Annotated in this window: 56 protein-coding genes and 3 tRNA genes (1 of these 59 only partly in view); 27 read left to right on the top strand and 32 right to left on the bottom strand. The window is 51.6% G+C overall.

The features are described 5' to 3' along the window. The 3 genes in view from crcB to ON072_RS13430 are tightly spaced (at most 18 nt apart) and all read left to right on the top strand, a layout consistent with a single transcriptional unit that may run on beyond the window. Positions 1-189 carry the 3' portion of a fluoride efflux transporter CrcB gene (crcB, locus tag ON072_RS13440; protein WP_025009735.1) on the top strand. Its footprint begins 186 nt before the window's first position, so the window shows 189 of its 375 coding nt (coding positions 187-375); its start codon lies off the left edge, out of view; the stop codon is at positions 187-189. A gap of 18 nt (positions 190-207) precedes the next feature. Further along, the gene (serS, locus tag ON072_RS13435) at positions 208-1,494 is read left to right on the top strand and encodes a serine--tRNA ligase (protein WP_274626067.1); all 1,287 of its coding nucleotides are present in this window, start codon (positions 208-210) and stop codon (positions 1,492-1,494) included. 13 nt (positions 1,495-1,507) lie between these two features. Beyond that, entirely contained in the window at positions 1,508-1,630 is a 123-nt protein-coding gene (locus ON072_RS13430) for a hypothetical protein (RefSeq protein WP_025009737.1), read from the top strand. A gap of 61 nt (positions 1,631-1,691) precedes the next feature. Here the strand turns inward: ON072_RS13430 and ON072_RS13425 are convergent, their stop codons facing one another. From ON072_RS13425 to punR, 6 genes are all read right to left on the bottom strand, one after another. Next, positions 1,692-2,030 (bottom strand): TusE/DsrC/DsvC family sulfur relay protein, encoded by a 339-nt coding sequence (locus tag ON072_RS13425; RefSeq protein WP_025009738.1) that lies wholly within the window; start codon positions 2,028-2,030, stop codon positions 1,692-1,694. Beyond that, positions 2,024-2,305, bottom strand: a complete 282-nt coding sequence (gene tusB, locus ON072_RS13420; RefSeq protein WP_044734474.1) for a sulfurtransferase complex subunit TusB — start codon at positions 2,303-2,305, stop codon at positions 2,024-2,026. The genes ON072_RS13425 and tusB overlap by 7 nt, the downstream gene beginning before the upstream one ends. Then, positions 2,305-2,661, bottom strand: a complete 357-nt coding sequence (gene tusC, locus ON072_RS13415; RefSeq protein WP_025009740.1) for a sulfurtransferase complex subunit TusC — start codon at positions 2,659-2,661, stop codon at positions 2,305-2,307. Before tusC ends, tusB begins: the two co-directional genes overlap by 1 nt. Continuing rightward, positions 2,661-3,050: a sulfurtransferase complex subunit TusD gene (gene tusD, locus ON072_RS13410; RefSeq protein WP_039032967.1), complete on the bottom strand. Its 390-nt coding sequence runs from the start codon at positions 3,048-3,050 to the stop codon at positions 2,661-2,663. Before tusD ends, tusC begins: the two co-directional genes overlap by 1 nt. A 58-nt stretch (positions 3,051-3,108) precedes the next feature. Then, positions 3,109-3,768: a Bax inhibitor-1/YccA family protein gene (locus ON072_RS13405; RefSeq protein WP_261752505.1), complete on the bottom strand. Its 660-nt coding sequence runs from the start codon at positions 3,766-3,768 to the stop codon at positions 3,109-3,111. A gap of 147 nt (positions 3,769-3,915) precedes the next feature. Further along, complete coding sequence (gene punR, locus ON072_RS13400) at positions 3,916-4,818, bottom strand: DNA-binding transcriptional activator PunR (RefSeq protein WP_028779875.1); 903 nt, start codon at positions 4,816-4,818, stop codon at positions 3,916-3,918. Between the two features lie 128 nt (positions 4,819-4,946). On the opposite strand from punR, the gene punC reads away from it, so the two are divergent. The 3 genes from punC (at position 4,947) to ON072_RS13385 (ending at position 8,632) form a co-directional block, all read left to right on the top strand. Further along, a complete protein-coding gene (gene punC / locus ON072_RS13395) occupies positions 4,947-6,188 on the top strand; it encodes a purine nucleoside transporter PunC (protein WP_261752506.1) in 1,242 nt (413 codons plus the stop codon). An 81-nt stretch (positions 6,189-6,269) separates the two neighbouring features. Then, a tRNA-Ser gene (locus ON072_RS13390) sits at positions 6,270-6,360 on the top strand. Positions 6,361-6,955: 595 nt separating this feature from the next. Beyond that, complete coding sequence (locus tag ON072_RS13385) at positions 6,956-8,632, top strand: Hsp70 family protein (protein ID WP_261752507.1); 1,677 nt, start codon at positions 6,956-6,958, stop codon at positions 8,630-8,632. On the opposite strand, the gene ON072_RS13380 is transcribed toward ON072_RS13385, so the two are convergent. From ON072_RS13380 to ON072_RS13345, 8 genes are all read right to left on the bottom strand, one after another. Continuing rightward, the gene (locus ON072_RS13380) at positions 8,626-11,556 is read right to left on the bottom strand and encodes a J domain-containing protein (protein WP_261752508.1); all 2,931 of its coding nucleotides are present in this window, start codon (positions 11,554-11,556) and stop codon (positions 8,626-8,628) included. The two genes, ON072_RS13385 and ON072_RS13380, sit on opposite strands and share 7 nt — an antisense overlap. 5 nt (positions 11,557-11,561) lie before the next feature. Continuing rightward, a complete protein-coding gene (locus ON072_RS13375) occupies positions 11,562-12,302 on the bottom strand; it encodes a DUF1266 domain-containing protein (protein ID WP_025010376.1) in 741 nt (246 codons plus the stop codon). 178 nt (positions 12,303-12,480) lie between these two features. Further along, on the bottom strand, positions 12,481-14,118 hold the full coding sequence (locus ON072_RS13370; RefSeq protein WP_044734478.1) for a PepSY-associated TM helix domain-containing protein: 1,638 nt from the start codon (positions 14,116-14,118) through the stop codon (positions 12,481-12,483). After that, positions 14,119-14,406, bottom strand: coding sequence for a hypothetical protein (locus ON072_RS13365; RefSeq protein WP_028779881.1), 288 nt, complete (start codon positions 14,404-14,406; stop codon positions 14,119-14,121). It lies immediately after the preceding gene. Next, entirely contained in the window at positions 14,403-14,660 is a 258-nt protein-coding gene (locus ON072_RS13360) for a hypothetical protein (RefSeq protein ID WP_044735810.1), read from the bottom strand. Before ON072_RS13360 ends, ON072_RS13365 begins: the two co-directional genes overlap by 4 nt. 316 nt (positions 14,661-14,976) lie before the next feature. Next, positions 14,977-16,143 (bottom strand): NADH-dependent flavin oxidoreductase, encoded by a 1,167-nt coding sequence (locus ON072_RS13355; protein WP_274626066.1) that lies wholly within the window; start codon positions 16,141-16,143, stop codon positions 14,977-14,979. Positions 16,144-16,176: 33 nt separating this feature from the next. Then, complete coding sequence (locus ON072_RS13350; RefSeq protein WP_144190587.1) at positions 16,177-16,812, bottom strand: SDR family oxidoreductase; 636 nt, start codon at positions 16,810-16,812, stop codon at positions 16,177-16,179. A 190-nt stretch (positions 16,813-17,002) separates the two neighbouring features. Next, positions 17,003-17,920: an alpha/beta hydrolase gene (locus tag ON072_RS13345; protein ID WP_243757324.1), complete on the bottom strand. Its 918-nt coding sequence runs from the start codon at positions 17,918-17,920 to the stop codon at positions 17,003-17,005. Between the two features lie 126 nt (positions 17,921-18,046). On the opposite strand from ON072_RS13345, the gene ON072_RS13340 reads away from it, so the two are divergent. Then, positions 18,047-18,973: a LysR family transcriptional regulator gene (locus ON072_RS13340; RefSeq protein WP_181317028.1), complete on the top strand. Its 927-nt coding sequence runs from the start codon at positions 18,047-18,049 to the stop codon at positions 18,971-18,973. A 230-nt stretch (positions 18,974-19,203) separates the two neighbouring features. On the opposite strand, the gene ON072_RS13335 is transcribed toward ON072_RS13340, so the two are convergent. After that, a complete protein-coding gene (locus tag ON072_RS13335; protein WP_144164285.1) occupies positions 19,204-20,481 on the bottom strand; it encodes a tyrosine-type recombinase/integrase in 1,278 nt (425 codons plus the stop codon). A 505-nt stretch (positions 20,482-20,986) separates the two neighbouring features. Between ON072_RS13335 and ON072_RS13325 the strand changes: the two genes are divergently transcribed. Then, positions 20,987-22,564, top strand: coding sequence for a DUF3369 domain-containing protein (locus ON072_RS13325; RefSeq protein ID WP_028779892.1), 1,578 nt, complete (start codon positions 20,987-20,989; stop codon positions 22,562-22,564). A 119-nt stretch (positions 22,565-22,683) separates the two neighbouring features. Here the strand turns inward: ON072_RS13325 and ON072_RS13320 are convergent, their stop codons facing one another. Then, the gene (locus ON072_RS13320; RefSeq protein WP_107004809.1) at positions 22,684-23,145 is read right to left on the bottom strand and encodes a hypothetical protein; all 462 of its coding nucleotides are present in this window, start codon (positions 23,143-23,145) and stop codon (positions 22,684-22,686) included. Between the two features lie 265 nt (positions 23,146-23,410). Here ON072_RS13320 and ccoN point away from each other — a divergent pair, with 265 nt between their 5' ends. The 11 genes from ccoN to ttcA all read left to right on the top strand — a co-directional run bounded on the left by ccoN (position 23,411) and on the right by ttcA (position 33,398). Next, entirely contained in the window at positions 23,411-24,847 is a 1,437-nt protein-coding gene (gene ccoN / locus ON072_RS13315) for a cytochrome-c oxidase, cbb3-type subunit I (RefSeq protein ID WP_028779894.1), read from the top strand. Positions 24,848-24,859: 12 nt separating this feature from the next. After that, the gene (gene ccoO, locus ON072_RS13310; RefSeq protein ID WP_025010382.1) at positions 24,860-25,465 is read left to right on the top strand and encodes a cytochrome-c oxidase, cbb3-type subunit II; all 606 of its coding nucleotides are present in this window, start codon (positions 24,860-24,862) and stop codon (positions 25,463-25,465) included. A gap of 10 nt (positions 25,466-25,475) precedes the next feature. Continuing rightward, the gene (locus ON072_RS13305; protein WP_025010383.1) at positions 25,476-25,652 is read left to right on the top strand and encodes a CcoQ/FixQ family Cbb3-type cytochrome c oxidase assembly chaperone; all 177 of its coding nucleotides are present in this window, start codon (positions 25,476-25,478) and stop codon (positions 25,650-25,652) included. Between the two features lie 5 nt (positions 25,653-25,657). Next, positions 25,658-26,638, top strand: coding sequence for a cytochrome-c oxidase, cbb3-type subunit III (ccoP, locus tag ON072_RS13300; RefSeq protein ID WP_025890018.1), 981 nt, complete (start codon positions 25,658-25,660; stop codon positions 26,636-26,638). A 104-nt stretch (positions 26,639-26,742) separates the two neighbouring features. Beyond that, positions 26,743-27,222 carry a FixH family protein gene (locus ON072_RS13295; protein ID WP_025010384.1) on the top strand — a complete coding sequence of 160 codons (480 nt, stop codon included), beginning with the start codon at positions 26,743-26,745 and terminating at the stop codon, positions 27,220-27,222. An 8-nt stretch (positions 27,223-27,230) separates the two neighbouring features. After that, complete coding sequence (locus ON072_RS13290; RefSeq protein ID WP_261752509.1) at positions 27,231-29,627, top strand: heavy metal translocating P-type ATPase; 2,397 nt, start codon at positions 27,231-27,233, stop codon at positions 29,625-29,627. Then, a complete protein-coding gene (gene ccoS, locus ON072_RS13285) occupies positions 29,624-29,851 on the top strand; it encodes a cbb3-type cytochrome oxidase assembly protein CcoS (RefSeq protein WP_044734483.1) in 228 nt (75 codons plus the stop codon). The genes ON072_RS13290 and ccoS overlap by 4 nt, the downstream gene beginning before the upstream one ends. Then, positions 29,841-30,533 (top strand): sulfite exporter TauE/SafE family protein, encoded by a 693-nt coding sequence (locus ON072_RS13280; RefSeq protein ID WP_044734484.1) that lies wholly within the window; start codon positions 29,841-29,843, stop codon positions 30,531-30,533. Before ccoS ends, ON072_RS13280 begins: the two co-directional genes overlap by 11 nt. Before the next feature lie 55 nt (positions 30,534-30,588). Beyond that, positions 30,589-31,341, top strand: a complete 753-nt coding sequence (gene etrA, locus ON072_RS13275) for an electron transport transcriptional regulator EtrA (protein WP_025010389.1) — start codon at positions 30,589-30,591, stop codon at positions 31,339-31,341. A gap of 89 nt (positions 31,342-31,430) precedes the next feature. Further along, positions 31,431-32,357, top strand: coding sequence for a universal stress protein UspE (gene uspE, locus ON072_RS13270; RefSeq protein WP_025010390.1), 927 nt, complete (start codon positions 31,431-31,433; stop codon positions 32,355-32,357). 78 nt (positions 32,358-32,435) lie between these two features. Further along, positions 32,436-33,398: a tRNA 2-thiocytidine(32) synthetase TtcA gene (gene ttcA, locus ON072_RS13265; protein WP_045282778.1), complete on the top strand. Its 963-nt coding sequence runs from the start codon at positions 32,436-32,438 to the stop codon at positions 33,396-33,398. Between the two features lie 90 nt (positions 33,399-33,488). Here ttcA and ON072_RS13260 read toward each other — a convergent pair whose 3' ends face one another. The 3 genes from ON072_RS13260 to ON072_RS13250 all read right to left on the bottom strand — a co-directional run bounded on the left by ON072_RS13260 (position 33,489) and on the right by ON072_RS13250 (position 35,530). After that, a complete protein-coding gene (locus ON072_RS13260) occupies positions 33,489-33,941 on the bottom strand; it encodes a GNAT family N-acetyltransferase (protein ID WP_261752510.1) in 453 nt (150 codons plus the stop codon). Between the two features lie 154 nt (positions 33,942-34,095). Further along, positions 34,096-34,725: a DUF2987 domain-containing protein gene (locus ON072_RS13255; protein WP_261752511.1), complete on the bottom strand. Its 630-nt coding sequence runs from the start codon at positions 34,723-34,725 to the stop codon at positions 34,096-34,098. Further along, positions 34,703-35,530 carry a glucosaminidase domain-containing protein gene (locus tag ON072_RS13250; RefSeq protein ID WP_071238157.1) on the bottom strand — a complete coding sequence of 276 codons (828 nt, stop codon included), beginning with the start codon at positions 35,528-35,530 and terminating at the stop codon, positions 34,703-34,705. The genes ON072_RS13255 and ON072_RS13250 overlap by 23 nt, the downstream gene beginning before the upstream one ends. Before the next feature lie 150 nt (positions 35,531-35,680). On the opposite strand from ON072_RS13250, the gene yvcK reads away from it, so the two are divergent. After that, positions 35,681-36,583 (top strand): uridine diphosphate-N-acetylglucosamine-binding protein YvcK, encoded by a 903-nt coding sequence (gene yvcK, locus ON072_RS13245; RefSeq protein ID WP_071238158.1) that lies wholly within the window; start codon positions 35,681-35,683, stop codon positions 36,581-36,583. A 91-nt stretch (positions 36,584-36,674) separates the two neighbouring features. Here the strand turns inward: yvcK and ON072_RS13240 are convergent, their stop codons facing one another. The 9 genes from ON072_RS13240 to astE all read right to left on the bottom strand — a co-directional run bounded on the left by ON072_RS13240 (position 36,675) and on the right by astE (position 47,027). Next, positions 36,675-37,868 (bottom strand): amino acid aminotransferase, encoded by a 1,194-nt coding sequence (locus tag ON072_RS13240; protein ID WP_208134495.1) that lies wholly within the window; start codon positions 37,866-37,868, stop codon positions 36,675-36,677. 255 nt (positions 37,869-38,123) lie between these two features. Next, positions 38,124-38,211, bottom strand: a tRNA-Ser gene (locus ON072_RS13235). A 201-nt stretch (positions 38,212-38,412) separates the two neighbouring features. Beyond that, positions 38,413-38,500, bottom strand: a tRNA-Ser gene (locus tag ON072_RS13230). A gap of 164 nt (positions 38,501-38,664) precedes the next feature. Further along, positions 38,665-40,665 carry a methyl-accepting chemotaxis protein gene (locus tag ON072_RS13225; protein ID WP_261752512.1) on the bottom strand — a complete coding sequence of 667 codons (2,001 nt, stop codon included), beginning with the start codon at positions 40,663-40,665 and terminating at the stop codon, positions 38,665-38,667. A gap of 155 nt (positions 40,666-40,820) precedes the next feature. Then, positions 40,821-41,888, bottom strand: coding sequence for a quinolinate synthase NadA (gene nadA, locus ON072_RS13220; RefSeq protein ID WP_071238161.1), 1,068 nt, complete (start codon positions 41,886-41,888; stop codon positions 40,821-40,823). Positions 41,889-42,055: 167 nt separating this feature from the next. Further along, a complete protein-coding gene (locus ON072_RS13215; protein ID WP_144131003.1) occupies positions 42,056-43,657 on the bottom strand; it encodes a dihydrolipoyllysine-residue acetyltransferase in 1,602 nt (533 codons plus the stop codon). A gap of 10 nt (positions 43,658-43,667) precedes the next feature. Next, entirely contained in the window at positions 43,668-44,645 is a 978-nt protein-coding gene (locus ON072_RS13210) for an alpha-ketoacid dehydrogenase subunit beta (protein ID WP_123116332.1), read from the bottom strand. Positions 44,646-44,647: 2 nt separating this feature from the next. After that, positions 44,648-45,826, bottom strand: coding sequence for a thiamine pyrophosphate-dependent dehydrogenase E1 component subunit alpha (locus ON072_RS13205; RefSeq protein ID WP_044734490.1), 1,179 nt, complete (start codon positions 45,824-45,826; stop codon positions 44,648-44,650). 163 nt (positions 45,827-45,989) lie between these two features. Next, entirely contained in the window at positions 45,990-47,027 is a 1,038-nt protein-coding gene (astE, locus tag ON072_RS13200; RefSeq protein ID WP_025010398.1) for a succinylglutamate desuccinylase, read from the bottom strand. A gap of 296 nt (positions 47,028-47,323) precedes the next feature. Here astE and msrA point away from each other — a divergent pair, with 296 nt between their 5' ends. Further along, positions 47,324-47,803 carry a peptide-methionine (S)-S-oxide reductase MsrA gene (gene msrA / locus ON072_RS13195; RefSeq protein WP_025010399.1) on the top strand — a complete coding sequence of 160 codons (480 nt, stop codon included), beginning with the start codon at positions 47,324-47,326 and terminating at the stop codon, positions 47,801-47,803. 70 nt (positions 47,804-47,873) lie between these two features. Here the strand turns inward: msrA and pgm are convergent, their stop codons facing one another. Together pgm and seqA are read right to left on the bottom strand one after the other, a co-directional pair. Further along, positions 47,874-49,523, bottom strand: a complete 1,650-nt coding sequence (gene pgm, locus ON072_RS13190; RefSeq protein WP_144379730.1) for a phosphoglucomutase (alpha-D-glucose-1,6-bisphosphate-dependent) — start codon at positions 49,521-49,523, stop codon at positions 47,874-47,876. Between the two features lie 37 nt (positions 49,524-49,560). After that, a complete protein-coding gene (gene seqA, locus ON072_RS13185) occupies positions 49,561-50,115 on the bottom strand; it encodes a replication initiation negative regulator SeqA (protein ID WP_107004822.1) in 555 nt (184 codons plus the stop codon). 299 nt (positions 50,116-50,414) lie between these two features. On the opposite strand from seqA, the gene ON072_RS13180 reads away from it, so the two are divergent. The 6 genes from ON072_RS13180 (at position 50,415) to efp (ending at position 54,261) form a co-directional block, all read left to right on the top strand. Further along, positions 50,415-51,191, top strand: coding sequence for an alpha/beta fold hydrolase (locus ON072_RS13180; RefSeq protein ID WP_144379732.1), 777 nt, complete (start codon positions 50,415-50,417; stop codon positions 51,189-51,191). Between the two features lie 99 nt (positions 51,192-51,290). Beyond that, positions 51,291-51,512, top strand: a complete 222-nt coding sequence (locus tag ON072_RS13175; RefSeq protein ID WP_025887393.1) for a DUF2788 domain-containing protein — start codon at positions 51,291-51,293, stop codon at positions 51,510-51,512. Between the two features lie 14 nt (positions 51,513-51,526). Then, entirely contained in the window at positions 51,527-51,796 is a 270-nt protein-coding gene (gene ybfE / locus ON072_RS13170; RefSeq protein WP_025010403.1) for a LexA regulated protein, read from the top strand. Positions 51,797-51,850: 54 nt separating this feature from the next. Next, complete coding sequence (fldA, locus tag ON072_RS13165) at positions 51,851-52,378, top strand: flavodoxin FldA (protein ID WP_025010404.1); 528 nt, start codon at positions 51,851-51,853, stop codon at positions 52,376-52,378. A 77-nt stretch (positions 52,379-52,455) separates the two neighbouring features. Beyond that, positions 52,456-53,652, top strand: coding sequence for an elongation factor P maturation arginine rhamnosyltransferase EarP (earP, locus tag ON072_RS13160; RefSeq protein ID WP_144379733.1), 1,197 nt, complete (start codon positions 52,456-52,458; stop codon positions 53,650-53,652). A gap of 45 nt (positions 53,653-53,697) precedes the next feature. Further along, the gene (gene efp / locus ON072_RS13155) at positions 53,698-54,261 is read left to right on the top strand and encodes an elongation factor P (protein WP_025010405.1); all 564 of its coding nucleotides are present in this window, start codon (positions 53,698-53,700) and stop codon (positions 54,259-54,261) included. 69 nt (positions 54,262-54,330) lie between these two features. On the opposite strand, the gene ON072_RS13150 is transcribed toward efp, so the two are convergent. Together ON072_RS13150 and ON072_RS13145 are read right to left on the bottom strand one after the other, a co-directional pair. Next, on the bottom strand, positions 54,331-55,215 hold the full coding sequence (locus ON072_RS13150) for a hypothetical protein (protein ID WP_144379734.1): 885 nt from the start codon (positions 55,213-55,215) through the stop codon (positions 54,331-54,333). A gap of 246 nt (positions 55,216-55,461) precedes the next feature. Then, the gene (locus ON072_RS13145; RefSeq protein WP_044734497.1) at positions 55,462-56,844 is read right to left on the bottom strand and encodes a Na+/H+ antiporter NhaC family protein; all 1,383 of its coding nucleotides are present in this window, start codon (positions 56,842-56,844) and stop codon (positions 55,462-55,464) included. Between the last annotated feature and the right edge of the window lie 399 nt (positions 56,845-57,243).

Genomic DNA, 57,243 nt, shown 5'->3' with positions numbered 1-57,243 from the left:
GAGATCAAGGCGCTGGTCGGTGTCGGATTTCTTGGTGCACTGACAACCTTCTCAACTTTCTCAAATGAAACCTTACTGCTGATACAGGGAGGTGAATTGCTAAAGGCATTTCTGAATGTGGCGTTGAACCTGGGACTGTGCCTGGCCATGGTTTACCTGGGACAACAGCTGATTTTTTCACGTGTATAACTGATAAGACAAGTAGACATGTTAGATCCAAAATATCTGCGTAATGAACTCGCAACAACTGCGGAGCGTTTGGCGACCCGCGGTTTTATCCTCGATGTAGACAGGCTGACCAAGCTGGAAGAAAAGCGCAAGTCGCTGCAGGTGGAAACCGAAGAGCTGCAGGCCAGTCGCAATGCCATCTCCAAGTCCATAGGTCAAGCCAAGTCCCGCGGTGAGGACGTTGCCCCTATCATGGCGCAGGTAGGTGATCTCGGCAGCCAGTTGGACAGCAAAAAACAAGAGCTGAGTGCACTGCTTCAAGAGCTGGACGCTATTGCCATGAGCATTCCCAACTTGCCGGATGAATCTGCTCCCGTGGGCGCAGATGAAAACGACAACGTGGAAATCCGCCGCTGGGGCACGCCAAGAGAGTTTGACTTTCCGGTAAGAGATCATGTGGATCTCGGTGAACAGCTCAAAGGACTGGATTTCAAGAATGCCGTAAAGGTAACGGGTTCACGCTTTATCTTTATGCAGGGCCAAATTGCCCGTATGCACCGCGCTCTGGCGCAGTTCATGCTGGATTTGCATACCCAGGAGCACGGCTACGCGGAATGCTATGTGCCTTTACTGGTCAACGAAGCCAGCCTCAAGGGCACAGGCCAACTGCCCAAGTTTGGTGAAGATCTGTTTCACACCAAACCGGCCACAGAGGAAGGTCAGGGGCTTAGCCTGATACCAACCGCAGAAGTGCCGCTGACCAACCTGGCCCGCGATACCATACTGGATGAAGCCGAGCTGCCAATCAAGTTGACTGCTCACACACCATGCTTCCGCAGTGAAGCCGGCTCTTACGGTAAAGATACCCGCGGCCTTATCCGCCAACACCAGTTCGACAAGGTCGAAATGGTGCAGTTGGTGAAGCCGGAAGATTCGGAAGCTGCATTGGAAGAGTTGGTCAGTCACGCTGAAAATGTACTGAAGAAGCTGGGGCTGCCGCACAGAACTATCGTCCTGTGTACCGGTGATATGGGCTTTGGTGCCGCCAAGACCTACGACGTTGAAGTCTGGGTTCCGGCTCAAAATACCTACCGTGAGATCTCTTCCTGCTCCAACGTGCGTGACTTCCAGGCGCGGCGCATGCAGGCCCGTTATCGCTCCAAAGACGACAACAAGCCCAAGCTTATCCACACTCTGAATGGCTCAGGACTGGCGGTTGGTCGTACTCTGGTAGCCATTTTGGAAAACTACCAAAATGCCGATGGCAGTGTCACAGTACCTGAAGCCCTGCGCAGCTATATGGGTGGCATTGAAAAAATAGGTTGATGGGTGAGGTCATATGGATAAAGGTCAGCGCTACCTGCGCTGGCTTGCCTACGTGGCCGTCATCGCAGTTTTTTCTGCCCTGTTTTTAGCCACGCTCGGCAAGGCAGCCATGCTGGTATATGAAAATTTAAAATAGTTATTCAAATAGTAAGAAGCCCCGAGAACCGGGGCTTTTTTGTGTGCAGAATCGAGTAGCTTTAAATACACTTGGCCGGTTTGGGCAGCCCGGCAATCTTGGTTGCCTGCTTGGCCGGCCCCATCGGGAACAGGGTGTAGAGGTACTTGGAGTTACCTTTCTCCGGCCCCAGTGCCTGGCCGATTGCCTTGACCAAAACCCGAATAGCCGGGCTGGTCTTGTATTCAAGATAAAAGTTCCGCACAAAGTTAACCACTTCCCAGTGGGCATCGGTCAGCTCTATCTCTTCGCCTGCGGCGATGACAGGCGCCAGCTCGGGCGTCCAATCGGAAACCTGCTTCAAGTATCCTTGAGGATCGGTCGCTATCTGCTTGTCATTGAATTGAATGAAATCTACCACGAAATAACCTTTGTATGAGCCAATGTCAGCGCTACCAGCGCCGGATAATCCAACTGTTCATAATTGGAGAGAAAGTCCTCGAGCCCGCGGGCTTTGACGTCATCGGCCACCAGCACCACTTTAAAAGGGGACAGTGCCATGGCCCATTGACGTTTCAGCAGGGCGCTTACTGCATCGCCTGCCAGCAGAAACACGTCTGTCTTGCCGGCATATCTCAGTGCGCAGGACAGCGCAGTGTCGCGCGCCGCCGATGTTTGTATTTGGTGTAATATCATCAGAAAACCATGACCTCATCGGCATCGAGCAGGGCCTGGCGGATCTGCTCGTTATCACAAATGGTGGCAGGAATAACCAGTTCGGTGCGGCCAAGTCCCAGCTCCTGCAGCGATTGTTTGCAGACCAGTACCGTCTCTATGTCATAGAGGGGCAGCGCACCCAAGGTGGCGATATAATCCTTGCAGCCGATAAGCTCAGGTTGCTGTTGCTTCAGCAGCGTAAGCACGCCTTCATCGGTAAATATCAGGCTCACCTCTTGTTCGAAACTGGCGCTCAGCAGCGCCAGATCAAGGCCTTCGCGGCCGGAAGCCGACCCATGCGGTGCTCGGCGAAAAATAATGGCTAATTTCTTCATTAAAAACTCACCAGACGATCACTCTTTTCAAGCCCGGTGACCAACTCGCCAAGCCCCCCCATGGTAAACCCAGCGGCGAGATTGGCACTCGCTTTGGCGTTATCCTTGGCATCCTGTGCTGAAAGCACACCGCGGCGCAGGGCGGCAGAGACGCAATTCACCAGATTAAGCTGCCACTCCTTTGCCAGCTGCTGCCAGGCGGCAGTTAAGTCCAATTCGTCAGACGCCGGCGCGCATAGCGCATTGGACTGGCTCACCCCATCCTGATAAAAGAATACGCAGTGAACCTCATGGCCTGCTTGCAGGGCAGCCCGGGTATATTTGAGTGCATGGAAGCCGGCCGCCGGGCCGTAGACACTGCCATTCACCATAATAATAAGTTTGCTCATACCAAAAAAAATGACCCTGAATTAGGGCCATTTTAACCTATTTTCCGTCCCGAGGGGATCAGTCATCACCACCGGCACCCATCAGATGCAGCAGGCTGATAAACAGGTTGAGAAAATCCAGGTACAAGGCAATGGTGGCGCGAATATAGTTGGTCTCACCACCATTGACGATGCGGCTGGTGTCAAACAGGATAAAGCCTGTCATCAAGAGGGCGATACCCGCATTGACTGCCATAAATACCGCGCCGTTACCGACAAAGATATTGATCACCGCAGCGGCTATGACGACCACCAGACCGGCAATCAAGAAGCCGCGCATAAAGGAAAAATCTTTCTTGGTGGTCACGGCATAGGCCGACAGGGCGACGAAGATGGCTGATGTCAGACCAAAGGCCTGAATAATCAGCTCAGGGCCGTTACTCATACCGGCGTAATGATTGAGGATATAACCCAGAGACGCGCCTTCCATACCGGTAAAGGCAAATACCCAAAAGATCACGGCGGCGGATTCCGCTTTTCTCAGGGTGACGAACAGCAGCACCAAGCCACCGATGGAAAGTCCCAGTGACATCATGGGGCCGATACCCATCGCCATGGCGATGGCGGCACATACGGCTGAAAAACCTATGGTCATTGCCAGCAGCATGTAGGTGTTTCTGAGCATTTTATTCACTTCCATAGTGGAAGTTTGGCTCGAATAAAGGGTTTGCTGAGTCATTTGCTTCTCCGAAGGTTGACTGACATAGCCCGGGTTTGGCGATCCGGCTAGTTTCCATGTTAGAGCAGTTTAAACCGTATATGGTTCCACTGCAGGTTTCCTGTTATAGATTGTGCCATTAAACACTGAATCTTTTATGAATTAAAGTCAGGCGAGCCACTCTCTGTGCAGTTTTTCGGTATCGCCCAGATAATCCAGTACCCATTTGAGCGCCGGCGACATCTTGTTGGCATTCCACGCCAGGCAGCAGGAGCTTGCAGCCAGGGGAGTGGCCAGCTGTTTTTCCACCAGGGCACCGGCGCGAATAAAGGGGCTGGCCAGGTGTACCGGCATGTAACCTATCCCCAAGCCTTCACGGAAGCAGTTGATGGCGCGGATCCAATCCGGCACCACCAAGCGGCGCTGATTGTCCAGCAACCAGGTGTGGCGCTTGGGGATCTCTCTTGAAGTATCGTCCAGGCAAATAGAAGGAAAGGGCCTGAGCTCTTCATCTTCCAGTGGCCGGTCGATAGCGGCCAAAGGGTGGGACTTGCTCACCAGAAATGCCCACTCGATATCGCCCATGTCTCTGTGATGGTAGGCGCCGCCGACCGGGATGGCAGTGGTGGCGCCAATGGCAACATCGCTGCGACCGGTAGACAAGGCCTCCCAGACACCGTTGAACACCTCAATGCGGATGATCAGCTCCACATCGGTGAAGTGACGATAGAAGTCGGCAATCAGCACACTGATCCTGTCTGCCCTGACGATATTGTCCAAAGCGATGGATAACGTCGGCTGCCAACCATTGGCTACCCGCTGGGTTTCCCGTTTCAGGTCGTCCAGTTGCTTGAGCATAATCCTGGCTTCCTTGACAAAGTGAGCGCCGGCCGGCGTCAAACTGACGCTGCGGTGATGACGCTCAAACAGCACGACTCCCAGTTCTTCTTCAATCTGCTTAATGGCATAACTCACGGCGGATGGCACCTTGTGCAACTTGTTGGCTGCGGCGGTGAAACTGCCAAGGTGAGAAACAATATCGATAAGTTGCAACGATTGTTCAGAAAGCATGGCGATTCCTTGCTGTGAGATTATTTGAAAGCATAGGTCAAAAATAAACGTTTCACCTCGATTGAGCAAGGCTTTAGACTGCTCCGGCATTCATATTACTTTTGTCTTAAGTTGTAATCAGGTTGTATATGACTCTTAAATATTTCATGTTTTTATGCTATCTCGCGCTCCTGAGCATGTTGGCTTTCATCGCGACCGACATGTATCTCCCAGCATTCAAAGCAATTGAAAGCTCGCTTGGTGCCAGCTCATCTCAGGTGGCCATGTCCTTGACCTCTTTCCTGGCCGGATTGGCCTTGGGGCAACTGCTTTACGGCCCTTTGGTGCAGCGTTTCGGTAAACGCAATTCACTGTTAGGTGGCTTGGCGCTGTTTGCCCTGGCGACAGTCAGTATAGGTTTCAGTGACAATATCATCATGCTCAATTGTGCCCGTTTCTTTCAGGCGATTGGCGTTTGCAGTGCTGCCGTTATTTGGCAGGCTTTGGTGGTAGAGCAGTATGATGCCAAAGATTCACAGCGCATCTTCTCCAACATCATGCCCTTGGTGGCCTTGTCACCGGCCTTGGCGCCTATTCTCGGCGCCAAGGTGCTTGGGCATCTGGGCTGGGAAGCGATTTTTTTCATTTTGGCGGCGACGGCAACGGCATTGATGGCGCTGACTATGGTGTTGGTGAAGCCGGCAAATGAAGGCGCTTCCAAAGCTGAAGAAAAAGTGGCCTACAAGGCTTTTTTCAACAACACAGGTTATTTGGGCAATGTGCTCATCTATGGTGCTTGCTCAGGGGCTTTCTTTGCCTATCTGACACTCTGGCCGATAGTGATGGAACAGCACGGTTATGAAGCAGACGCCATAGGTTTAAGTTTTATTCCGCAAACCATCATGTTTATTGTCGGTGGCTATGCCAGTAAGCTGCTTATCCGCAGAGTAGGCAGCGAGATGACGCTTAAGCTGTTGCTGGCGCTGTTTGGTTTGTGTGTGTTGGCGATTGCTTTGGCGACTTTGGTATTCAAGGCGCAAACCATCTATCCATTGCTTATTGCATTTTCTGTGCTGGCCGCGGCCAATGGTGCCATTTATCCGATAGTGGTTAACAGCGCACTGCAGCATTTCAGTCAATGCGCCTCCAAAGCGGCCGGGCTGCAAAACTTTTTACAGATCACCTTGGCATTCGGAGCATCAAGCCTGGTTGCTGTGTGGGCCACGGCCGGGGAAACTGCTATTGCCTGGGGGATCCTGGGTTGTAGTGCGCTGGTATTTGCTGGCTATAAACTGCGTCAGTTTGCCGGCTGGTCGCAGGTGGGGGCAGGTTTTACCAAGCCGGATCCCGCGCGTTTGGCGCTGCATGCAGAGGAAACGCCCAAAGACTGAGTGCAGATTGAGCAAATAGATAAGGCCGTGACATTTTCTGCTTTACAGTCTCATATCCTCGCTATAGTATTTGCAGCGTTCGGAGGGGTGGCAGAGTGGTTGAATGCACCGGTCTTGAAAACCGGCATGGGTTTATAGCCCATCCAGGGTTCAAATCCCTGCTCCTCCGCCATATTCAGAGAAGCCCGCTTGTGAAAACAGGCGGGCTTTTTCGTATCTCAGTTTTGATGATTGCTATTAGTCAGGTATAGGCGGTTAGAGAATGGCGGGTTTATAGCGCCGTCATGAAGGGCTCAAATCTCTGCTCCTCCGCCATATTCAGGGAAGCCCGCTTGTGCAAACAGGTGGGCTTTTTCGTATCTTATTTTGATGATAGCGATTAGCCAGGTATAGGCGGTTAGAGAATGGTGGGTTTATCGCGCCGTCATGCAGGATGCAGAACCCTGCTCCTTTGCCATATCCAAAGAGAACAGGTTTTGTAAACTGGCGGGCTTTTTCATGTCTGCTCTCCATATCTATTCAAGTTGGTCGTATTCAGAAGACCGTTAGAATTATCGCAGTTATCAGCCTTATATCTTGGTTTTCCCCCAAAGAACTCTATTGGTATTTCCCTGGTTGTCTGCACCCGGGACAGGTGGATCAATAATCCTTCGTCTTTGTTGGTTTTTCGGTATTTAACTTGTTGCTTTGTCGAACTTTAGGCATAGTGTGGGCGCTGGAAATTCCCCGGCGAAGATGGATAAGCAGGAAAAGGAAGGAGTTAGGTGATGGATAAGCCTGAAGTACCCGCAATCGGCATAGATTTGGGCACCACCAACAGCGCCATTGCGCTTTGGCTCGACGGTAAGGTGCAGATGATCCCCAATGCCTTGGGAGAGGATTTAACCCCGTCGGTCGTCAGTATCGATGAGGATATGCACCTATTGGTTGGTCGTCCGGCCGCCGAACGTTTAATGACTCATCCACGCAATACTGCCGCCATATTCAAACGTTTTTTGGGCAGTGAGAAACGCTATCGCCTCGGAGGTCAGGAGTTCAGCCCCACTGAGCTTTGCGCCATCATACTCAGTACCCTCAAGGCCGATGCTGAAGCCTATCTTGGGCACGCCATTAAGCAAGTGGTGATTTCTGTGCCGGCTTACTTCAATGATCAGCAGCGCAAACAAGTGCATACGGCTGCGGAGCTGGCCGAGCTGGAAGCGGTACGCCTTATCAATGAACCCACAGCCGCCGCCATGGCTTACAGCTTACACGAGTCCCATAGCCGACGTTTCCTGGTGTTTGATATAGGTGGTGGTACCTTCGATGTCACCATTGTCGAGTTCCAGGATGGCATAATAGAAGTTCGCGCTTCGGCCGGTGATAACCGTCTCGGTGGTGAAGACTTCACTCAAGATCTGCTCGATGGCGTGTTGCAAAAGCTGCAGCTGGAGCGTGAAAGCCAATCTCTCAAGTACCTCAGTCAGCTCTATTACGCTTGTGAAAATGCCAAGCGTCACAGTAATGGCCAGGGAGCCCGGGTCTGTTTGAGTGGCGAGCAGGATATCAACCTCGAGTTCGACGGCCATGAGCTGGAAAAGATCTGGCAACAGACGCTGAACCGGCTGCGAAAACCGCTGAGCCAGGCACTTGCCGACGCCAGATTACAACCCGAAGAGATAGATGAACTCATTCTGGTGGGTGGTGCCAGCCGTCAGCATCATGTAAAGCAGGTCGCTACCAGGTTACTGGGCCGCTTTGGCCGCCAGGAGCTGGATCCCGACCGGGTGGTGGCCATGGGCGCAGCCATTCAGGCCGCCTGTCGTTTGCGCGATGAAGCGGTAGAGGAGCTGATCCTCACCGATGTTTGTCCCTTCAGTCTGGGGATCCGGGTAGAGAGCAATGGCCAGTCCGGGGTGTTCAGTCCCATCATAGAACGCAACACTGTGGTGCCGGTATCGCTGGAGCAACGCTATTACGCCGGTCATGAAGAGCAGAGCCAGGTGTGTATCGCCATCTATCAGGGAGAGAGCCTTTGGGTTGCCAATAACCTGCACATTGACGATCTCGATATCGATATTCCAACCGGGAAAGGGTTGCAATCGGTGGATGTCAGATTCAGCTACGATATCAACGGTATGCTTGAAGTGGATGTCACCATCACCAGCACAGGAGAGGTACACCAGAAAGTGATAGATCGCAGCCCGACCGGGGTATCGGAAGACGATAGACAAGCCAGCAGGCAAAGGCTTGCCAGATTGAAAGTGCATCCCCGCGAGCAATTACCCAACCTCAACCTGACGGAAAAGTTACATCGCATGTATGAGGAATGCCTGGGAGGCGAGCGGCGTCAGATAGAACACTGGTTGCTGAGTTTTGAACAGGCTCTGGCCTCCCAGGATGAACACTATATTCGTGATGTGCGCCAGGCAATTCAAAATGCACTGGCGCACTGGGATCAATAAACAATTTCCTCCAGGGTAATTCTTCTGGGTTCTTTAAAACTCTTCGGCCAGCCGTGACGCATTGAAGACGCGGCTTGTGTGCCTGCGGCCGCCAGCAGGTGGCCAAGAAGCAGTGGCAGCGCCCACCAGAAGCTGTTACCCACCAAGGCCAACACTATGGCAAAGGTGCTCCACACCCCATAGTTGCGGGCGCCTTTAGATGTCTGGCGGGTACTGCAGATCCTGAATACCATAAACAGGTTAAAGGCCAGGAACACCAAGAGTTTTCCTTTATGAGCCTCGAGTTGCTGCACTATGGACATGGGGTCGAGCAGTGAGGCTGCGCTGTCGGGATAGATGGGGAATACGAAAAAGCCGTGCAGTGCCACCAGTAGTGCCCAGACAAAAAGGCGCTTGCCGCTGTGCAGATTAAAGCGTTGCGGCGCTTTCTCTCGGTCGTCACTGATGACCTGGTTGAGCTTATCTTCCAGCAGTTGGCACAATAGCTTGGCGGTGTTTTGTCTGTCACCGGCAAGCTTGGGTTGCGACTTGTGAAAGTCCTCTACCAAGGTGCCATTAAACCCCGAACGTGAGATGTCATTGGCCAACAAGGCTATGCAGTAACAGGCCGGATAGACATAGTCTTTGGCTTCTTTTTTCGCCGCACAGGCATCAATGGCTTCCGGATGAATGCCCCGTTCCCAATCATCATTCAGCAGACCATAGGCCAGGGTATTGTCGTCGTAGTAATACTCTTCGAAATTGATATTTTGCTCTTTCAGCTGCCCCTGAAGCTTCTCCAGTTGTGGCGTAGTGACATAGCGCCAGCTATTACTGGCGTTGGGGTGATATCTCAGTGCCGCCCAGAGTATCAGGGTATTGTGTATATCGTCAGTGGTTTCAACCCTGCGATTGATCAAGGCTCCGAGTGCCGTCAGTTGCTCGGCATCAATCTGTTGCCAGAGCTCTTCATCGCTTAAGCTTGATTGCGCCAAGCGCTCGACCTGGTTGCGCAGCTCTATGCAAAACACAAACTGCTTGGGCCAACGCATGACGGCTTCGGCAATCAGCGGCGAGATGCTTTGCGGATCCGCACACGTCTGCCAAGCCAAGGCAAAGGGAGTGTCCTTGATTGGCTGCGGCAACTGCGTCAGTGAAAGTGCCTGACGCATCGCCAAGCGATGGCTGATTTTGCTCCATGGCAATGAATAGTAGAACTCTGCCCACTCCAGGGCGATATCCGGTTGAGAACTTTGCTCCTTGGCGGCTTGCTCGCCGTTTTCAGCGTCCGATGAATGCTCAAATGCTGACAGCAATGGCTGACGTACCCCCTCACGTTGCCAGATCAGCATGCCAAACAGACTGGGATTTTCCGTCAGCAGTGACAGCCATTCTTCGGCTTCGGCTCTTTGACACAAGGCCTGCAGCCAGCTATCCGGCAGCAGGGGATGGCGCTGGCCAACTTGCAGCCACTCCTCGGGCGTGGGTTGGCTGAAGGCCTGGGCATCGGGCGCAGGCATAGTAAACCAGTTGGTCTGGCCATAACCTGCCGCCAGCGTTTCAAACACGGCATGCTTGGGTCTATTGGCGAGGATCTCTGTCGCAATGCCGCAAAGTAACTCGCCGAGATAATGCCAACCGGCTTCCACGCGATCGCAAGCCGGCAATTGAGCGAACTGTTCAATCTGTTGCCAACTGCCCAGCTGACATGCCCAGAACAATCTCGCCAACGCGCCTTCATAACCGGGCAAGGACTTCAGCGGCAATATGGTGTGGGGCATAGCGCCTTCGTTGAATACCGTCTTGTACAGCAGTTGCTCGATGAAATCCGCCTCTTGGGGTTCATCAAACCAGCACTCTTCAAAGGCGGCCGATATTCGCCAGTTCCCGCCTTGCTGACAGGCCAATGCCTTAAACCAAAGTGCCAAACGCGGCGTGCTCGGCAGATACCAGTTTTCCAGATGTTCGGCCAATAGCTGAGGCAGCTCGGCTTGCTTGAGTTCATCGGCGAGTTTGAGTGCTAAGGATTCCTTACCGCAGCGGCGGCTGATCTCGGCCAGCAGCACCAAATCTTCGCCCCAGAGTTCGCCTTGCTGCAACACAAAGTCACATAACTCAAGCAACTGTTCCACGGGCCAATTCAGGTTTAACGCTCTGATAACCCTGAGTTGGACAATCGCAAGCGCAGGGTGCAGCACGCCGCAGACATGACCGCTAAAGAACAACATGCGGATCTGTGGGAAATCACAGTCAAGCAGTGCATTTTGCAATGGTTGATAGTAGCTTTGGATGGCGATTTGAGTCGCATTATCCTGCGTCGCCAACCAGTCCAGCGGCGCAGGGCTCGGCCGCGAAATCCACCAATCGAAAAAAGCCGCCCTTTGTTGCTGCGCCTTATCGCCCCGCTCAAGTGAGCTCCACTCCAGTGCATGCCACAAATGACTGATAATTTGTCCTGGCAGCCAGCGCCAATTGAGTATCTCCGCCTGAACCCACTGTGACAGCTGGGCTTGGCAGGAAAGAGAGCTTTGGCCGACACGCTCGGCCCACTGATACCAGTGTTCATTGTCAAAGCGCAGGCGCTCATTGGCCAACATGCTCATCAGCTGCTGGAACAGACTCTCCGGGGTTTCAACCTGGGCTTTGGCAGCTGTTTGCTGGGTTTCCGGCGGCTGGGTCCGGTAGCTGTAATCTTGCGGCTTAGACTCTTGTTGCGGCAATGGTTGTGCCTTGGCCGCTGCGGGCGAGGGCGTATTCAGCTCCAGTGGTTTGGGCTGGGTTGCCGGGCGGGCCGCAGCCAAGGCTTGTTCGTAGGCGCTGCGCAGTGCTCTGAAGCCTTCCGGGTTATCCTCCGGGTGACAGTCGCGGAGCTGGGTGCGGTAAGCCTGCTTGATGGCTGTTTCATCTTGGGTGGCGGTGATACCGAGTATTTGCCAGATATCCATGGCGACTAATCCTGTGTTTGGTTGAGAAGATCGAGCAGGCTTTGCGGGGCGCTAAGTTGCGGCAATTCCATGTCCCAGTCGCATTGATGAATGGGGTTATCCCTGTCGTTGATAGCACGGCGATAGTCTATCCGTTGTCGTCTGGCTATCCAGCCATTGAGTAATGCCTCTGCTGCCTCTTCTGTGTCCGGCTCGTTGATTAAAAACATCCATATCGCACGCCCGGCAAACCAGGCTTGGGTATATTGCTCCCAAGAGCGGTAAAAATAGCGGCTTTTGGTTGCGATAAAGCTGTGGAGAAAATCGAACTCTTCCTGGCTGACCCAACCCAAGCGCAATCCTTCCCGGGTGAGATAAGAGGCGCGCCCGAAATCATAGGCACGGGTGCCGCCGACTCCGAGAATGGAATAAGTCGCGGCGACATAGCGCATTTCGGCCTGCCTACGCGGGGATTGTTCGAAATCAATAAGATATCGCCAGTTCAAGCTGGTACCACAGGCATATTGACTATAATCACTGACCAGATAATGACCATGGGTGCCGTCGTTAACCAGACTGGCAATCTGCTGATGAAGGGATAATCTATCGGTAATACCCCAGTCTTCTTCCAGTGTATTGGGTTCTTCGAGCCCGGCATGCAGGGAAGTAGGGTTAAGATAACCTCTGGCCTGGGTTTGGAAACTGATCTGTGGCGAGGTGAGTGTAAGCCACCAGATCTGATGGAGAGACAACGTATTGGTGGACATTCCAGCTCCTTGGTTTTCTTCCATAAAAATCAGCGGCTACTATAAAAGCCGTTGGCAGATTAAGCAATAATGGCGCCGGGCAATGGCGATTCTGTTGTGCAACTTGTGAGCTCGATGGCATGACTTGCAAAGCAAAGCCCCGCGAACGGGGCTTTGTGGAATGATTCAAACTAACAGCTTAAGACTGAACGCTGGTTTGCAGCGCAGCAATAGGCTGTTTTTGCGGCATGGCCCAGATACTGTCAGCCGGCCCCTGGGTCGCTCGTTTAAAGGTTTTGAGCGCGCCAAAGGCAAAGATGGCGGCAAAACCGAATGCGGTGAGATCCACCGCCCAGGTGCCTGGGGTCTCCGGTGCCCAGATTCCAAGACCGGGTGCCAGCAACGCCAGGATGGATGTCAGCGGCATTGCCAGACAGACCAGCGCCGATAGCGCTTGCAGTGTTACCGCGGCTCTGGCAGCACCACGCCAGAAAGCATAAGCCAGGGCAATAAGGAAACTGGCGTAGTAGCTCCACAGATAGAGATGATTGATATTTTCTACATGAGCATATCCCCATTTACCCAGCAACATGGCCAGCGCAACGCCTAACATTGAACCCAAGCAAATTCCTACAGTAGCGGCTCCAAGGATCCTGACTCTTCTCGGTTGCTCTGGAATGGGCTCCCCCTTGCGCTGTTTGCTGCGGCGCTTTTCCAGCCATAGCAGATTACCGCTGTAAAACAGCATGGCACCACTCATTCCGAGGAAAAAATAGAGCCAGCGACCGGGATAGCCGCCGTAGGAGCCAAAGTGAAGTCCAAAGAATACCGAAACCATCCGGCCCCAAACGCCTTCTTCCCCCGGAGTAAAGGTGCTGTTGCCCACCTCAAGGGTGTAGGGGTTCATATAAAGGAAGTCTCCTATCGGGCCGCGCATCAACGCTTCTTCGTTATACATGGCCATCCGGACCATGGGAGCCGGAGTATCCATGCCCATATAGGTCAAACTGAGTGCCTGATAACCGGGCGCGAAGCTTTCGGCCCGAGCAACCAGTTCGGTTACCGGGGGCAGGGTGCTCAGTGAGCGCACTTCGCCCTTGGGCGCTTCGCGGTTGAACATCGGCTTATCGCCATAAACAAACTGCCCCAAGGCGCCGTACAATTGATCGTGAAAGACAAACACCACCACGGTCAAACTGATAATGATATGAAATGGCAGTGCTGTGATGCCAAGCAGGTTGTGGCTGTCGAGCCAAAAACGATTGGGGCCTTTCTTGCGCCTTAAGGCAAACAGCGTTTTCACCAGTGTTGGCAGCAGGAAGATCACCCCGGAAACCAACGCCAAAAAATAGAGAATGCCGGCAACCCCCATAAAATAAGCACCGAGCTGCTCGTGTCCCATATCGCCAGGAATACCGCCGGTGCGGTGCAGCTCATCTATCAAGCGTGCCAGTTGGCTCTTGGGTTCCTTATGGGAGATGAGCTCACCTTGATTGTTTAAACTGGCATGCCAAAGCTCATCGCCCAGACCCCATTGCCGCTCACTGCCGGAGGCGTACCAACTCAAAGGCGAATGCTTGTCGCTGGCAAGATGAAGGCTGAAGCCCTTACTTAACTCAGGGTGTTGCGCTCTGGCTTCACTGAGTAGTTTGTCCATCTGTTCCAGTTTCACCTGTGGCAAAATGGTTTGCGGCGGTGATGACCAGGCGGCAATCTCTTCCTTGAACATGGTCAGGGCGCCGGCATAAAAACCGATAAACAGTAAAATCCCGGCGAGTATGCCCACCCAGGTATGAAGTGTTTGATAAATTCTGAGAATATCGCTGCGGATCTGCATTTACTTAACCCACCATAGCAGCAGCCATGCAAGCACGTTGGCCGCCATTAGCCAGAAAATGGCGCGGCGGGCACTGTAGAACAAATAGCTGAAGCTGAAGAATGAAAGCCAGAGTGGCGCTATCAGCCACATATTGAATTGCACCTTATCTTTGGCATCTATTCCACCAGGCCCCACCCAGGCAAAGATACCACTGAGAGCCACTGCCAGGGCAAAGCCCAGCAAGGCGCCGGCAAGGGTTTTTCCCAGCCAGTCAGGGCGGATTTTATCTTTCTTAATGGTTGTCATCTGTTGTCTCCCTTGAGCAGGGAAATAAAGGGCAGGGAGCCCAGCAGCATGGAAAGCAGCATTAGCCAAAAAAACAATGCGGCCGAGGCCGTCAACAGTAAACCCCAGCCGAGCAGAGCCAGCAGCAGTAATAAAGTGCCCAGCAGTTTGGCCTGCCAGGGCAAAGGTTTGGCAAGCAATGCCTGGTGTTTACTGCCTAAATAGATAAGCAGCGAACCCAGGGTCATCGTCAGGATCAACAGGAGGTACCACATGAGTTGCGATGTCCGAAGAATTGGTTTGATAAAGAATCGCAACATAGCACAAGTATTAAATCTATCAAATGATATTTATTCCTATTTACAATTAGGACCAACTTAAATACAAGTTACTGATATCAATCATTAACTCTATGCAAACCTATGAACAGTTTATGTGTTACTTCACATAAATCTGAGGAAATGAGACCGGGGATGTAATCCAGGTGTGATCCCTGAAAGGAAGTAAAACAGCATATATCTCTAGACGGAAGGGGCACAATAACCCCTTACTTTCGGTAAAATTGAGAGGATCGGCCGAGCCGCTCTTTCGTTAAGTTGTACTGACGCTGTCTTCTTCGCGCAATGGAAACCAGCCATTTCCTCTGGAGGCGTCGATTACTCCCCATAATTTGTCAGGGATCACGATCTCTGAGACTTTGCTGCTCGACAACTCAGTATCTATCTCGCTGACCCGTTGATGTTGAGCCAGTTCAACCCACTGGGGGTTCATGACCAAACCTTTGCCTACAGCGACAAGTGAGAGACCAAGAGACAAGGCTTCCTCGGCCTCCGAAGGGACGCGGACTTTACCTGCCGCGATAACCGGGACGCGGTCGGCGACATGCCGGGTGATCACTTCAGCCGTTAACTGATCGGTTATGGCATCGATAGGTCTTGAGTTGAGGATATCCATCAATGATGCATGAATATAGTCGACTTCGTGGTCAATCAAGTGGTCAATAAGCATCAGAGAGTCAGCTATTCTAAGCCCGGCTTCGACGGACTCTTCAGGGGAAATACGATAGCCGAGCAGGAAAGGTTGCTTGGCATGGGTGTCTATTACCCTGCGAACTTCCGCTACCAAAGCTAGAGGGAAACGCATGCGATTTTCCAAAGAACCGCCCCAATCATCTGTGCGCTGATTGTACAGGGGAGAAAAGAAGTTCTGGATTAAAAAACCATGCGCGCCATGCAGCTCGACACCATCAAATCCTGCTTCAATGGCACGCCGAGTGGTCTCCCCAAAGGCATGGATCACTTGTAGAATTCCTTCCTGAGTCAAGGCCTGGCTCACGACTCCCCCTTTGTTGAAAGAACCGCCAGGGGTCTTCAGAGCGCTGGCGCTGACGATTTTGGCATCGGGTACCAGGCCGGGTATGGCCTTATTACCCGCATGAAAGATTTGAAGTATGGCTGGCGCACCACCGCTCTTAGCGGCTTGAGCCAAGCTTCGCAAACTCGGGATGAAGCTATCATCATGTGCTGCAAACTCATCGGTAAAGCCTATGCCGTTTGCCATGACATGTGTACACCCAGTGATGACCATGCCTACGCCATTGGTTCGATGACGGTAGTAGGCGAGTTCCTGATCAGAAACTGTACCATCGGGGTTAGCTGACCAGGTAGTCATGGGCGCCATCACGATGCGATTACGCAGAGTAATGCCATTGGTAAAGGTAAGTGGCTGGAGGCAGGCGTCTAAATATTTCTCAGTCATCTCGCATATTCTCAATTAGTAAGGTATGCCGCTTTATGCAAAAGCGGGTTTGTCACCATCCGTATTTGGTTTGTTTACGCCGATGTTGGCTTTACTGTACAGCGCAGGTGAGTTGATGATTTCTACGATCAATCCGGCCACACTCTTGCGTGACACTTCAGTCCCCTTGAAAGGCTCATGTCGCTCAGTCGTTTCATAGTTCACTTCGTCCTTGTCCGTCAGCCAGGCCGCCCGCAATATTGTGTGATCGACATTGGCTGCTTCGATAATGTCTGCCGCCCTGCGGTATGGGTTCAGATAGCTACCGATCTCGGCATTATTCCACTCCCCAAATTTCCCGGGTACCTCGTCATAGATCCCCAGCGAATTGACGAATATCAGACGTTTGACTCCGGTAGCCGCCATAGCAGTGACGATATGCTCAGCTTGAACATCGACATCTCCGGCCAGGTTGGCATATACAACATCCTGTCCAACCATGATGTGTTGAAGAAAATGACTGTCCAGTACATCGCCAATAACAATCTGAGCATTCTTAGGCTCTTGGCTAGATAGCTTATTGGGATCTCGAACCAACAGTGTTTGGTCGATATCCTTGTGGTCTGCCAGCATCTGCACCACCCAACGGGCAATTTGACCATTGGCACCCAGGATTAATACTTTGGTCATGGGGAGAACTCCTTAACCTACTGAAAAATATGTATACGACGTCTGCTTAAACCCCGAGGGCAGCGGGCGTATTTTAAAAGTACGGGGGTATGATGCTTTGATGATTAGCCCATATACCTGTTCAAGAAACTCAAAACCTCATGTGGATGACGGCCAAACCAGTTGTAACCGTCCTTGAAGTGTTCAGTCGTTAGAGATTGGTTTTAAAGAAGGGGATCAACTTGCCAAGTGCCTGGCCAACCGGCTCTGGTTGGTCATATAGGTCGTAGTGTGAATAGCCCTCAACGACTACCAGTTCCTTCACCTTCGAAGCTGCACGCGCGTAAATCTCCAGACCATCGCGATAGGCACCAAAGCCACCAGGTATATCGCCGACCACCACCATCATCGGCGTAGTCAGCAGGGTCTCGGCCAGATGGAAGGCATCCCAGGCAGCGGAGGCAGCACGACGGGAGAATAGTGCGCGGGTACCTGCATTGTCGTTGACACAGCGATTACGGTAATAGTCAGTGGCACCGAGCACATCGACATCAGTCATACCTGCTTCGGCTGCGACTTCCAGGGAAGGGGGGACGAAGAGGTCGACCTGGAGGGCTTCCCCCTTGGCTTCGGCGGTGCGTTGCGCAGCCACGGCTTCCATCTGGCCGATAGGGTCGAAACCGCTGAAGCCTTCACGGCACAGGCGACCATAATTGACTCCGGTAATGCTGACCAGAGCCTTAATACGGCGCTCGATCATGGTCGCATTGATGGCATAACCGCCAGCGCCGCAGATACCCAGTACCCCGATACGATCTGCATCTACGTAAGGCAGAGTCACTAGATAGTCAGTTACGCGGCTGAAGTCCTCTACAGCCATCGAAGGATCTTCGGTATAGCGGGGCTCACCGCCGCTCTGTCCCTGCGTACTGCGGTCGAAGGCAATGACAACAAATCCTTCTTTTGAGAGGGCTTCTCCATAAACGTTGCCTGCAGTCTGCTCCTTGCAGCTCCCGATAGGATGGGCGCTGATAATGGCAGGGTACTGCTTATTGTCATCAAATCCAGGAGGGAAATAGATGTTGGCTGCGATGTCCCAGTACCGGGTCTTGATCATAACTGTGTTCATTGTCATCTCCCATTTTTCACGGTTGGAGTACTCAGTTGGAGATAAAACTATAGAACCAAGATTGTCATTGAAAAAGACATAAATTAGGATCACAGTAGTAAGTACTGGTTTACAATAGGAGTGCCGATGGATCCTTCGTTGCTGCCGTCACTGGCATGGTTCACCCATATTGCCCATCATCTCAGTTTCACCAAGGCGGCCGCTGAAATGGGGGTTTCCCGGGCTGCATTATCGCAAAACCTCAAAACATTGGAACAAAAATTGAACGTCAAACTGCTGTATCGCACTACGCGGGACATGTCGCTGACGGAAGATGGAAGGCGGCTTTTTGAAGTCTTGCAAGGGGCGCTGCAATCGATTGACGATGTGGTAAAAACGGTAGGAGAGACCCGCTCTGAACCCTCAGGACTTTTACGTGTAAACACATCCCGTTTTGCGGCCAAGACCCTAATCGAGCCTCACGTGGGCGAATTCCTGGAGCGTCATCCCAAGTTGCAGCTGGAGCTAATCATGGATGATGGCCTAGCCAACATCATCGCTGACGGCTGCGATGCAGGTATTCGGCTGGGCCAGAGCTTGGCCGAACACGTGACCGCGGTACCCATCACGCCACCAATGGAAATGGCAGTGGTGGCGACACCGGCTTATTTCGAGAAACATGGCATACCGGAAACGCCTGCCGAGTTGGCGAAGCACAACTGTCTGCGTTTCCGGCAAACCAGCAGCGGGACCATTTTCAGCTGGGAGTTTGCGCCACCAGAGATCGCGGGGCAAGAATTTGCGCTGGAACCTCAAGGGAGCTTTATCACCAACGATGATGACAGCATGGTGCGTGCGGCACTCCAGGGGGTCGGTATAATCCAGCATTTTGAAATTGTCGTGCGTCCGTATTTGCAAGAAGGCAAGTTGCAACGTGTTCTACAGGAATGGTGTCAGTCTTTTCCCGGCGTTTACTTATACGTTCCGTCTCGTGAGCATATGCCGAGCAAGGTGAGAGCACTAATGGATTTCTTTGTCGAGAAAAGGCTGCTGATGTCGAACGTCAGAACATAACTTACGACTTAAAGTTTTTGCAGCCCGTAAATAAGTTATAAAGAAGCTTAAAGAGGATATGTAGTGTGTGTAATAAGTTACCCGTACAATCAATTTAACATAATATACATTGTGCGCATTTATATGTGCAGCTATTTGAAATCTAGAGAGTTATTACCGGTAATCCCAGGTTTAAGGCAACTAACTTCCTCCGTGATTCACCTTAAACCTCTAGCAATAGTTTTCTTGGATTAGCTCTCAATTCCTTGCAGTCTATCCAATGTCTTGGCGGATGCACTCTGGTGCCTTTCTTCCTGGCTGGTGTGCAGATACTGCGATGTAGTGTCTATGCTTTCATGACCGGCGTCCGCCTGCACATGGGATAAAGGCCGAGCATTGAGATTGATGTCATGAGTGATACCTGTATGACGAATACTGTGCGCAGTAAGCTGTCGCATTTCATTGGCTTCCTGGATAAAGCCATCTTTCTCGGCATCATCGGCGGCGCAGTTTATCAGAAACTGAATTTCATCCCGCAGTTGACGTATGCCGAGGTTGGCATTGAGCACGCCACTTTCCCGACCTCGGCCGGCGGCGCGATGCCGTATAAACAGCGGCGTGGTTTCATTGGCTTGCGGATAGTCACTCAATCCCAAATGGCGCCGGTAACTTTGCAGTGATTGCAGCAACGCTTTGGATACCGCCACGTTTCTGGCCTTGCCGCCTTTACTCCTGGGAATATGAAAATACCAGATGCCGCTGTGATTATGGCGCTTGAATTGACTCATGGTTGGCGCATAACCGGCACGAGCGGCAATTTCCGAGATCCGCAGATAACAGCCGTACATCAGGTTAATCAAGAACAGACTGCGTTGATGTTGTGCCGGCTCGGCTTCAGCCAGGCGCTGCACGCAAGCTACAAGATAAGACCATTGCAGCTCACTGAACACCTTGAGTTGCTCTTCGGCCGGATCCAACCTGAACTTACTCTTATTGGCAAAGCGACTGTGATTGAGCCAGAGCTGCGCCGGGTTGCGCTCACAATACTCTTCGCTCATAAGATAAGTATAAAATGATGAAAGTATGGCTATTTTTGTCTTCAAGGCATTATCGCTCAGGCTGTATGGCAAGGGTTTGCCGAGCGCCTTGCGACCAATAAACGGCCGCCACTTGGGATTGGGTTCCCGACTCTGATTGAACTTATCCGTCTTGAATTGCGGAACGTTGAAATAACCCATTAACTCTGTTGGTGGCGCCTGGCAATAAGCCACGTAACGTCCCATTTCCCGTCGGCCCACATTGGCGGCAGATATGCCTGCGACATCGAAACACCAGTGAAAAAAGGTTGTCAACTCGCTGCGGTACGCCTTGTAGTTGTTTTCACTGTCTCTTTGTTCGTAAAGCCAGTCTGTTGCATGCTCAAGCAAGAGGCCGGCATCGGCCACTTTACCCAGGCTTAATTGGGTAATATAGCTGTTGACCACAGGGTTACCCTGCAAAAGCAAGTCTGCGCTGTCAAACAGCGGCATGGCAGATAACGCTTGATTGTCTTCCAAGGTAAAACCTATTCTATAGCAATGATTACTATAGATTTTACTCTTTTTTGACTGATGCCGATAATGTTATTTATCGGCACTAATCCCAGTCTCACATTGGCTGCACTGACGATCGCAATGAACTCTTTGCTTACAGCACCAAAGGCACAATTGCCAAACCTGCTTTTTGGATTGGCTGTCGAGACAACGAAAATCCGCCGCACATAATTCGCCCTTATGGATCAACTCAGCCAGTTTGCCGACGGGTATCGCCATGCAGACTTCCTGATCGGTTTTATACGATATTGTTTTGCTTTTGGTTTCCATTCTGCCACCCACTTAATGAGAATAATTCTCAATATAGTAGATCCTGGCGCTGCTGAAAATCCCCCTATACCGGCCGTTGTCAAATTTGTGAGCTATTGCTAGCCCTTCTCGATGCTTGGACTACACTTTTGAAAGGTAAATCAAAACTATTCAATTGATTGGAGTCCAACAGATGCTGATCGACATGGCCAAGAAAGGCCCGCTATTTGGCTCAAAGAAAGCTTCAACAACGACAGATACCCTGCCCCCCTGGAAAGTTCTGGTGGTGGATGATGAGCCTGATGTGCATACAGTCACTAAACTTGCCCTATCCCGCTTCAAACTCGACGGCCGCGGATTGAGCTTTATCAACGCTTATAGCGGCGAACAAGCCAAAGAGCTACTGCAAGGTGAAGAAGATGTCGCCGTCGCCTTTATTGATGTGGTGATGGAAAGCGATCATGCCGGGCTTGAGTTGGTGCGGTGGATCCGTGAAAACCAACAAAATAAAGCCATCAGGCTGATTTTGCGTACCGGTCAACCCGGGCAGGCGCCGGAAGAGGATGTGATAGTTAACTATGACATCAATGACTATAAAGCCAAGGCCGAGTTGGACTCCCGTAAGCTGACAACCAGTGTCTACTCTGCCCTGCGCTCCTTCAGGGACATTACCGAAATTGAGCAGGCGCGGCAGATGCAGCTCAACCATCGCCAGGGGCTGGAGCGGGTTTTGGAGGCCACTTCAGGCCTGTTTGAATTGCGTACCCTGCACAAATTTGCTGATGGCTTGCTGACTCAGGTGGCCAACTTGCTTGAGCTCAAAGACGCCACCACCATACTCGGCTGCAATGCCATGGATGCGGTAACAGAGCCGGGTAACGGCAACAAAATTCAGATATTGGCCGCCACTGGTGAGTTTACCAACCACCATGAGAAACCCTTGCCTTCTCATATTCAGTCGCTGATGGAAGAAGCCTTGAAAGAGCAGCGTTGTCTTTATCGGGATGATTGCTTTGTGGGCTACTTTCCGGCCAAAAATAACTGGGTCAACCTGCTTTATATGGATTCGGTCAGCCAGTTGACCGATCTGGATAAACAGCTTATCGACATTTTTGCCATCAATGTCGGGGTGGCGTTCGAAAACCTGCTGCTGAATCAGGAAGTGGAAGATACTCAGTCGGAGCTTATTTTACGTCTCGGTGATGTGGTGGAGAGCCGCTCCAAGGAAGCGGCCAATCATGTTAAGCGTATGGCCGAGTATTGCCATGAACTGGCGCTGCTTGCCGGCCTGCCGGAAACACAGGCCGATCTGCTCAAGCGCGCTGCGCCCATGCATGACATAGGGAAAATAGCCATTCCCGACAATGTGCTGCTCAAACCGGGGAAACTGGACGATATTGAGTGGGATGTGATGCGGCAACACCCGATAATCGGCCATCAGATCCTGGCTAATTCAGAGCGGCCCATTTTAAAGGCCGCCGGCACAATCGCCCTGCAACACCATGAGAAGTACGATGGCAGTGGCTATCCCAGAGGTCTCTCGGGTAAAGAGATACATCCCTTCGCCAGAATCGTTGCCATTGCCGATGTGTTCGATGCCCTGTCACACGCCCGCTGCTATAAGCCGGCCTGGCCGCTCGATGAGGTACTGAGCGAGATGCAGTCCTGCAGCGGCAGCCATTTTGACCCGGACTTTCTAAGGCTGTTTATTGATAACATAGATATCTTTATCAAAATAAAAAACAATTGGCGCGATGACGCCGAGCCTTAAGCTGTTTGCACTCCAGGGAATGGTTAATTGAGATGCGAGCCATTTGAGCAGGCCCGCGGTATACGAGATTTTTAGTCTTGCAGTGGTTTTCAGGCAAAATGTCCGATTTTAACTTATGGCTATTTCTGCTTATGGCTGTCGGCGAGAAAGTCGAACCAAGTTGAGTACTGCTCTGTGCCCTGCTGCCAACTGACAAACACCCGCCATACCATATAACCACTGCTGCAGGAGCCAAAAATCAGTTGGCCCTCGAATGTTTCCCCTTCGGTGGCAGACGGCGTCATAGGAATGACTCCCATAAACATATCCCTGCCCTCGACACGAAGTTTGAGATTGGATACCGGGCGATTAAAGCCAAGCTGCCAGTGAATAGGCTTTTCGCTGGGGGCAAAGCTTGGGTTCAGCATCAGGGAGATCTGCTGCTCACCCAATTTTTTAACACAATCGGTGACGGAAAAATCACATAAACCGGGATCTGCGACAGTTTGGGTCGCCCGGGGAGTTTGAGCCTGGTCACAACCCAGGAGCAAAAGTAGGCTGAAAACGGCGCCAAATACCTTGGGGAGAGTCGCACTATGCATAAAATTTCACCTTATGCTGCAAGGTGTTAACATTCTATGGTCAAGTTTGATCTGGATCAACAATGTGTCCGGCAGATTGGTATCTTTTTTGACGTAGCTCAAGTATCATTGCATCGCCTGACGTTTTGTCACAAATATGCAGGCTAAGCCATTGACACAAGAGTGTGACTCTCATAGGGGACGCCTTCACTCGAGTCATTTTATAACAGGTAAAGGCCAGTCCTTTACTGAACAACAAGTAAAAGTAATAAGCAGTGGAAGCAATATGATGAACCATTCCCAGCCAACAGGCGCTGATTACAATTACACCGTTGTCCGCCAATTTGCCTTAACCACAGTTTTGTGGGGCATTATTGGTATGTCATTAGGTGTACTTATCGCGGCTCAGTTAATCTGGCCACAGCTGAACTTTGAGACTCCTTGGTTAACTTTCAGTCGTTTAAGACCGTTACATACCAATGCTGTGATCTTTGCGTTCGGCACATCAGCCCTTTTCGCCACATCCTATTATGTCGTTCAACGCACCTGTCAGACCCGTCTGTTTGCACCTAAACTGGCTGCATTCACCTTCTGGGGATGGCAAGCCATCATTCTCTCGGCCGTAATCACTCTGCCGCTTGGTATCACCAGCAGTAAAGAATACGCCGAACTGGAATGGCCTATTGATATCGCCATCGCCGTAGTCTGGATCGCTTATGCGACCGTGTTCTTCGGTACCATTATCAAACGAACCACTTCCCACATCTATGTGGCCAACTGGTTCTTCGGCGCCTTCATTATCACAGTCGCCGTACTGCACATAGTGAACTCCATGGCTGTTCCTGTCAGCCTGTGGAAGTCTTATTCACTGTATAGCGGTGCTGTCGATGCCATGGTGCAATGGTGGTACGGTCATAACGCGGTAGGCTTCCTGCTGACTGCCGGTTTCCTCGGAATGATGTATTACTTCGTTCCCAAGCAAGCCGGGCGTCCCGTTTACTCTTATCGTCTGTCGATTGTCCACTTCTGGGCACTGATTGCCCTGTATATCTGGGCCGGTCCTCACCATCTGCATTACACCGCCCTGCCCGACTGGACTCAGTCTCTGGGTATGGTGATGTCACTGATCCTGTTCGCTCCTTCATGGGGCGGTATGATCAACGGTATCATGACCCTGTCCGGTGCCTGGCATAAACTGCGTACCGATCCGGTTCTGCGCTTCCTGGTGGTATCTCTGTCCTTCTACGGTATGTCTACCTTCGAAGGTCCTATGATGGCCATCAAGACAGTAAACGCTCTGTCTCACTACACCGACTGGACCATTGGTCACGTTCACTCTGGTGCACTTGGCTGGGTTGCCATGGTGTCTATCGGTTCTCTGTACCACCTGATCCCTGTGCTGTTTGGTCATGGCCGCATGTACTCCACCAAGCTGGTGAACCTGCACTTCTGGCTGGCGACTATTGGTACCGTACTTTATATCGTTGCCATGTGGATCTCCGGTGTAATGCAAGGTCTGATGTGGCGCGCTGTGAACGCAGACGGCACCCTGACTTACAGCTTTGTTGAAAGTCTGGAAGCCTCTTATCCGTTCTACTTCGTCCGCTTCCTGGGTGGTTGTTTCTTCGTAACGGGTATGCTGATCATGGCTTACAACGTGCTGCGCACTGTTTATGCCCCTAAAGACTCTCTGCCTGCCATCGCAGAAGCCAAAGCCGCATAAGGAGCAGTAACGATGAAATTCAATCATGAAATAGTTGAGAAGAACGTCGGCCTGCTGGGTATCTTCACTGTGATTGCCATCAGTATTGGTGGCCTGGTGCAGATCACGCCGCTTATCTTCCAAAAAGATACCACTGAGCCGGTTGCCGGTCTCAAGCCTTACACAGCCCTGCAGCTGGAAGGCCGTGATATCTATATCCGTGAAGGATGTAACAACTGTCACAGCCAGATGATCCGTCCGCTGCGTGCCGAAACCGAGCGTTACGGTCACTACTCGGTTGCCGGTGAGTCGGTTTGGGATCACCCCTTCCTGTGGGGTTCCAAGCGTACCGGTCCCGACTTGGCCCGTGTGGGTGGTCGTTACAGTGACAAATGGCATGAAGTTCACCTGATCGATCCCCGTGCCGTTGTTCCTCAGTCCAACATGCCTGCCTTCCCTTGGCTTGCTGAAAACACCCTTACAGGTGAATACACAGCCAAGAAAATGGAAGTGATGCGTGGTTTTGGTGTGCCATACGAAGATAAAGATATCGAAGGCGCCCAAAAAGCCGTTGAAGGCAAGACAGAACTGCAGGCGCTGATAGCCTATCTGCAGTCGTTGGGACACGCACTGAAATAAGGAGGCAAATATGGACTACGGCACAATGCAAGGGATTATTACGTTGGTTTTGATCCTGGTTTTTGTCGGGATATTTGCTTGGGCATATAGCTCGCGTCGTCAAAAGCAATTCGACGAAGCAGCTAATCTGGTGTTTTCCGATGAGGAACAACACCAGAATGCGAAGGACTCAGGAGAACACAAATAATGTTAATGAGTAACTTCTGGAGTATCTGGATCACCGTACTCAGCTTACTGGTGATCGCAGGATGTTTTATTCTGCTACGGCTCTGCTCCAAAAATACCACGCCGGAGATTAAAGAAGGCGACCTGATGGACCACAGCTATGATGGTATTCAGGAGATCAACAACCCACTGCCTAAGTGGTGGAGCTATCTCTTTTATATCACCATCGTCTTTGGTCTGCTCTACCTGGTGCTCTACCCTGGCCTGGGTAACTACAAAGGCCTGCTTGGCTGGAGCAGTTCCAACCAGAGCATAGGCACCGAAAAAGGCATCAAGGCCGACTCCGCCAAGGCGATTGCTGACGCAACGGAAGAAGGCCGTTGGGTTCAGTACGATCAGGAAGTGAAGCTGGCCGATGAAAAGTACGGCCCTATCTTCGAAGCTTACAAAGCAACGCCACTGGCCGAGCTGGTCAAGAACGAAGAAGCCCTTAAAGTCGGTGGCCGTCTGTTCCTGCAGAACTGTGCCCAGTGTCACGGCTCAGCTGGTCGTGGTGGCAAAGGCTTCCCCAACCTGACCGACGGTGACTGGTTGTACGGCGGCGAGCTGGAAACTATCAAGACCACCATAATGAACGGTCGTCACGGTATGATGCCGCCTAAAGGTGGTCTGCCTATCGATGACAGCGAAATTGCTGGTCTGGCTGAATACGTAGTGAGTCTGTCCGGTCGTGAACATGATGCTGCGTTGGCCGCCAAGGGCCAAGGTTCATTTATGAAGGGCTGTTTTGCCTGTCACGGTATGGACGCCAAAGGTAACAAGCTGATGGGCGCCCCTAACCTGACCGACAATGTCTGGCTTTACGGCGGCAGCCGTGGCGTGATTATGGAATCCATCAAGAACGGCCGCAGCGGTGTTATGCCGGCGTGGAAAGACGTTCTCGGTGAAGAGAAAGTTCACGTTATTGCAGCTTACGTATATAGCTTGTCACATCAGGCTGAGAAGTAAGTTCGTTTGACTTTTCAAAGGCCTCGATAATTTCGGGGCCTTTGTTTTTAAAAAACCACTTTCGCGATAGAATAGCCGCCCAAATAGAATAGTAGGTAAACAGTATGAGCGCTCCACAAGCCTGGTATAAGCAGTTCTGGCCTTGGTTTCTTATCGTTTTGCCCATGTGCGCCGTTATAGCCAGTTTTGCCACTCTGCGTATTGCCCTCACCAACTCCGATTCCCTGGTTGCCGATGACTACTACAAAAACGGCAAGGCAATTAACCAGGACATCCATAAAATTCAATATGCCCGTCAATTGGGAATGCAGTTTTCCCTTGAATGGCACAATGGCGAACTCCTGATAACCCAGCACGGCGGCCCAGAGTATCTGGCGGCACTGAACCTGGAGTTTTACCACCCTACTCTGGCAGAAAAAGATTTTACCCAAATGCTGACTGCCGATGCTTCCAAGGTGTATCGCTATATTCCCAATGAGTCGCTAGATGGCGCCTGGGTTGTACGAGTCGAAGGATTTGACCGTAAATGGCGTTTGCAGCAAAGACTGCAGATAGAAGCGGATAAAACCTACTGGCTCAATTGAGTGCTGTCATGACACATACAGTCTGTTTTCATTGTGGGGAGCCCGTCACCACGGGCATGCAGTTCAGTACAGTGATTGATGGTCAGGCTCAGCCCATGTGTTGCCTTGGATGTCAGGCTGTGGCTCAGGCCATCATGGATGCCGGGCTGACCAATTACTATAAATTTCGCTCCGAACCCGGCAGCAGGCAAAACGCCCTGGTGCCGGATGAGCTCAAGACCTTCAGTGCCTACGACCTTCCCGAAGTGCAACAGGACTTTGTGCACGATCAGGGTAATCAAACCTCCGTCTCCCTATCGATTGACGGCATTACCTGTGCCGCCTGCGCCTGGCTCATCGAGCACAAAGTCAAGCAGTTGCCCGGCATAGTCTCGGTGCAGGTCAACTCTACCACTCAAAGAGCCCTCATCAGCTGGCGCCCGGCCGACATCAAACTGTCTGAAATACTCAATCAAATCGGCCGCATCGGCTATCAGGCGGCACCTTACCAGCTGGATGATCAGGAAGTTCAGAGTAAAAAGAACAGCCGTAAGTTTCTGTTGAGGCTTGGCTTGGCGGGCTTTGCCACCATGCAGGTAATGATGTTCGCCCTGGCGCTGTACGCCGGTTACTTTACCGGGCTTGAGGTGGAATATCGCGACTATTTCCGCTGGGTGAGCATGATGTTTGCCGCTCCTGTGGTGTTCTACTCGGCGCAGCCTTTCTATTTCAGTGCCCTGCGGGCCCTGCTCGCCGGCAGGCTCAATATGGACGTTTCTGTCTCCATTGCCATCTGCGGCGCCTATATCGCCAGTTGTATCGCGACAGTGCAAGGCACAGGCGAAGTCTATTTCGAGTCTGTGTCCATGTTCACCTTCTTCCTGCTGCTTGGGCGCTATTTTGAGCAGGCAGCGCGGCAAAAAGCCTCGGTCAGTTCGAGTAACCTGCATAAGTTAGTGCCCTTGACTGCACAGCGTATCGGGGATGATGGCGGCAGCGAAGAGATCCCCGCCAAGCGCTTGCAAATAGGCGATCTGGTGCTGGTTCGCCCTGGGGAAGTGATCCCCGCCGACGGCTTGGTAGAGCAAGGCCATTCCGCCGTCAACGAGGCCATGCTCACCGGTGAGCAGATGCCACAGAGCAAACTACCGGGAGCTCAGGTTTATGCCGGTACCATCAACCAGGATCAACCGCTTAAAGTACGGGTGAACGCCATAGGCCAGGACCAACTGGTGGCAGAGATCATCCGTTTGCAAGAACTGGCCTCCAATAATAAGCCTGCCGTCGCCATGACGGCCGACAAGCTGTCGCGCTATTTCTCCGGCACCATACTCAGCATCGCAGCCATCACTTATCTGGTATGGCACCAGTTCTCGCCCGAAGACGCCTTCTGGGTCACTCTGTCAGTGTTGGTGGCTACCTGCCCCTGTGCGCTGGCCTTGGCAACTCCGACGGCTGTGACCTGCGCCACAGCGCTGTTCACCCGCCTGGGGGTGATTACCCGTAAAGCGGGAGTGTTTGAAAAGCTGCCGCAAATTGATGCCGTGGTCTTTGACAAGACAGGTACCCTTACCTGCGGCAATCTGACCTTGCTGGAAACCCGCATCACCATAGGCCGTGAGGCTGAGTATAGCGAGTTGCAGGTGCAACAAGTGGCGGCAGCGCTTGAAGCCGGTTCACTGCACCCGATAGCCCTGGCCTTTAGCCCTTATGCCGGCGCTCTTGAAGCCAACGAGGTGCATCATCAGGTGGCTCGCGGCATCAGCGGCAAGATCAACGGTCGCGACTTTAAGATAGGCAACGGCGAGTTTGTTGGAATCGAGCTCGCCGCCAGTGAACAGCAGCAAGTGTTCCTTGCCGATGAGCAAGGCTTGGTGGCCAGTTTTATTTTGCAGGACAGGCTGAGGGAAGACGCCAAGGATACGGTCGAGGCTCTCAAGGCAAACAATATCCGTCTGGCGATTGCCAGCGGCGATACCCGGCCCCATGTGGAATCCCTGGCTCGGCAAGTGGGCATAGCGGAAGTGCACGCAGACATGAGCCCGGCAGATAAACTCGATTATGTACGCCGTTTGCAACAGCAACATAAGGTGGCCATGTTCGGCGACGGCATCAATGATGCCCCTGTGCTTGCCGGCGCCGATCTCTCTATCGCCATGGGCAGTGGCACTGCGCTGGCGAAAAACAGCGCCGATCTGATTTTGCTTGGCGATCATCTATGGCGTTTTACTCAAGCCATAGCGGTTGCCCGTAAAGCCAATCGTATCATTCGCCAAAATCTTGCCTGGGCTTTGGGATATAACCTTCTTATACTGCCTCTGGCCGTTACAGGCCATGTCGCACCATATATCGCCGCCATCGGCATGTCGGCCAGTTCGCTGATCGTTGTCAGCAACAGCCTCAGACTTCTCAGGGTTCGCTTATGAGTATTATCTACGTACTAATCCCCATCGCCATGCTGTTTGTGCTGATTGCTGTTGGTGTCTTCTTCTGGGCGGTAAAATCGGATCAATTTGACGATCTCGAGCGCCACAGTGTGTCGATTCTGTTTGATGAGGAACCTTTGGACAACAAGGCGCAACAGGAGCAATCTCAAACGGCTGAAGCTGAAGTCACTCAAGCGCCTCAGGATAGAGGCAATGGAATATAACCTCACCGGCGCCTTTTTGGTGGGCCTGATGGGAGCCGGACACTGCTTTGGTATGTGCGGCGGTTTGGTGGGCGCCTTTTCCAGCCAGCTTCCCGCAGCCCATCGAGGCCAGAATCCGTTGGCGCAACAACTCTCGTTTCTGCTTCCCTATAACCTTGGTCGTATTCTCAGTTACAGCCTGGCCGGCGCTTTGGTGGGCGGTTCTGCCGCCGGGCTTGGCATGCTGTTTGATATCGATATCTACCTCTTGGTGCTCAGGCTCATTGCCGGTGTGATGATGATCGCCATGGGCCTCTACATTGCCCGCATCTGGGCCGGTTTGGTGCAGATTGAGCGTCTTGGTCAGGGATTGTGGCGTTTACTTAAACCATTGTCCCAAAAAGTGTTACCTGTAACTCATCCCGGGCAAGCTTTGGTGGCCGGCATGGTTTGGGGCTGGCTGCCCTGTGGCCTGGTATACAGTACTCTCACCTGGGCAGTGGCCAGTGGCAGTGCTGGCCAGGGCGCGCTAATCATGCTTTGTTTCGGTTTGGGAACATTACCTGCCTTGCTTAGCGCCGGAGTTGCCGCCAAGGCGCTGGCCGACTGGGCTCAAAAGCGCGCCGTACGCTTGATTGCCGGTTTACTCCTGGTTGGCTTCGGGATCCAAACACTCTATATCGCCCTGGCTCAGCTTGACTAGCCGGGGTCGGTGAATTGGTTTAACATGGGAAGAGTCGCTTTACTTGAGAAAGACTATGACAATAGACAATAACAAGCATCGTCGCCCTGCTGCCGGGGGCTGTACCATTCATTGTCATGATTGCAGCATGGGGACCTTATGCATTCCCTTTACGCTCAACACCAATGAGTTGGATCAGCTTGACAATATTATCGAGCGCAAGAAACCCATTCAGAAGGGTGAACAGTTGTTCAAGTCCGGAGATCCGCTGAAATCTCTGTATGCTATCCGCTCCGGAACGATTAAAAGCTATACCATCACAGAACAGGGCGATGAGCAGATCACCGGCTTCCACCTGGCCGGTGATGTCATAGGCTTTGACGGTATCCATGCCCAATCACACCAGAGTTTTGCCCAGGCCCTGGAAACCTCTATGGTGTGTGAAATCCCCTTCAATACTTTGGACGAACTCTCCGGCACCATGCCCAAACTCAGGCAGCAGATCATGCGCCTGATGAGTAATGAAATCATGAGTGACCAAGGGATGATCCTGCTGCTCAGCAAAAAGAATGCCGAAGAGCGCCTGGCGGCCTTCATCAGTAACCTGGCGGCCCGATTCGGTAGCCGCGGCTTCTCCCCCAGAGAATTTCGCCTCACCATGACCCGTGGTGATATAGGCAACTATCTTGGCCTGACGGTGGAAACTATCAGCCGTTTGCTGGGACGGTTCCAAAAGGCCGGACTGATTGAAGTAAAAGGAAAATATATCACTATACTGGATCTTGAAGAGCTCGACAGGCTGGCTGGAGCCGCCCGGATAGCAAGATAGCAAGCGATTCAATATATTGATCTCAAGCAATACAAATCACAGCCAATATCGCATGATATAGGTATATCCTGCGGAATAAGGAAAAAGCCATGAGGGATTATCAAAAGCTATTGGTCGTAGTCGACCCTACATCGGAAAAACAGCCTGCCCTTGCCCGCGCGGTGGAACTCGCCACTCGCAGCAAGGCCAAGATCACTGTCTTTCTGTCTATCTTTGATTTCTCCTATGAAATGACCTCTATTCTTTCCAATCAGGAACGTGAGGCCATGCGTCAGGGGGTTATCAATCAACGTAAAGCCTGGATTGCCGATCTGCTCAAGCCGCATCAGCAAGCCGGACTCGAGATGGACAGCGAAGTACTGTGGCATAACCGCCCCTTCGAGAGCATCATCAACTTTGCCATTCAGGGAGAGTACGACCTGATAGTCAAAGGCACCCATGAGCACGACAAACTCAAGGCCGTTATTTTCACCCCCACCGACTGGCACTTGTTGCGTAAAGCTCCAGTGCCTGTATTGCTGGTAAAACAGCATGACTGGCCGGTGAAAGGCAAAATTCTCTGCGCCGTCAACGTTGCCTCTGAAGATGAGGAGCATCAATCCCTGAACGGCAAGATCATTGAACATGCCCAGGAACTGGCGGCCAAGTTTGATGCCGAGGTGCACCTTGTCAACGGTTATCCCGGAACTCCGGTCAACCTGGCGATTGAACTGCCGGACTTTGATGCTCACACCTACAACGAAACCATTCGTATGCAGCACGAGCAGCGGGTCAATTATCTGGCCAACAGTTACGGGGTCGATACCGCCCACTGCCACGTGAAAGAAGGTTTACCTGAGGATGTTATCCCTGAGCTGGCGGAGCAACTGGACGCCGAGCTGGTCGTTCTCGGTACTGTGGGTCGTACCGGATTCTCTGCCGCGCTTATCGGCAACACGGCAGAACATGTAATAGATTCGGTCAACTGCGATCTGCTGGCGGTAAAACCCGACGGTTATAAGTCGCCTCTGGCCTGAGTCGCCCCTTTACCCGACCGGCTTTAGCTGGAATAATACGCGCCCTGAACCACAGTGTTACTGGGCGCTTATTTTTTTATGTCTGAAGTTATGCAAGAGCTGGATAAGAAACAAATCACTCGTCTCAACAAACTGCAAAAGCGTTTACGCCGCGAAGTCGGCAGTGCCATTGCTGATTACAACATGATTGAAGAAGGCGATCGCGTGATGTGCTGCCTCTCCGGCGGCAAAGACAGCTATGCCATGCTGGACATTTTGTTGAACCTGCAGCAGCGTGCACCTGTGCAGTTTGAAATTGTCGCCGTCAATCTGGATCAGAAACAGCCCGGCTTCCCGGAAGAAGTGCTGCCGGCGTATCTGGATAGCCTAGGCGTGGCCTACCATATTCTAGAAAAAGACACTTATTCGATAGTCAAAGATAAGATCCCAGAAGGCAAGACCACCTGCTCGCTTTGTTCCAGGCTGCGCCGCGGTACCCTTTATGGGTTTGCCCAGCGAATAGGTGCCACCAAGATAGCGCTGGGCCACCACAGAGACGACATCATAGAAACCCTGTTCCTCAACATGTTCTATGGTGGCAAGATGAAGGCCATGCCACCCAAGTTGCTATCGGATGACGGTGCCAATATGGTGATCCGTCCCCTCGCCTATTGCCGAGAAAAAGACATTGCCGAATACGCCAAACTGAAAGCCTTCCCTATCATTCCTTGTAACCTTTGCGGCTCCCAGGAAAACCTCAAGCGCGCCGAAGTCAAAAATATGCTCAAACTGTGGGACAAACAGTTCCCCGGGCGCATCGAAACCATCTTTACTGCGATGCAAAATACCGCGCCGTCCCAGGGTGTTGACCGCACAGTGTTCGACTTTATGGCACTGGAGCGCAATCCGGATGCTCCTGCCAGCGGGGAAGTTGCCGAAGCCGATTTGCCCGCATTTGACTTTATGGATGTCAGCAACAGCGGTCATATCGATCTCGACAGTGCCGCCAAACATGCAGATCAAAGCCAACGTATCGAAGTGGTTGGCATCTATCAGCCTTGATACAACTATTCCGAACAAGCACTTGGTGCTTGTTCGGAAATGCTCTGTTTACTGCCGCTTACTTCATCAAAACTAAAGCCACTATCAAAACTAAAGCCACTTTTGCATAAACAGCAAACGCTTGCCATTGACCTTAGTAGTATCGATTTCAGTAGCATCGAATTCACAATAGCCCAGCTTTTGATAGATATGGCGGCCAACCTGATTAGTAGCAAATACATCGAGCCAGATACGTGAAGCGTTTAACTCATTAAGGCAATACTCTTCCATCAATTGCATCGCTCTTTGACCTAAACCTTGACCCTTATGGGCGACAACAATTCTTCTGAACTCTATCTCCTTCGGCTTATCCTCGACCAAAATCATAAAACCCGCGAGTAACTCATTTTGATAAATCGAAAGATAGTGGACAGTATCCTTCGTCATTTCAGCCAGATGCTTTTCCGCCGGATAAGGCATGATAAAGCCGGCCGTATTTTGCAACTGTTCCATTGCCACGAATTGGCCAATCTCAGTAGCAATAGCCTGCCTTAATTCAATCATCTTACTTCCGATCTCAAAATGCTAACCGCACTATTCTATATGTTGCAGGAGAGACGATATCGGACCTGTGCCGGATACGACATAAAAATCCCCGCAATGCGAGGCTCTGCTTTGTTTGACCATAAACCCAGCGGGTTTAGCGGTTACTCGTTTGTCATTTGCCTGGCGCGACCCAAGGGCTGATCACTTTGGGGGTAGCGTCAAACTTCAGCGTCTCGAGTAACGCGATTTCCTTGTTACTGAGTTCATAGCGCTTATCCAGCGCCTGATGGCGGCCATCGAACCAAGCACCATTTTCACTGCCGCTAAACTCTATGCTCAAACCCGAGATAGGCTTGGCGAAGTACTTCATGGGAAAGCCTTGCATCTGCTTCAGTGCTTCATTCATTTGACTGCTGATGTTTCTCAGCTCATCGCCGCTGTATTCTTGCTTGGGATTACGCACTCTGAGCTGCATCCCAATGCCACAGCCTTGCCCTTCACCTGCAATCTCAAGATTAATCAAGGCCCTGGCATTCTTGAGTTTTTCATCAAAGGGAATAAATAGCCGTTGGCCGGCATCGAAGGTCAGCGGAAAGCGCTCAGTCTCTGTACTGATACTGCCGGCTTTCACCTGACAGTTCTGGGTTTCAGGCACTGTAAACGCCAGATCTATGAGCTGATAATTCCCCTTATTCATCACTTTCATCCGCGCGTAAAAGTCGGCGTAGTTCAAAGATACCTGGCTCGCCATCAAAGAGGGTGACAGCAACAAGAGTGCACTAAACAGCAGTTTTTTCGACATGGTTATCCACCAAATATTCTTCGTTGTGACGCAGCATATCGAGCAATTCGTCTATGTAGGCTTCCTGACGCTCCGAGTAGTTGACCAAACCATAGACCAGCTTTTCAGCGATCAGCGGTTCTTGCTGGCTACGGAGATCGGCGCGAATGGAGCGAAACAGAGAATAGGCTGCATTGGAATTAAGATTGCGCATATAGGAAGCCACGGAATCATCGACCGATTTAAATACCGCAACCTCATGGGCCATGCCCTCGCTGCGTGACTGCGGCACCAAGCCGCAGCCTTTCTTGAAACACCATTGGCCAAAGAAATTGAGTCCTTCGCGGGCAAAGCGTGAGCTGCCCCAGCCGGTCTCATTGGCCGCCTGGATAAGTACCATAGATTCGGGGATCACATCGACCCGACGCAGCAATTTATTGATGCTGTCGCTATCGATAGCGCGCATGGCATATTGATACTTTTCCGCCAAGCGTTGAATACGATATTGCTCGGCATCATTGAGCTGATGCTGGTTTTGCAGATGTTTTTGCACCTGCTCGAGGAATTTACGTTCCTCGGCGATAATCCGGTTTTGTTTTTGCACGGCCGGACGCAGGAAGTCAAAAAACGCCTGTTTCTTGTCGCTGACAACACTGATACTGCTGAAATCGGGGATCAAGCTGACGCCCAATTGGTTCTTTATCAGTGGCGCTGAAGTCTGCTCGGCGGTTTTCAAGCTGGGTATCAAATACACTCTCAGTGCCAATACCGACAGGATCACCAAAGCCAGTGCCAGGGTAAATGAGCCAAGTTTTCCGGTTTTCAATCAGTCTTTCCTTTTGCCTGTTGCCCAAAGGTTACGGGGAAAATGTCCGCGCATTATATGTCAGATATCTCTTTTCACAAAATCAGCCGCTGGCAGCTTTCCCCCACTAATGTAGAATGTAAGGGTTTGAAACCGCAGCAAGGATCCGCTATGCAAGCGCAGTTGTTCAGTCAATATCGGCAAGTTGTTGCCATTGGCGGTGGCCATGGTTTGGGAAGAGTCCTGTCAGCCTTGGCGTTTCTGGGTAACCACCTCACCGGCATAGTGGCGACAACAGACAATGGCGGCAGCACTGGCAGGTTGAGAAACAGCAATGACTGTATCGCCTGGGGCGATCTACGTAACTGTCTCAGCCAGCTGGCCCATAAACCTTCTGTTGGCTCCTTGTTGTTCGAATACAGATTTGATGGCCAGGACGAACTCAGCGGCCATAACCTGGGCAATCTTATCCTGACCGCGTTGGATCAGCTCTGCGTCCGTCCGCTTGAGGCTATCAATCTTATCCGTGGCCTACTCAAAATCGAGACCCGTCTGTACCCCATGTCGGAACAGCCCACACACCTTTTGGCACTCGATGTCTCCGGCAGTAAGGTGTTTGGTGAACTGGAAGTCGACAGCATGGCAGAGCGGCCCGTGGCAATGAATCTTGAACCTATGGTTCGGGCCACAGAGGAAGCGGTGGCGGCGTTGACGGCTGCCGAACTGATAATTTTAAGCCCGGGAAGCTTTCTCACCAGCTTGATGCCGCCTTTGCTGTTGCCCGAGTTGGCTGCCGCCATTAAAAACAGCGCCGCTAAAGTGGTATTTATCGATAATCTGAAGCCCGAGGCTTCTGTGGCAGGCGAACTCAGTCTCAATGCCAAACTGGATTGGTGCCAGCAACTCATAGGCACAGGGCGTATTGATGCTGTGCTGTGTCATGGTCAGCCTGCGCAAGAAGGATTGATTTATCGCTCGCCGCTTGCCGACCCAATCCAGAGTGGCTGCCACGACAGAGATGCCTTGGTCAGCGCCCTGGTGCAAGCTCTGCAGCCGAAGAAACTCATTGCCTGAGCAGCATTTTTTACACAGTTTTTTGTGGCCGGATAAGTAAAAAGGACAGCCGCAGCTGTCCTTTTTTTAAGTTTAGCAAAATCCAACGGGCTTAGAGCACCTTGGCTATCGCCTTGCAGATAACCGGCATATTGGTCTTGGTCATCCCGGCAACACTGATACGGCCGGAGCCGACAATGTAGACGCCGAACTCATCTTTAAGCCTGGCAACTTGTTCCTTGTTGAGGCCCGAGAAGCTGAACATACCGTTTTGACGAGAAATGAAGCTGAAGTCGCGATCGACGCCTTCGGCCTTGAGGCTTTCAACGAACAGGGTTCTCATGCTGGCTATGCGCTGGCGCATTTCAGTCAGTTCTTGCTGCCACAGGGCATTTAGTTCACCGTCGTTGAGAATAGTGCTGACAATCATGGCACCATGAGCCGGTGGATTTGAGTAGTTGGCGCGAATGGTACGCTTAACCTGACTGAAAGCCCGAGCAGCAGATTCACTGTCTTTGGCCACCAGAGTCACGGCGCCGATACGCTCATTATAGAGCCCGAAGTTTTTCGAGAAAGAGTTGGCAACCAGCAGCTCAGGCACCAAGGCGGCAACGGCTCTGAGCCCTTGGGCATCTTCTTCAATTCCAGTACCAAAGCCCTGATAGGCAAAATCAAACAGAGGAACCAGGCCATTTTCGGCACACAGTTTGGCAACTTGCTGCCATTGATTGATATTCAGATCGATACCGGTCGGGTTGTGGCAGCAGCCGTGCAGCAGCACAAGATCACCCTCACTCGCCTGCTGCAGATCTGTCATCATGGCATCGAAGTCGAGATCATGGGTTTCTGCCTGATAATAGCTGTACTCTTTGATCTCAAGCCCGGCGGTTTCGAAGATGTTCTTGTGATTGGCCCAGGTTGGGTTGCTGATCCAAATGGTTTTGCTGTCTGTGTTGCTCAGAACAAACTCGGCAGCGACCCGCAGCGAGCCGGTACCTCCCGGCGCCTGAGCCGTTACTGCTCGGCCAGCGGCGATTATGACGTTGTCTTTACCGAATAGCAGTTGTTGAACCGCCTGGTTATACAGGGCAACCCCTTCTATACCGAGATAGCTCTTAGTCTTTTCCTCTTCGAGCAACTTGGCCTCTGCCAACTTGACCGACTTGAGTACCGGGGTCTGGCCAGCCTCATCCTTATAGATGCCAACACCCAGGTTGACTTTATCCGTGCGGGGATCGGCTTTAAAAGCCTCGGTTAAACCAAGAATGGGATCGGCCGGCGCGGCGGTAATCTGAGAAAAAATCATGACAGCTTTCCTGTAATTGGACATGTAGGGACAAATCGGCTCCATTTATACCATTGTCCTCGCCCGGGTTATAGTCTCCTTGGCAGATTCTGAGTCATTTAATTTATTACTTGAAGGATATTCACTCAGAAAGGAAATTTGTCATGGATATGACAACGAAATGCGCTACGGATGGCTGCAGCCTGTTTGTGATGTCGGTTAGGTTCGGAAATGAAAAACGGGACCCAGTTAATACTGGGTCCCGTTATCAGAATCTGGCGGTGAAGGAGGGATTCGAACCCTCGATACGTTGCCGTATACACACTTTCCAGGCGTGCTCCTTCAGCCACTCGGACACCTCACCGTACGTTGGACATTGCGTCTCAACGGGGCGCTACTATAGAGAACTCCAAAGGCCGGGTCAATGCTTTATCGCGCATTATCATCCGTTCGCTTGGTTTTTAGCCTTGAAGGACAGAACAGTCTGAGATGACTTCCCTATCATCCCCTGGGCTTTACAAACGAAAACGGGGTTCAGCCTAAACTGAACCCCGTCGTCTAAATCTGGCGGTGAAGGAGGGATTCGAACCCTCGATACGTTGCCGTATACACACTTTCCAGGCGTGCTCCTTCAGCCACTCGGACACCTCACCGCATCGATACTATTTACTGTGCGTATCAACACATTCAGCAAGAGATATCTCTATCCCCTTGATAGAGCGGTACTTTACGCAAAAGGCGAATGCCGGTCAAGCAAAAATCCGCCTTAATATCCGTTTGCGCGTTTGCTGAACAAAGCGGGTGAAAAATGCCGCAATCAATGTTCATTGAGGCGGAATTTACTCACTTCATCGCTCATCTTGTTGGCGTCTTTAATCAACAGCTCATTGAGTTTGCCAAGCTCATTGGCGATATCCTGAGTATTACGGTAAATATCGCTAATCTTCATAGCGTTGCGATTCACCTCTTCTGATACGGCCGATTGCTCATGGGTCGCGGCAGCTATCTGTTCATTCATGCTATCGATAACCTCCACGTGCTCAACTATGCGTCTTAGTTCCTCACCGGCGCGATTGGCCTCATCGACACTGGTACCCGCCTGCGTCTTGCCTTTGGTGATGGCGGCTACCGCCACTTCGGCGCCCTGTTTGAGCCTTACTGTCATATTACGAATATCTTCGGTGGAAGATTGTGCCCGCTGCGCCAGATTGCGCACCTCATCGGCCACCACGGCAAAGCCGCGGCCCATTTCGCCGGCCCGGGCGGCTTCGATGGCGGCATTCAGAGCCAGGAGATTGGTCTGCTCGGCTATGCCACTGATGACCTCCAGTACACTGACAATGCCGTGAATATCTTTATCCAGTTTGGATATTGCATCGGCGGCATAACTAATCTCTTCAGCCAGTTCATTGATGGCCGATGCCGTGCGCCCCACTTCCAGGCTCCCTTCCCTGGCCTCAGTGCTGGCTTGATTGGATGCTTCCGAAGCCCGTACCGCATTGGAGGCAATTTCCTGTACGGTTGAGCTCATTTCTGTCATCGCCGAAGCCACTTGTTCTGTCTCACTGTAGCCAACAGATACATCGGCCTGCATCTGGGTCGAGTGTTGTTCCATCTGTTGCACCACTCCAAGCAGGGTCTTGCTGCTGGAGCGGACGCGCAGTATTACCTGTTCAAAGTCAGTCATCATACTGTTGAAAGACTCGGCAAGCTCGCCAAATTCATCTTTGCCCGTATGGGGCAAACGCACGCTTAAGTCATAGTGAGCCCTGGCTCGGGTTACGCCCTGATGTAACTCCCTCAAGCTGCCGTGCAGATACTTGAGTATGATGCTGGAGACCAGACTGACAATGATCAGACCTATCACCATGATCCCAAGTAGAAGCCAGGTCTGATTGGCTGCGCTTTGCTGTTTACTCAGAGTCTCTGCCAGCAGTTTGTCTGACAGCTGCTGCTCAAACTTATGCAGAAGATCGATACGGGCAGTGGATTGGGTAAACCAGGTTTCGGGAGATTGAGACTTGAGATCTTCGGCTTTCTGACCAAAGGCCAATTCCCTCAAGCGCGCCACTTCAGCCACTGCGGCTTGGGCTTGCAATACCTGTAGATTCTTGAGTGCGGTTTCATCAGCCAAGGCCACAAACCTTTCCTGATAAGCGTCCTGCTCGGAAACCAGAGTGATAAATTTGCGATAGACACCGGGTTTGAACTCACTCTGGCCGAAGGTTGAACTCAGTACGGCCCGCTCGATACCGGCGCGTTCCTTCATCTGCAAAAAGGCAGAGAATGCTGCAGCTTGCATGGCAATTTGTTGATCGCCGCCCTTCTGTACACTGAGATCGACAATCGACAACAGTAATTTATTCAGTTGAGTGTAAAACGCCACTTCTTCAGCAACGCTTATCCCTTGTCTATCAACCTGGCTGCGAATTTCTCTCAAGCGGGCAATGCTGTTCCTTGCCTCGGTTAAATCAGCGGCAAAATCGGCGGGCAGTTGATGATCATTCAAGAAATCATTGAATTGTTGGAGTTGATTATCTGTGAGTTGCCGCTGGCCCGGCAGTTTGTCGGCAAAGCTCTTGCCCTTGGAGCCGAGATAACCGGCGCTCATGCCGCGTTCTTTTTGCAGCTCATGCACCAGCGCCGAGTTAACCACCGCCAGTTCACTGAGATCCAGCACTTCTTCCAGGCCATTGGCGAGCGACAGCCGATCGCTGAACAACAAAATACCAAACAGGGTTGCCGCAATGAAAGGCGGCAGGATAACCAAGAGAAATTTTTGTTTCAGAGGAAGATTTTCAATCCATTGCCATTTCATTGATGCATCCTTTAAGCAGCTAACTTACTAATTTATTGCTATGAAATACAATTTTTAGCATACGTCGGCAAGTATAGTCGATGAAACCGAGTGTAAATGGAAAAAGAGCCTGCATTTGCAGGCTCTTTGACTTGGTTCAAACTCTTGTGGGTTTATCAGGCGTTGCCTTTGACTTGCATGTTGAGGGTCTTGGCAAAATCCAGCATCCGGGTCAGAGGCACCAGAGCCCCTTGACGCAGCGCTTCATCGACAAAGATCTCGTGCTGGCTGTTGTCCTGGCTTTCCAGCGCACTGGCTATAGCCTTGAGGCCATTCATTGCCATCCAGGGGCAGTGAGCACAGCTGCGGCAAGTGGCGCCTTCACCGCCGGTTGGGGCTTCAATCAGGGTCTTGCCCGGTGCAGCCTGTTGCATCTTGTAGAAGATGCCTCTGTCAGTGGCCACGATAAAGGTATCATTGTCCATGGTCTGGGCAGCTTTGATCAACTGGCTGGTTGAACCTACTGCATCGGCCATTTCCACCACACTCGCCGGAGATTCAGGGTGGACCAGAATAGCGGCGTTCGGGTGCTGCGCCTTTAATTGACGCAATGCCCTGGCCTTGAATTCATCGTGAACGATACACTCGCCCTGCCACATCAACATCTCGGCACCGGTTTGCTTGGCAATATAACTGCCCAAGTGACGGTCTGGCCCCCAGATGATTTTTTTGCCTTCACTATCCAGGTGTTCAACGATTTCCAGCGCTATGCTGGAAGTCACCACCCAATCGGCCCGGGCTTTGACCGCAGCCGACGTGTTGGCATAGACCACAACAGTGTGATCCGGGTGCGCATCACAGAAGGCACTGAACTGCTCAATAGGACAGCCAACATCCAGAGAACAGGTGGCTTCCAGAGTCGGCATCAGAATGGTTTTTTCCGGGCTAAGGATCTTGGCGGTTTCCCCCATAAACTTAACCCCGGCAACGATGAGCTTCTTGGCAGGATGATCGCGACCAAAACGCGCCATTTCCAACGAGTCGGAAACGCAGCCACCGGTTTCCTCGGCCAGTGCCTGAATTTCAGGATCCGTATAGTAGTGGGCAACCAGAACCGCATTCTGCTCCTTGAGCAGTTGCTTGATCCTGGCTTTGTATTCGCTTTTTTCCTGTTCAGACAAGGGAACCGGTTTTGGCGGGAAAGGATATTGAATGTGTTCTATGCTTGGTGCTACCTGACTCATAACAGACCCAATGCGACTAATACTGTTGGCGATTATACGAAATCTGCCATCAAATCGTAACCACTTTGTGTTTGGGATCAAATAAAGCCATTGCCTTAAGAAGGCAAGAATAGTGATGCTCCCGAAGTACACCTAAAACAAGGCCCCGCATTGCAGGGCCTTTATGATTATCTCATCGCCAGCAGCATTTCCTGCGGCTGCTCGAGATACTGTTTCCACAGATTACAGAAGCGGGCAATAGTACCGCCATCTATTACTCTGTGGTCACCTGACCAACTGACCTGCATCAGTTTACGGGCTTCGACCTCACCCTTGGCATTGAAACGCGGCAGGGTTTGCACCTTACCCAAGGCCACAATCGCCACTTCGGGTTTATTGATGATAGGTGTCGCCACAGTGCCGCCCAGAGCGCCTATGTTGGAGATAGAGATGCTGCCATCTTTAAGATCGGTCGGTGCGACTCTACCCGAGCGCGCTGCCTGGGTCAGACGGGTAACTTCGGCGGCGACATCCAGAATCGACTTATCCTGCACATCCTTGACGTTGGGCACCAACAAGCCAACCTTGGAGTCAACGGCCATACCTATGTTATGACGGCCAAGATAGGTTAGCTCAGTGCAATCGGCGTTCACTCGGCTGTTGATCACCGGAAACTCGGTCAGCGCCAGCGACATGGCCTTCATAAAGAAAGGCATCATGGTCAGCTTAAGCTCGTCATTGGAGTACTTGGCCTTCATCGCTTCACGAAGGGCGATAAGCTCGGTCAAGTCCAGCTCTTCGCAGTAAGTAAAGTGCGGAATGCTGGAAACTGACTCCGTCATCATCCGCGCCATCACAGCGCGAACGCCCTTGATAGGCTCTACCCTGTCGTTTGCCGTTGCCGCTGTGCCGGTTTGCACTTGGCCCTGTGGCAAAGTTTGGGGTTGTGCCTGAGGAGTCGCCCCCTTGAGGAAACGCTCGATATCCTCTTTGTAGACCCGGCCGTTTTTACCACTGCCAGGCACTTTGGCGATATCGACATCCAGGCTGCGAGCCATACGTCTTACCGCTGGGCTCGCCAGCGCCTTACCTTGGGGCACCATACTGCTGCCAGCAGTTTGCGAACCGCTATGGGCTTGAGTCTGGGCTTGAGAGGCGGCAGAGGTTGAGCCAGATGATGCACTTGCTGCAGCGGTTTGAGCCACAGGTGCACTGGCGGATTCAGCGGCAACTTCAATGGCAAACAGTGGCTGATGCACTTGGGCCAACTGCCCCTTACGGTAGTGCAGCTTGACGATTTTACCGGCCTTCATCGCCGGGATTTGCACCAGTGCCTTGTCTGTCATTACATCGCAGATGGGTTGATCTTCAACCACAGTGTCGCCTTCTGCGACCAGCCACTCCACCAGTTCGCACTCGACTATGCCCTCGCCAATATCCGGCAGCATAAAGTCTTCCACCTGGCTACCGACACTAGCCGCAGCGTTAGTGCTAGGCGATGCAGCGGTATCGGCGCCGGCCACATTGGCTGCTGGCGCTTCACTGTCTACAGCGTCCACTTCCACGGCATACAAAGGCTCATGCACCTTGGCAATTTCACCCTTGGCGTAATAAAGCTTACTGATAACACCGGGGAAAGGCGCAGGAATTTGCACCAGTGCCTTGTCTGTCATCACATCACAAACGGGTTGATCTTCGGCGACGCTATCGCCCTCAGTCACCAACCATTCCACCAGTTCACACTCGACAACACCTTCGCCTATGTCGGGCAAAATAAAATCTTTAATCATCCTGGCTCTCCTAGAAATTCACCGAGGCCTTGATGGCTTCAAAGGTTTTAAGCGCATCCGGCATATATTCTTTTTCGTGGATCAATGGATATGGCGTATCCAGACCACAAACCCGGCTGATGGGCGACTCCAGGTACAGGAAACATTCCTGTTGGATGGTAGCGGCAATTTCACCGGCAAAACCACCGGTCAGCGGCGCTTCGTGGTTGATAAGCAATCTGCCGGTCTTTTTCACCGACTCGGCCACGGTTTCCACATCCCAAGGGGCGAGAGTACGAAGGTCGATGACTTCACAGTCAATACCTTCCTCTTTGGCCATATCGGCTGCTTTCTCTATGATTTCCATCTGCGCACCCCAGGCAAGCAGAGTAATATCTTTACCTTCACGAACCACTTCGGCTTTACCCAGCTCCAGTTGATAATCGCCTTCCGGCACATCGCCGACAGACGCGCGATACAGGCGCTTGGGCTCGAAGAAGACCACTGGGTTGTTATCGCGAATGGCGGCCAGCAGCAGACCCTTGGCTTGGTATGGGTTACGGGGAACCACCACCTTAAGACCGGGTGTTTGGGTAAAGTAGGCTTCCGGTGACTGGGAGTGATAATGACCGCCGGCAATGCCGCCGCCATAGGGGGTTCTGAAGGTCAGGCCGCCGACATCAAACTCGTTGCCGCTGCGGTATCTGAACTTGGCCGCTTCGTTGACGATTTGATCGAACGCCGGGAAGATGTAGTCGGCAAACTGGATTTCCGCTACCGGCGTCATACCGTTGGAAGCCAGGCCGTTGGCAAAGCCGGCAATCCCCTGCTCGGTGAGTGGAGTATTGAAGCAGCGCTCACGGCCAAACTTTTCCTGCAAACCGGAAGTTGCCCGGAACACACCGCCGAAATGGCCTACGTCTTCACCGAAAACCAGCATTTTTTCGTCGGCTTCCATCGCTATGGTCAGGGCATTATTGATGGCCTGTAACATATTCATCTGTGCCACGCTTATGATCTCCCTGCTGTTTTAGGATAGGCTTTCGGATACTTGGCAACGTGGGCCTTAAGCTCGGTTAATTGCTGCTTGAGCGCCGCTGTCGGCTGATCAAAAACGTCTTCTATGATGGCGTCTATGGCTGGTGCCGGAACCTTTTCGGCCACTTTTACCGCGGCCAGCACTTCCTCGCGATACTTCTCATACAGCTCGGTCTCGTCGCTTTCCTTGAGCCAGCCTTTGTTGATAAGCCACAACTTGAAGCGTTTCACAGGGTCGTGCTGTTGCCACTTGGCTTCTTCCTCTTTGGAGCGATAACCGGATGGGTCGTCGGAAGATGAGTGGGCACCCAGGCGGTAGGTCATGGCTTCAATCAGCACAGGCGCGTTGTTTTCAAGCGCGTAGGCTCTGGCTTGCTGAGTTGCGGCCAGAACCGCCAGCATATCGTTACCATCGACTCTGATGGTGTGCATGCCATAACCAACGCCGCGGCTGGCTATGCCGTTACCGGCGTACTGCTCTTCCGTAGGGGTTGAGATGGCGTAGCCGTTGTTGCGGCAGAAGAAGATGACCGGCGCTTTGTGAACTGCGGCCATATTAAGACCGGCATGGAAATCACCTTCAGAGGCGGCACCTTCACCGAAGTAACAGATAGCGACATTACGCTTGCCCTGCATCTTCAGCGAGTAACCTACGCCGGATGCCTGCGGGATCTGAGTCGCCAGCGGTGAAGAGATGGTTTGATAGTTGAGTTCACGGCTGCCGTAGTGAATAGGCATCTGCCGGCCTTTGCCCAGATCTTTCTCATTGCTGAACATCTGGTTCATAAACTGCTCAGTGGTAAAGCCGCGATAACGCAATGCGGCATGTTCGCGGTACTGGGCAAGGATCACATCCTTGTCATCCAGCGCGGCGGCACTACCGATAACGGCGGCTTCTTCACCGATACAGGTCATGTAAAAACTGATCCTTCCCTGACGCTGGGCGCCCAACATACGTTCGTCCAGGACACGGGTAAAGACACAGGTATCGAATATCTTGCGTGACAGGGCTTCATCTATGACGGGCAATACTGCCTCTTCATAGGTGGTGCCGTCGGCCTGAAGTATTTTGAGTACAGGGATATGCAGCGAGTCCTTGTTCAAAAAACTCACCCGATGCACCGTCTCATTCATATTTGTTGCGTTGCTCATAGTGTGCTCTTGTTATCTCTGGGTTTGTCCGGCTCGAAACCGGCCCTACCGATTTTTTCAGTACGCGCCTCGAACATTACGTTAACGTAAACTAGCAAGCAACTCCCGCCTTGGGTGCTTTGCCAACTAGCATGGGATCGGCGCGTATATATTGGTTTACAATTCAGGCCAATGGCACCTCTGTGGCCTGAACCAGGCAGATCACTGTACGTTGGCCAATGGGCACCTTGGCGTTGGGAAACACCACGGCTTCCGAGTCCTGCTCTACTCGAATATCCCGGCCCGCTTCCCGCGCCAGCACATATCCCTTGGGGAAAGCTGTGAAGTTTTCCACATCGCTGGCGAAGGTAAATTCAAAGTCGTCGGCCTGCTTATTGATGACCCTACAGACCTGATAGATATTGACCCGCTCAAGCGCCTGCTCCTCGAGTTCCAGCGATTGCTTGCAGATCAAACGGCTCAGCATCTCCCGGGTGGCGATAAAACGTGTCATATCGTTTTGTCCCATGGGGTAAACCTTGCCAAGTTCAATGGTAAAGGCGTCGGCGCCAAACTGATTTGACGAGAAATAGCTGAAAGTAGTTGTGGGTTCGTGATGCAGCAACACGGTATCGACTCCGGCCGCCTCCAGGAACATCAATTGTTCGCGGCTGTAAGCCTTACCCGGTCGATAGGGATAGATGGCAAACTTTTCATGCTTGGAGCCGCGAATGGCGGTGTGCAGATCGTAATGGATCCTCTGTCTCGCCCCTTGTGGTGCGTCTTCGAAGAAACGTGTGACATAAGTTTCCAGCTTCTTGGCGCGGATCCGCTCCGGGTTCACCAGCCCGGGGGGATTTGAATGCTCGCCACTGAACAGCCGGTTGAGGTTTTCATCGACAATACGGGTGCCACGGTTAATTGCCGCCGGGTTACCGAACATGAACAGTACTCGCTGCCCTACCCGTATTTCTTGCTTTAACAGCGACTTGATAATGCCATTACACAGTTCGATAGGTGCAGTTTCATTGCCGTGTACCCCGGATGACAGCACGATATCTTTATCACTCTGGTTGTCCAGAGGTTCAAACAGCAAGACTCCTGTGTCCCAAATCGCTATCCGGGTGTGGTCGCCAAGCGTGCCACTAATACTCTCCAATGAATTGGGGTTATTCAGAGTCAATGACAGGAAGTCAGGATTATCCTTCAGGGCTTGTAACACGAAATACTCCTTCTTATTGCCGATTTGGCTGTTGTTTCCATTAACGCTGTCTCCTGGGAACTTGTTGCAATGCGTTTGCTTGTTGAGACCAGCGCCAGAGAGCAAGGTTTCATAGTACCACAGCTTATTAAGTTGGCGATGTGACTAAAGCTATCCAATGCCAGGCTCGCGAACTGGTTTCAGATAGTTCTTATCTAACTAAGGAGCAAAAAAGCCACTCCGACAAATACACCACTTGCGCCGGAAAAACTTATCACGCATAATTTTGGCCATCTGGACATCTAGAGGTAAATTCAATGGCGGTAGCAACATTCGGTGGCGGTTGTTTTTGGGGGGTGGAGTATTTCTTTCGTCAAGTGCCCGGGGTATTAAACGCCACCAGTGGTTATATGGGCGGTGATGATAGAATCAACCGCTATGAAGAGGTAAAACAGGGAAACAGCGGCCATGCCGAAGTGGTTCAGGTGGAGTTCGATGAAGCCCAGGTTTCATTTACCGAGCTGCTGCAAGTTTTCTGGAGCAATCACAACCCCACCAGTCTCAATCGCCAAGGTGGTGATATCGGCACCCAGTATCGGAGCGTGATTTTTTTTCATAGCAAAGAGCAGAAGGAGCAGGCTGAGGCCTCAAAACTGGCGTTGGCTCGTAGTGGTAAGTGGGGTCAGCGGCACATAGTGACGGAAATTGTTCCAGTGAAACAGTTTCATCGTGCGGAAGAATATCATCAGGACTATATCCAGAAGAATAACCTGCCCAGTTGCCATCTTGAATATTGATCCCCGGAAATAAAAAAGCGCAACTGTGTTCACGGCTGCGCTTTTTTACTGAACTGGCAATCTCTTAAGCTCAGTTCGGCTTACCTTTTAGGGCGCTGGTTATCAGAGCTCTCGCCTGTTCCAGTATCTGCTGCAGATGCTGCTCGCTGACAAAGCTTTCGGCGTAAATTTTATAGAGTGCCTCAGTACCTGATGGTCTGGCGGCAAACCAGCCGTTGTCGGTTAGCACCTTAATACCGCCAATAGCACCATCATTGCCGGGGGCCTTGGTCAGTACCGCCTTAATCTTGTCTCCGGCCAAACTCTCTGCCCCCAGGGTATCTGCATTGAGGGTGGCAAAACGCGCCTTTTGCTTGGCATTGATGGGGCTGTCTATCCGTTTGTAGAAGCAATGACCGTGTATCGCAGCCAGTTCTGCATAACGCTCGGCTGGGTTTTTGCCGGTTACGGCGAGGATTTCAGCGGCCAGCAGCCCGAGAATAAAACCGTCTTTGTCCGTGCACCAGGTTGTGCCGTCACGTCGAAGGAAGGAGGCACCGGCACTTTCTTCGCCACCAAAGGCCAGGCTGGCTTCACTCAAACCACTGACAAACCACTTGAAACCAACCGGCACTTCACAAAGCTTGCGACCGTGTGAGGCAACTATCTTGTCTATCATGCCACTGGAAACCAAGGTCTTGCCGATTTGCAGCGTCTGCGGCCAATCGGGTCTGTGCTCCAGCAGGTAATCTATCGCCACCGCCAAAAAGTGGTTGGGGTCCATCAACCCTGTTTCTGGGCAGACTATCCCGTGTCTGTCGTAGTCGGGATCATTCCCAAGGCAGATATCGAACTCATCCATGTGCTTAAGCAGGCCTGCCATGGCAAAAGGCGATGAGCAGTCCATGCGGATTTTGCCGTCTTTATCCAGTGGCATAAAGCCGAAGCTGGGATCGACCCGGTCGTTGACCACGGTTATATTCACGCCATAACGGCGGGCAATATGTGGCCAGTAATGGATGCCTGAGCCGCCCAGAGGGTCGACACCTATGCGAACGCCGGCATCTTTGATGGCTTGCATATTTACTACAGAGGCGAGATCGGCAACATAGGGCTCTATAAGATCGGTTTCTTTGATGAGTCCGATACTGGCGGCTACGCCGTAGTTGAGTTTCCTGACCCCTTCCAGCTGCGCCTTGAGATAGTCATTGGCTCGCTGCTCAATCCAGGCAGTAATCTCACCTTCTGCCGGCCCACCATGGGGCGGATTGTACTTAATTCCACCATCCTGAGGTGGATTGTGAGACGGGGTAATAATAATGCCATCGCTGAGCTCGGCGGCATTTCGGTTTGCGCTAACTATGGCATGGGAAATGACAGGCGTAGGCGTAAAACCCTGGCTCTCTTGCACCACCAACTTCACATTGTTGGCCAGCAATACTTCGATGGCCGAAATATAAGCCGCTTCAGATAAGGCATGGGTGTCCATGCCAAGATAGAGTGAACCCTCAATCCCTTGGGATTGGCGGTAATCTACCACTGCCTGGGTAATGGCCCAGATATGGTTTTGATTGAAGCTGCCGCTTAAGGAACTGCCCCTGTGCCCCGAGGTGCCAAAGCTCACTTTCTGGGCCGGGTCATCACAGTTGGGGACAATTCGGTAATAATGGCTCATCAGCCGCGGAATATTAACCAGATCCTTCTGCATGGCCTTGTTACCGGCCCGCTCATGAATAGCCAAAATAGTGCTCCTTGATGGCGGATGTTGGAATACAGATTTATGCCTTAAGTGGCAGTGCCTTATCGGCAATCGCTTTGGCCTTGTCGCCGTCGCAGCCCATCTTTTCCAACACTTCAGACAAAATGGTGTGCTTCTTGGCAGTGTTGTTATTGGTGGTTACCCAAAAACCACTGCTGCCGACTTCTTTGGGGTTGGCCGATTTACTGGCCTTAAGCAAGGCTTCCTTCGAGGTAGCAAAATAGAGGCGATCACGCCCCTGAACCTGCAGTACCTGCTCAAATCCTTGCTGATCCTGGTTATAGAGACATTCGAGGGCAAACAGAAAACGTCCAACAGCCCCCTTTTGGGCTTCGATAGCCGCACTGGTAAACAGGTTGTCAAAGTCCAGGGTTGACTCGGCCTCGGGTAATGTATTGGGACGATAACCCTGCTCCATGCTTGGCTGGCTGAGTTCAACCGGTGCCTTGGGTTCAACGGCTGTCACATCCAAGCCCAGCAGTCGACGAAGAATATCCGATGCGCTTTCGCCTATCCTTTCGGTTTTCCCGGCAATAAAGCGATACAGTTCCTCATCCACCTCAATATATTTCATGGCCCGATTCCTTTAGTTTCAACTTGTTCTATGCAGCCGCCATGACATTGCCATCAAAGCACATCTGGGGCACGGCTGCGATTTGGCTCAAAGTATGCCATAACTCGCCAGCGGTGGAAGGCTCAATCCATCAAAATGCGAGAATAGAGTTACAAACCTATGACTTGCACAGCCAATTTGTTGAAAAAGCAGTCAAAGCCAGTGTTAAATCCGCATCCATCCTTGTCAAATACTGACCTTTGTCGCAGAATTTGCCCCCTGCTGAAATACTGGCAACAAACTCACTGTGAGGGGACTGTATGCACTTTGTTTCGACCGGAAGCGGTAGTCCGGCGTTGCTGATCCATGGCTTATTCGGTGATTTGGATAATCTCAAATCACTCGGGGCTCTGCTTGAGCAAAATCATCGGGTAATAAGGATAGACTGCCCCAATCATGGTCAGAGCGAACATTGGCCGCAAATGGACTATCCTGGGCTTGCAAAAGCGCTTGTGTCCCTGCTTGATGAACTGGCTATAGGCAAGGTGCATCTGGTGGGCCATTCCATGGGCGGTAAGATTGCCATGGCAACCGCGCTGGCTTATCCGCAGCGGGTACAATCCCTGACCGCCGCCGATATTGCGCCTGTGGCCTACACGCCGAGACATGAAAAAGTGTTTGCCGGCCTAAACAGCATGCCTTTGGATATTAAAGACAGACGTCAGGCGCTGGCACATCTTTTGAATCATGAGATCGATGAGGCGACGGCGCAGTTTTTGCTCAAGAGCCTGCGTCGCAGCGAATCCGGCTTTGAGTGGAAGATGAATCTGCCGGGGCTGATTGAAAGTTATCCGGCTATCATAGGTTGGCATAATGGCCCTGAGCGCTGCGGTGGCCAACTTAGCTATCAAGGGCCCACCTTGATGATCCGGGGCAGCGAGTCAAACTATGTGACCGCCGCTTACAAAGAAGAGATTGTGGCTCAGTTTCCTAAGGTCAAAGCCAAGACCCTGGAGGGATGTGGGCATTGGCTACACGCCCAGAAACCGGCGATATTCAACCGTATAGTGTCCGACTTCATTGACAGTAACGATTAATATCCAAGCCCTTGCTGAGGGTAAATGCGGTAGCAGCCCCTGAACCAATATGCTATATTCGCGCCTCTTTTTGGCTAGGGAACACCGGGAGGCTGCAGCGTGTTGAACCAGTATATGCAACAGATAGAAGCCGTTGGACTGGATCTGTTTTTCGCAGCAATTTTCTTTTTTATCGGTATGGCCATCAGGGATGTACTCAATCAGGGTAACGTACCCAAGTTTGGTCGCTTCATTGTTTGGTTGGTACTCTTCCTTGGCTGTGCAGGCTTTGTCGCCAAGGGGATAATTCAAATGACCTGGGAAGGCTCAGGTATAGGTTAAACATCAGATTTCAAATGGCAAAAGAAGCAACAGATAGAACAACCATAGACCTTTTTGCCACTGAAAAGCGCCGCGGACGGCCCAGAAGCAATCCTCTGCCCCGCGAGCAGCAGCTCAAGGTGAATAAACGTAACCAGATCATGCGGGATCGGGCGAAGGGTCTGAAACGAATAGAGTTAAAAGTGTCACAAGATTTATATGACGCCTTGAATGAGAAGGCTTTGGCCAGTAACATCAGCCGCAGCCAGTTAATAGAATTGATCCTTCAGGAGCAGCTAGGTTAGCCCCTGTCAGGAAAGATCGAAGTAAATAGCGAACTAGACATTAAAGGAAAGACAATGGCAACTGTAGGTCTTTTTTTCGGTAGCGATACAGGTAACACCGAAGCTGTAGCCAAGATGATCCAGAAGAAACTGGGCAAGAAGATGGTTGAGGTGAAGGATATCGCCAAGAGCACCAAAGAGCAGATCGCCGAATACGACCTGCTGATCTTCGGGATCCCAACCTGGTACTATGGTGAAGCTCAATGTGACTGGGATGACTTCTTCCCTGAGCTGGAGCAGATTGATTTTACCGATAAGCTGGTGGCCATTTTCGGTTGCGGCGATCAGGAAGACTATGCCGAGTACTTCCTCGATGCCATGGGTATGGTCCGAGATATCGTTGAAGAGCGCGGCGCAATAGTCATTGGCCATTGGCCGACTGACAGCTACAACTTCGAAGCCTCTAAAGGGCTGGTTGACGACAAGCATTTTGTTGGTCTGGGTATAGATGAAGACCGCCAGCCCGAATTGACCGAAGAGCGTGTCGACGCCTGGGTTAAACAGATTTACGAAGAGATGTGTCTGGCCGAGCTGGAAGACTGATATTCGCTCCGCGGTAACTCTCCGGCGGCCTATATGGCCGCCTTTTTATTGGCTATTACTCAGGAAACAGAAACAAGATGCAAGCCGATAATCTGCGTCATTGGGATATCTTCTGTACTGTGGTGGACAACTATGGCGACATAGGCGTTACCTGGCGCCTGGCGCGGCAGCTGGCCTGCGAATATGGCATTAAGGTACGTTTGTGGGTCGATGACCTCAACAGCTTCGCGCACATTTTACCCGAGTTAAACCCGGCCCTTGTCAGTCAACACTTTGGTGCTGTTGAAGTCATCCATTGGCTGTCTCCCCTACCCCGAGCCTGGCAACCGGGCGAAGTATTGATAGAAGCCTTTGCCTGCGACTTGCCCTCGGAAGTGCTGACAAGCCTGCCTGAGCTTGCCAAGGCACCGAAATGGATAAATCTGGATTATCTCAGCGCCGAGAGCTGGATAGATGATTGCCACGGTCTCAGTTCGCCGGCGCTCAAAGGGGTCAAGAAGACCTTTTTCTTCCCGGGCTTTACCCCAAAGTCAGGCGGACTCATCTGCGAGCAGTCTCTGTTTAGCGAGCGTGATGCCTGGCAAGCAAAGCCTGAGCACGCCATGGCACACTTGGCAAAGATGGGGCTTAGTGATATTGGCACTGATGATTACCTCATCAGCCTGTTCAGCTACGAGACCCAAGCCTTGCCGGCGTTGCTGGAACTTTGGCAGCAAAGTGAGCGGCGGGTACAACTGTTAGTCCCCAAGGGGCGCAGCTTAGGTTGTATCGCGCCTTTACTTGAGCAATTTAACCAGGATTCAGGACCCAAATTCGACTGGCAAGATCCTGCCAGTTGGCAAGCAGGCCAGAGTTTCAGTCGCGGCGCACTCAAGGTGCAAATCCTGCCGATGACAGATCAAGATGGCTATGATCGGCTGTTGTGGAGTTGCGATTTCAACATAGTTCGCGGGGAAGACTCTTTTTTAAGGGCTCAGTGGGCCGCCAAACCTTTTATCTGGCATATCTATCAGCAGGAAGAACAAGCACATCTGGTAAAATTGGATGCTTTTATGGCACGATACTGCCATAATCTGCCTCCCCTTGTCGCCCAAACCTGGCGAACGCTGAATACCGCGTTCAACTGCGACCAGGGAGCCCAAGCCAGCCAAAGCTGGCTGGCACTGAATTCTGCCATGCCGACATTGATGCAACACGCAAAAAAATGGCCGGCTGAAGCAATAAATGAAGCAGATCTGGCAAACAGGCTAGTGCTAATGGCCAAAACCCGCTAAGATTCTGCGCTGAATTGAAAAACCGCTTATATAGGAACATACGTAATGAAGACTGCTCAGGAAGTCCGCGCAGGTAACGTTATCATGGTTGACGGCAACCCTATGGTTGTACTCAAGACCGAGTTCAACAAATCCGGCCGTAACGCTGCTGTGGTAAAGATGAAGCTGAAGAACCTGCTGCAAGGTTCCGGCACTGAAACTGTATTCAAGGCTGACGACAAGCTGGAAGATATTCAGCTCGAGCGCCTGGAGTGCACCTACTCTTACTTTGCTGATCCTATGTATGTCTTTATGGACTCAGACTTCAACCAGTATGACGTTGAAGCCGAAAACATGGGTGATGCCATCAACTACATAGTTGATGGAATGGAAGAGATCTGTCAGGTCACTTTCTACGAAGGCAAAGCCATCTCTGTAGAACTGCCTACCACTATCATTCGCGAAGTAGGTTACACTGAACCTGCCGCCCGTGGTGATACCTCAGGTAAGGTAATGAAGCCTGCTTCTATCGTAGGTACAGATCTGAAGGTGATGGTTGCCGACTTCGTTAAAGAAGGCGACAAGATTGAAATCGATACCCGCACCGGTGAATTCAAGAAGCGCGTTTAATTAAATCGCCCTCCTTTGTAAAAGCCAGCATCGTTGCTGGCTTTTTTGTACCGTAAAAAACACATCTTGTTATTGGTTTGTCAGTCGTAAACGGGTATTGAGCATTAACTTCTCATTCGATAAGGCAGGGTAAGCTGCTTCATAGGGGGAGCCTCCCGGATAATAGTCCCGCAAAGCGAGCGCCTCATCAGACAAAGAGGTAAAGCATATACCGGGTTTCTCAGCTAGCTCCGTAATATAATCAGGACCGATTACATACACAGAGTAGTCGAGTTTGATATCACTCTCATCCTTCTCCGTTAACTCTTCATTTGAACAGTCTTTCAACCTGCCTCTTATTCGGTTCAGCTCGTTCCTTATCTCTGCAGCCTCTATCTCCACTTGGTAGACGAGTGAACTTTCCGACTGGCACTGGAGTGCCATGCGGGATGAGAAGAGTACATTTTCATAAAGGGAAGCCCCTTGAGTCTGGCTATTGGTATCCACAAAGACAATTATCTTAATGTTGTGGTCTTCAATTAAGGGATCGCGTTTAAAAACGATCTCCGCGTTTAAGGAGATGAGCTGACCTGCAGTATCCTGGTTTTGAGTAACATTAAAATGTTCAATCAAAGGGGGTTGACCATAATCTTGCCGCTGTTTGGCGCGAAAAACCTTAAGTGCCGCACTTCGTTTGGCACTGTGTTTTCCATCCATCCGGGTGATCATTAAGATACCGGCAAAAATAAGCAAAATAACCAGTACCAAGCCTGCAATAGCACTTATCACACCTGAGCCTGAAGCATCGGGAAGTATAGTTTTGAAAATTGCAGAGCAGCCCCAGACAATTAGCCAAAGAACGCTGATAAAAGCCATAGCCTGGCGAGGTGATGGGGTAAACCAACGGCTCTTGTTACTGCTTAGAGGTGTTATGAGTAATAACAGTAGTGCAGTAATGGCAAAGAATATATGCATGCAGCTCTGTCCTTAAGTCTTGTGGTACTCACTTACAAACACCATAGAAGGCAAATTCCCTGTATCGTTATTCACAATACTGCCGAGAAGCGTTTGATATGTCGAGCTATTGAACCTTTTGCATCCGCTTTTATTGATGGCTTCTTGCGGCAACCGTTGAAAAAAATCCCCGCGGATAACCTTGGGGATTTTTGTTGGTAGGCTCAGGCTTTGAAACAGCCGTCATTCAACTAATCATGCGACTAATCATGCGACTATGATAAAGCCAATAAAGGTAAGTACTGCTGCTATCAAGGCATAGGGTAACTGGGTCACCGCATGGCTTACCAGGTTACAGCCCGACCCTTGCGCCGCCAGAACGGTGGAGTCCGAGTAGAAGCAAGCCTGGCTACCAAAAGATGAAGCCGACAGCAAGGCACCTATCACCAGCGGTATATCAGCCCCCACAGATTGAGCCAGCGGCATTACAATAGGAATGGTCACCGCAAAAATCCCCCAGCTGGACCCGGTGGCAAAGGCCAGAATTGCCATGGCCACAAACACCACTGCAGGCAAGAGTTTTGGCGTCATAAAGGGACTCAGGGACTCAATCACATATTGAGGCAGCAACAGTTGGTCGCAAACATCCTTAAACACAAAGGCGGCGATAACCGTGCCTATGGCCGGCAGCATGCTCTTGAAGCCATCTATCATCTGATCCATCATCTCGGACAAGGGCATCAAACGCTGCACCGCGTAATATGGCAGGGTAATCACCAGTGTTGCCAACAAGCCTTTCCAGACATCGATATCAAAGTAAACGGTAAAACCAACCAACAGCAAAATTGGCACCAGGAAGTTATGCAGCTTACCTTGCTTGTCGGCCTGCTCAAACTCCTCCTCCATGGCGCGCACGGCATATTCATCTGAAGTCTGAACTTCATCCAGATCTATCTGCTCTTTGGCCGGATTGCCGGCCGCCGCCGCGAGCTGCGCCTTTTTCATTGGTCCTATGGCCGGTACTATGCCAAGGATGACCAGCAGCACCATGGCAACCGCCAACCAGGCGTAAAACATATAAGGGATCGCCTGCATATAAATTTGGATCCCCTCGCCTTCGGCGGCCACACCGTTGTTGACCAGAAGTCCGCCGAAAAACACCGCCCAGGTGGATAGCGGCACCAACACACATACCGGCGCTGCGGTGGAGTCAACCACATAGGCCAGCATCTCTCGGGAAATCTTGAACCTGTCTGTAACCCGTTTCATGGTTTCGCCGACTGTGAGTGCATTCAGGTAATCATCAATAAAGATCACCAGGCCTAGCACAAAGGTCATCAGCAGAGATGAGCGTGGCCCTTTGGCGAGTTTGAGCGCTTTACGGCCAAAGGCCAAGGCGCCACCTGTGCGCACCAATAAGGCTATCAGGGCACCGAAACTGCCACACACCAGGATTAACCAACCTATGGTCTCATCGGCCATCACCTTGAGAGAGATATCGGCAAAGCTGTTCAGCACCTGACTGGGGTCAAGAAGCAATAGCCCGCTGACGGCACCTATGATTAAGGCCAGGATGGGACGACGCAGCCAAATGGCCAGCACCAATACAACTATGGGGGGAACAAGACTTAACGCTGTCGGCTCAGACATGCACTTAGGTCCTCAAAAAGATGGCCTTGCGGCCCTATAAAGTCATGTGGGGCGTTGAAGACACCACCAAAACAACTGCTTTATTTACGGCTTTCCGCCAGACGGACAGTAACAACTGGTCGCTTTTGTTGGAGCCTTGCTAAAAACATCGCGCAGAAAATAATGCGCAACTGGATATGAGTCAACCATAAATTGAGTCAGTCAGAGCAAATTTTGACCTTGCGGGCGATTCCAAAAAAAACATCATATGATTCAAAGGGTTTCACATGTCATTTTTATGCTTTTTTGCATGCATTTGCATATAAGCATTCAGTTAAACTGCCTTTTTATTTCAAAGAAGGTTAAAGGAAGGTGCGAATAAGTCCTCGTGGCACTCTGGCTTGCACAGCAATTGGCGTT

It is taken from the genome of Shewanella sp. K8 (assembly GCF_028823715.1).
GTDB classification, from domain to species: domain Bacteria; phylum Pseudomonadota; class Gammaproteobacteria; order Enterobacterales; family Shewanellaceae; genus Shewanella; species Shewanella algae.
Note: the sequence above shows the minus strand (reverse complement) of the source record. Positions and strands in the feature narration are given on the sequence as shown.

Bases quoted from the DNA above. Each gene is read 5' to 3' on its own strand.
- serS (WP_274626067.1), top strand. From the start codon at position 208: ATGTTAGATCCAAAATATCTGCGTAATGAACTCGCAACAACTGCGGAG.
- ccoS (WP_044734483.1), top strand. From the start codon at position 29,624: ATGAGTATTATCTACGTACTAATCCCCATCGCCATGCTGTTTGTGCTG.
- ON072_RS13150 (WP_144379734.1), bottom strand. From the start codon at position 55,215: ATGCATATATTCTTTGCCATTACTGCACTACTGTTATTACTCATAACA.
- tusB (WP_044734474.1), bottom strand. From the start codon at position 2,305: ATGATATTACACCAAATACAAACATCGGCGGCGCGCGACACTGCGCTG.
- ccoO (WP_025010382.1), top strand. From the start codon at position 24,860: ATGAAATTCAATCATGAAATAGTTGAGAAGAACGTCGGCCTGCTGGGT.
- ON072_RS13345 (WP_243757324.1), bottom strand. From the start codon at position 17,920: ATGAACACAGTTATGATCAAGACCCGGTACTGGGACATCGCAGCCAAC.
- nadA (WP_071238161.1), bottom strand. From the start codon at position 41,888: ATGAGTCAGGTAGCACCAAGCATAGAACACATTCAATATCCTTTCCCG.
- ON072_RS13240 (WP_208134495.1), bottom strand. From the start codon at position 37,868: ATGATTTTTTCTCAGATTACCGCCGCGCCGGCCGATCCCATTCTTGGT.
- ON072_RS13215 (WP_144131003.1), bottom strand. From the start codon at position 43,657: ATGATTAAAGATTTTATTTTGCCCGACATAGGCGAAGGTGTTGTCGAG.
- ybfE (WP_025010403.1), top strand. From the start codon at position 51,527: ATGGCAAAAGAAGCAACAGATAGAACAACCATAGACCTTTTTGCCACT.
- ON072_RS13280 (WP_044734484.1), top strand. From the start codon at position 29,841: ATGGAATATAACCTCACCGGCGCCTTTTTGGTGGGCCTGATGGGAGCC.
- ON072_RS13335 (WP_144164285.1), bottom strand. From the start codon at position 20,481: ATGCCGCTGTTTGACAGCGCAGACTTGCTTTTGCAGGGTAACCCTGTG.
- ON072_RS13350 (WP_144190587.1), bottom strand. From the start codon at position 16,812: ATGACCAAAGTATTAATCCTGGGTGCCAATGGTCAAATTGCCCGTTGG.
- ON072_RS13370 (WP_044734478.1), bottom strand. From the start codon at position 14,118: ATGCAGATCCGCAGCGATATTCTCAGAATTTATCAAACACTTCATACC.
- ON072_RS13355 (WP_274626066.1), bottom strand. From the start codon at position 16,143: ATGACTGAGAAATATTTAGACGCCTGCCTCCAGCCACTTACCTTTACC.
- tusD (WP_039032967.1), bottom strand. From the start codon at position 3,050: ATGAGCAAACTTATTATTATGGTGAATGGCAGTGTCTACGGCCCGGCG.
- ON072_RS13145 (WP_044734497.1), bottom strand. From the start codon at position 56,844: ATGTCTGAGCCGACAGCGTTAAGTCTTGTTCCCCCCATAGTTGTATTG.
- ON072_RS13205 (WP_044734490.1), bottom strand. From the start codon at position 45,826: ATGAGCAACGCAACAAATATGAATGAGACGGTGCATCGGGTGAGTTTT.
- ON072_RS13295 (WP_025010384.1), top strand. From the start codon at position 26,743: ATGAGCGCTCCACAAGCCTGGTATAAGCAGTTCTGGCCTTGGTTTCTT.
- punR (WP_028779875.1), bottom strand. From the start codon at position 4,818: ATGCTTTCTGAACAATCGTTGCAACTTATCGATATTGTTTCTCACCTT.
- uspE (WP_025010390.1), top strand. From the start codon at position 31,431: ATGAGGGATTATCAAAAGCTATTGGTCGTAGTCGACCCTACATCGGAA.
- ON072_RS13375 (WP_025010376.1), bottom strand. From the start codon at position 12,302: ATGTCCACCAATACGTTGTCTCTCCATCAGATCTGGTGGCTTACACTC.
- ON072_RS13365 (WP_028779881.1), bottom strand. From the start codon at position 14,406: ATGACAACCATTAAGAAAGATAAAATCCGCCCTGACTGGCTGGGAAAA.
- ON072_RS13340 (WP_181317028.1), top strand. From the start codon at position 18,047: ATGGATCCTTCGTTGCTGCCGTCACTGGCATGGTTCACCCATATTGCC.
- fldA (WP_025010404.1), top strand. From the start codon at position 51,851: ATGGCAACTGTAGGTCTTTTTTTCGGTAGCGATACAGGTAACACCGAA.
- ON072_RS13225 (WP_261752512.1), bottom strand. From the start codon at position 40,665: ATGAAATGGCAATGGATTGAAAATCTTCCTCTGAAACAAAAATTTCTC.
- ON072_RS13180 (WP_144379732.1), top strand. From the start codon at position 50,415: ATGCACTTTGTTTCGACCGGAAGCGGTAGTCCGGCGTTGCTGATCCAT.
- efp (WP_025010405.1), top strand. From the start codon at position 53,698: ATGAAGACTGCTCAGGAAGTCCGCGCAGGTAACGTTATCATGGTTGAC.
- ttcA (WP_045282778.1), top strand. From the start codon at position 32,436: ATGTCTGAAGTTATGCAAGAGCTGGATAAGAAACAAATCACTCGTCTC.
- ON072_RS13380 (WP_261752508.1), bottom strand. From the start codon at position 11,556: ATGGATATCTGGCAAATACTCGGTATCACCGCCACCCAAGATGAAACA.
- ON072_RS13325 (WP_028779892.1), top strand. From the start codon at position 20,987: ATGCTGATCGACATGGCCAAGAAAGGCCCGCTATTTGGCTCAAAGAAA.
- ON072_RS13360 (WP_044735810.1), bottom strand. From the start codon at position 14,660: ATGTGGTACCTCCTGTTGATCCTGACGATGACCCTGGGTTCGCTGCTT.
- ON072_RS13405 (WP_261752505.1), bottom strand. From the start codon at position 3,768: ATGACTCAGCAAACCCTTTATTCGAGCCAAACTTCCACTATGGAAGTG.
- msrA (WP_025010399.1), top strand. From the start codon at position 47,324: ATGGCGGTAGCAACATTCGGTGGCGGTTGTTTTTGGGGGGTGGAGTAT.
- ON072_RS13290 (WP_261752509.1), top strand. From the start codon at position 27,231: ATGACACATACAGTCTGTTTTCATTGTGGGGAGCCCGTCACCACGGGC.
- earP (WP_144379733.1), top strand. From the start codon at position 52,456: ATGCAAGCCGATAATCTGCGTCATTGGGATATCTTCTGTACTGTGGTG.
- ON072_RS13320 (WP_107004809.1), bottom strand. From the start codon at position 23,145: ATGCATAGTGCGACTCTCCCCAAGGTATTTGGCGCCGTTTTCAGCCTA.
- ccoP (WP_025890018.1), top strand. From the start codon at position 25,658: ATGAGTAACTTCTGGAGTATCTGGATCACCGTACTCAGCTTACTGGTG.
- ON072_RS13430 (WP_025009737.1), top strand. From the start codon at position 1,508: ATGGATAAAGGTCAGCGCTACCTGCGCTGGCTTGCCTACGTGGCCGTC.
- punC (WP_261752506.1), top strand. From the start codon at position 4,947: ATGACTCTTAAATATTTCATGTTTTTATGCTATCTCGCGCTCCTGAGC.
- ON072_RS13385 (WP_261752507.1), top strand. From the start codon at position 6,956: ATGGATAAGCCTGAAGTACCCGCAATCGGCATAGATTTGGGCACCACC.
- ccoN (WP_028779894.1), top strand. From the start codon at position 23,411: ATGATGAACCATTCCCAGCCAACAGGCGCTGATTACAATTACACCGTT.
- yvcK (WP_071238158.1), top strand. From the start codon at position 35,681: ATGCAAGCGCAGTTGTTCAGTCAATATCGGCAAGTTGTTGCCATTGGC.
- ON072_RS13260 (WP_261752510.1), bottom strand. From the start codon at position 33,941: ATGATTGAATTAAGGCAGGCTATTGCTACTGAGATTGGCCAATTCGTG.
- ON072_RS13255 (WP_261752511.1), bottom strand. From the start codon at position 34,725: ATGTCGAAAAAACTGCTGTTTAGTGCACTCTTGTTGCTGTCACCCTCT.
- seqA (WP_107004822.1), bottom strand. From the start codon at position 50,115: ATGAAATATATTGAGGTGGATGAGGAACTGTATCGCTTTATTGCCGGG.
- etrA (WP_025010389.1), top strand. From the start codon at position 30,589: ATGACAATAGACAATAACAAGCATCGTCGCCCTGCTGCCGGGGGCTGT.
- ON072_RS13305 (WP_025010383.1), top strand. From the start codon at position 25,476: ATGGACTACGGCACAATGCAAGGGATTATTACGTTGGTTTTGATCCTG.
- tusC (WP_025009740.1), bottom strand. From the start codon at position 2,661: ATGAAGAAATTAGCCATTATTTTTCGCCGAGCACCGCATGGGTCGGCT.